The 55958-nt window shown below is 67.9% G+C and carries 52 protein-coding genes and 14 pseudogenes (2 of these 66 only partly in view); 35 read left to right on the top strand and 31 right to left on the bottom strand.

Annotated features, from left to right (window positions below):
- The 6 genes from AC3IYJ_RS39520 to AC3IYJ_RS39495 all read left to right on the top strand — a co-directional run.
- Nucleotides 1–163 carry the end of an ArsR/SmtB family transcription factor gene (locus AC3IYJ_RS39520; protein WP_489399282.1) on the top strand. Its footprint begins 179 nt before the window's first position, so 163 of the gene's 342 nt are visible here — the last part of the coding sequence; its start codon lies beyond the left edge, outside the window; its stop codon occupies nucleotides 161–163.
- Between the two features lie 74 nt (nucleotides 164–237).
- Nucleotides 238–1890, top strand: a complete 1653-nt coding sequence (locus tag AC3IYJ_RS39515) for a SulP family inorganic anion transporter (protein WP_489403062.1) — start codon at nucleotides 238–240, stop codon at nucleotides 1888–1890.
- Complete coding sequence (locus AC3IYJ_RS39510; RefSeq protein ID WP_489399281.1) at nucleotides 1887–2309, top strand: pyridoxamine 5'-phosphate oxidase family protein; 423 nt, start codon at nucleotides 1887–1889, stop codon at nucleotides 2307–2309. Before AC3IYJ_RS39515 ends, AC3IYJ_RS39510 begins: the two co-directional genes overlap by 4 nt.
- A complete protein-coding gene (locus AC3IYJ_RS39505) occupies nucleotides 2306–2731 on the top strand; it encodes an ATP-binding protein (RefSeq protein WP_489399280.1) in 426 nt (141 codons plus the stop codon). Before AC3IYJ_RS39510 ends, AC3IYJ_RS39505 begins: the two co-directional genes overlap by 4 nt.
- Before the next feature lie 21 nt (nucleotides 2732–2752).
- Nucleotides 2753–3163, top strand: coding sequence for an STAS domain-containing protein (locus AC3IYJ_RS39500; protein ID WP_489399279.1), 411 nt, complete (start codon nucleotides 2753–2755; stop codon nucleotides 3161–3163).
- Between the two features lie 176 nt (nucleotides 3164–3339).
- Complete coding sequence (locus tag AC3IYJ_RS39495; protein WP_489399278.1) at nucleotides 3340–3675, top strand: ArsR/SmtB family transcription factor; 336 nt, start codon at nucleotides 3340–3342, stop codon at nucleotides 3673–3675.
- A 106-nt stretch (nucleotides 3676–3781) separates the two neighbouring features.
- On the opposite strand, the gene AC3IYJ_RS39490 is transcribed toward AC3IYJ_RS39495, so the two are convergent.
- From AC3IYJ_RS39490 to AC3IYJ_RS39480, 3 genes are read right to left on the bottom strand one after another with little or no spacing between them, the layout of a single operon-like run.
- Entirely contained in the window at nucleotides 3782–3940 is a 159-nt protein-coding gene (locus AC3IYJ_RS39490) for a DUF6126 family protein (RefSeq protein WP_385517615.1), read from the bottom strand.
- Nucleotides 3937–4137, bottom strand: a complete 201-nt coding sequence (locus AC3IYJ_RS39485) for a hypothetical protein (protein ID WP_489399277.1) — start codon at nucleotides 4135–4137, stop codon at nucleotides 3937–3939. The genes AC3IYJ_RS39490 and AC3IYJ_RS39485 overlap by 4 nt, the downstream gene beginning before the upstream one ends.
- Nucleotides 4134–4523 carry an ATP-binding protein gene (locus tag AC3IYJ_RS39480; RefSeq protein ID WP_489399276.1) on the bottom strand — a complete coding sequence of 130 codons (390 nt, stop codon included), beginning with the start codon at nucleotides 4521–4523 and terminating at the stop codon, nucleotides 4134–4136. Before AC3IYJ_RS39480 ends, AC3IYJ_RS39485 begins: the two co-directional genes overlap by 4 nt.
- Nucleotides 4524–4650: 127 nt before the next feature.
- Between AC3IYJ_RS39480 and AC3IYJ_RS39475 the strand changes: the two genes are divergently transcribed.
- A complete protein-coding gene (locus AC3IYJ_RS39475; protein ID WP_489399275.1) occupies nucleotides 4651–4827 on the top strand; it encodes a hypothetical protein in 177 nt (58 codons plus the stop codon).
- Nucleotides 4828–4876: 49 nt separating this feature from the next.
- Here AC3IYJ_RS39475 and AC3IYJ_RS39470 read toward each other — a convergent pair whose 3' ends face one another.
- Nucleotides 4877–5626, bottom strand: coding sequence for a carbonic anhydrase (locus AC3IYJ_RS39470; protein WP_489399274.1), 750 nt, complete (start codon nucleotides 5624–5626; stop codon nucleotides 4877–4879).
- A gap of 199 nt (nucleotides 5627–5825) precedes the next feature.
- Here AC3IYJ_RS39470 and AC3IYJ_RS39465 point away from each other — a divergent pair, with 199 nt between their 5' ends.
- Nucleotides 5826–6218 carry a DDE-type integrase/transposase/recombinase gene (locus AC3IYJ_RS39465; RefSeq protein ID WP_489399273.1) on the top strand — a complete coding sequence of 131 codons (393 nt, stop codon included), beginning with the start codon at nucleotides 5826–5828 and terminating at the stop codon, nucleotides 6216–6218.
- Here the strand turns inward: AC3IYJ_RS39465 and AC3IYJ_RS39460 are convergent.
- On the bottom strand, nucleotides 6166–7551 hold the full coding sequence (locus AC3IYJ_RS39460) for an IS30 family transposase (protein ID WP_489399272.1): 1386 nt from the start codon (nucleotides 7549–7551) through the stop codon (nucleotides 6166–6168). The two genes, AC3IYJ_RS39465 and AC3IYJ_RS39460, sit on opposite strands and share 53 nt — an antisense overlap.
- Nucleotides 7552–7852: 301 nt before the next feature.
- On the opposite strand from AC3IYJ_RS39460, the gene AC3IYJ_RS39455 reads away from it, so the two are divergent.
- Complete coding sequence (locus tag AC3IYJ_RS39455; protein WP_489399271.1) at nucleotides 7853–8662, top strand: ubiquitin-like protein; 810 nt, start codon at nucleotides 7853–7855, stop codon at nucleotides 8660–8662.
- Between the two features lie 34 nt (nucleotides 8663–8696).
- Here AC3IYJ_RS39455 and AC3IYJ_RS39450 read toward each other — a convergent pair.
- Together AC3IYJ_RS39450 and AC3IYJ_RS39445 are read right to left on the bottom strand one after the other, a co-directional pair.
- A pseudogene (locus AC3IYJ_RS39450) lies at nucleotides 8697–8933 on the bottom strand (IS5/IS1182 family transposase); the annotation flags it as partial.
- 186 nt (nucleotides 8934–9119) lie between these two features.
- Entirely contained in the window at nucleotides 9120–9578 is a 459-nt protein-coding gene (locus tag AC3IYJ_RS39445) for a hypothetical protein (protein ID WP_489399270.1), read from the bottom strand.
- Between the two features lie 690 nt (nucleotides 9579–10268).
- Here AC3IYJ_RS39445 and AC3IYJ_RS39440 point away from each other — a divergent pair.
- A protein-coding gene (locus tag AC3IYJ_RS39440; RefSeq protein WP_489399112.1) for an IS3 family transposase occupies nucleotides 10269–11473 on the top strand; the annotation gives its coding sequence in 2 pieces (ribosomal slippage) (nucleotides 10269–10509 and nucleotides 10509–11473; 1206 coding nt in all).
- Nucleotides 11470–11640: pseudogene (locus AC3IYJ_RS39435) on the top strand (transposase); the annotation flags it as partial. The gene AC3IYJ_RS39440 and the pseudogene AC3IYJ_RS39435, both read left to right, overlap by 4 nt.
- On the opposite strand, the gene AC3IYJ_RS39430 reads toward AC3IYJ_RS39435, so the two are convergent.
- Both AC3IYJ_RS39430 and AC3IYJ_RS39425 read right to left on the bottom strand, forming a co-directional pair.
- Complete coding sequence (locus tag AC3IYJ_RS39430; RefSeq protein WP_489403061.1) at nucleotides 11583–12119, bottom strand: transposase; 537 nt, start codon at nucleotides 12117–12119, stop codon at nucleotides 11583–11585. The pseudogene AC3IYJ_RS39435 and the gene AC3IYJ_RS39430 sit on opposite strands and share 58 nt — an antisense overlap.
- A 12-nt stretch (nucleotides 12120–12131) precedes the next feature.
- A protein-coding gene (locus tag AC3IYJ_RS39425; RefSeq protein ID WP_489399220.1) for an IS5 family transposase occupies nucleotides 12132–12940 on the bottom strand; the annotation gives its coding sequence in 2 pieces (ribosomal slippage) (nucleotides 12132–12592 and nucleotides 12592–12940; 810 coding nt in all).
- Nucleotides 12941–13593: 653 nt separating this feature from the next.
- Between AC3IYJ_RS39425 and AC3IYJ_RS39420 the strand changes: the two genes are divergently transcribed.
- From AC3IYJ_RS39420 to AC3IYJ_RS39400, 5 genes are all read left to right on the top strand, one after another.
- On the top strand, nucleotides 13594–14100 hold the full coding sequence (locus tag AC3IYJ_RS39420; RefSeq protein WP_489399269.1) for a glycine-rich domain-containing protein: 507 nt from the start codon (nucleotides 13594–13596) through the stop codon (nucleotides 14098–14100).
- Nucleotides 14101–14164: 64 nt separating this feature from the next.
- The gene (locus tag AC3IYJ_RS39415; protein ID WP_489399268.1) at nucleotides 14165–15151 is read left to right on the top strand and encodes an aminotransferase class I/II-fold pyridoxal phosphate-dependent enzyme; all 987 of its coding nucleotides are present in this window, start codon (nucleotides 14165–14167) and stop codon (nucleotides 15149–15151) included.
- Nucleotides 15152–15376: 225 nt separating this feature from the next.
- The gene (locus AC3IYJ_RS39410; RefSeq protein WP_489399267.1) at nucleotides 15377–16231 is read left to right on the top strand and encodes an enoyl-CoA hydratase-related protein; all 855 of its coding nucleotides are present in this window, start codon (nucleotides 15377–15379) and stop codon (nucleotides 16229–16231) included.
- A complete protein-coding gene (locus AC3IYJ_RS39405; RefSeq protein ID WP_489399266.1) occupies nucleotides 16221–17243 on the top strand; it encodes a carboxymuconolactone decarboxylase family protein in 1023 nt (340 codons plus the stop codon). The genes AC3IYJ_RS39410 and AC3IYJ_RS39405 overlap by 11 nt, the downstream gene beginning before the upstream one ends.
- 25 nt (nucleotides 17244–17268) lie before the next feature.
- Nucleotides 17269–17655, top strand: a complete 387-nt coding sequence (locus AC3IYJ_RS39400; protein WP_489399265.1) for a DapH/DapD/GlmU-related protein — start codon at nucleotides 17269–17271, stop codon at nucleotides 17653–17655.
- A 23-nt stretch (nucleotides 17656–17678) separates the two neighbouring features.
- On the opposite strand, the gene AC3IYJ_RS39395 is transcribed toward AC3IYJ_RS39400, so the two are convergent.
- The 5 genes and pseudogenes from AC3IYJ_RS39395 to AC3IYJ_RS39375 form a co-directional block, all read right to left on the bottom strand.
- Nucleotides 17679–18883, bottom strand: a protein-coding gene (locus AC3IYJ_RS39395) for an IS3 family transposase (protein WP_489399112.1) whose coding sequence is annotated in 2 segments (ribosomal slippage) — nucleotides 17679–18643 and nucleotides 18643–18883 — 1206 coding nt in all. Because the reading frame shifts where the segments join, the coding sequence is not laid out codon by codon here.
- A 66-nt stretch (nucleotides 18884–18949) separates the two neighbouring features.
- Nucleotides 18950–19432: a transposase gene (locus tag AC3IYJ_RS39390; RefSeq protein WP_489399264.1), complete on the bottom strand. Its 483-nt coding sequence runs from the start codon at nucleotides 19430–19432 to the stop codon at nucleotides 18950–18952.
- 601 nt (nucleotides 19433–20033) lie between these two features.
- A pseudogene (locus AC3IYJ_RS39385) lies at nucleotides 20034–20492 on the bottom strand (recombinase family protein); the annotation flags it as partial.
- A 223-nt stretch (nucleotides 20493–20715) separates the two neighbouring features.
- A pseudogene (locus AC3IYJ_RS39380) lies at nucleotides 20716–21114 on the bottom strand (recombinase family protein); the annotation flags it as partial.
- Nucleotides 21115–21381: 267 nt separating this feature from the next.
- Nucleotides 21382–22293, bottom strand: a complete 912-nt coding sequence (locus AC3IYJ_RS39375; RefSeq protein ID WP_489399263.1) for a transposase — start codon at nucleotides 22291–22293, stop codon at nucleotides 21382–21384.
- Nucleotides 22294–22598: 305 nt separating this feature from the next.
- Here AC3IYJ_RS39375 and AC3IYJ_RS39370 point away from each other — a divergent pair.
- Both AC3IYJ_RS39370 and AC3IYJ_RS39365 read left to right on the top strand, forming a co-directional pair.
- A pseudogene (locus AC3IYJ_RS39370) lies at nucleotides 22599–22847 on the top strand (integrase core domain-containing protein); the annotation flags it as partial.
- A gap of 425 nt (nucleotides 22848–23272) precedes the next feature.
- Nucleotides 23273–23706 (top strand): annotated as a pseudogene (locus tag AC3IYJ_RS39365) (transposase); the annotation flags it as partial.
- A gap of 119 nt (nucleotides 23707–23825) precedes the next feature.
- Here AC3IYJ_RS39365 and AC3IYJ_RS39360 read toward each other — a convergent pair.
- A pseudogene (locus tag AC3IYJ_RS39360) lies at nucleotides 23826–23966 on the bottom strand (IS6 family transposase); the annotation flags it as partial.
- A 136-nt stretch (nucleotides 23967–24102) separates the two neighbouring features.
- The gene (locus tag AC3IYJ_RS39355) at nucleotides 24103–24585 is read right to left on the bottom strand and encodes a MoaF-related domain-containing protein (protein WP_489399262.1); all 483 of its coding nucleotides are present in this window, start codon (nucleotides 24583–24585) and stop codon (nucleotides 24103–24105) included.
- A 779-nt stretch (nucleotides 24586–25364) separates the two neighbouring features.
- On the opposite strand from AC3IYJ_RS39355, the gene AC3IYJ_RS39350 reads away from it, so the two are divergent.
- The 5 genes and pseudogenes from AC3IYJ_RS39350 to AC3IYJ_RS39330 all read left to right on the top strand — a co-directional run bounded on the left by AC3IYJ_RS39350 (nucleotide 25365) and on the right by AC3IYJ_RS39330 (nucleotide 30268).
- A complete protein-coding gene (locus AC3IYJ_RS39350; RefSeq protein WP_489399261.1) occupies nucleotides 25365–25667 on the top strand; it encodes a hypothetical protein in 303 nt (100 codons plus the stop codon).
- Between the two features lie 267 nt (nucleotides 25668–25934).
- Nucleotides 25935–26333: pseudogene (locus AC3IYJ_RS39345) on the top strand (recombinase family protein); the annotation flags it as partial.
- Between the two features lie 211 nt (nucleotides 26334–26544).
- The gene (locus AC3IYJ_RS39340; protein WP_489403060.1) at nucleotides 26545–27660 is read left to right on the top strand and encodes a recombinase family protein; all 1116 of its coding nucleotides are present in this window, start codon (nucleotides 26545–26547) and stop codon (nucleotides 27658–27660) included.
- Nucleotides 27627–28853: a transposase gene (locus tag AC3IYJ_RS39335; protein ID WP_489399260.1), complete on the top strand. Its 1227-nt coding sequence runs from the start codon at nucleotides 27627–27629 to the stop codon at nucleotides 28851–28853. Before AC3IYJ_RS39340 ends, AC3IYJ_RS39335 begins: the two co-directional genes overlap by 34 nt.
- A gap of 965 nt (nucleotides 28854–29818) precedes the next feature.
- Nucleotides 29819–30268 (top strand): hypothetical protein, encoded by a 450-nt coding sequence (locus tag AC3IYJ_RS39330; protein WP_489399259.1) that lies wholly within the window; start codon nucleotides 29819–29821, stop codon nucleotides 30266–30268.
- Between the two features lie 93 nt (nucleotides 30269–30361).
- Here the strand turns inward: AC3IYJ_RS39330 and AC3IYJ_RS39325 are convergent.
- Together AC3IYJ_RS39325 and AC3IYJ_RS39320 are read right to left on the bottom strand one after the other, a co-directional pair.
- A pseudogene (locus tag AC3IYJ_RS39325) lies at nucleotides 30362–31072 on the bottom strand (IS6 family transposase).
- Nucleotides 31073–31149: 77 nt separating this feature from the next.
- A pseudogene (locus AC3IYJ_RS39320) lies at nucleotides 31150–31899 on the bottom strand (transposase).
- 317 nt (nucleotides 31900–32216) lie between these two features.
- Here AC3IYJ_RS39320 and AC3IYJ_RS39315 point away from each other — a divergent pair.
- Nucleotides 32217–33431, top strand: coding sequence for an IS110 family RNA-guided transposase (locus AC3IYJ_RS39315; RefSeq protein ID WP_489399258.1), 1215 nt, complete (start codon nucleotides 32217–32219; stop codon nucleotides 33429–33431).
- A gap of 117 nt (nucleotides 33432–33548) precedes the next feature.
- Here the strand turns inward: AC3IYJ_RS39315 and AC3IYJ_RS39310 are convergent.
- Nucleotides 33549–34511, bottom strand: a pseudogene (locus AC3IYJ_RS39310) (DUF2399 domain-containing protein).
- Between AC3IYJ_RS39310 and AC3IYJ_RS39305 the strand changes: the two are divergent.
- Together AC3IYJ_RS39305 and AC3IYJ_RS39300 are read left to right on the top strand one after the other, a co-directional pair.
- Nucleotides 34504–34968 carry a hypothetical protein gene (locus tag AC3IYJ_RS39305; RefSeq protein ID WP_489399257.1) on the top strand — a complete coding sequence of 155 codons (465 nt, stop codon included), beginning with the start codon at nucleotides 34504–34506 and terminating at the stop codon, nucleotides 34966–34968. The pseudogene AC3IYJ_RS39310 and the gene AC3IYJ_RS39305 overlap by 8 nt on opposite strands.
- An 18-nt stretch (nucleotides 34969–34986) precedes the next feature.
- A complete protein-coding gene (locus AC3IYJ_RS39300; protein ID WP_489399256.1) occupies nucleotides 34987–35583 on the top strand; it encodes a hypothetical protein in 597 nt (198 codons plus the stop codon).
- Nucleotides 35584–35636: 53 nt separating this feature from the next.
- On the opposite strand, the pseudogene AC3IYJ_RS39295 reads toward AC3IYJ_RS39300, so the two are convergent.
- The 3 genes and pseudogenes from AC3IYJ_RS39295 to AC3IYJ_RS39285 all read right to left on the bottom strand — a co-directional run.
- Nucleotides 35637–35789 (bottom strand): annotated as a pseudogene (locus AC3IYJ_RS39295) (DDE-type integrase/transposase/recombinase); the annotation flags it as partial.
- Nucleotides 35790–35834: 45 nt separating this feature from the next.
- Complete coding sequence (locus AC3IYJ_RS39290; protein WP_489399255.1) at nucleotides 35835–36254, bottom strand: IS3 family transposase; 420 nt, start codon at nucleotides 36252–36254, stop codon at nucleotides 35835–35837.
- A complete protein-coding gene (locus tag AC3IYJ_RS39285) occupies nucleotides 36251–36490 on the bottom strand; it encodes a transposase (RefSeq protein WP_489399254.1) in 240 nt (79 codons plus the stop codon). The genes AC3IYJ_RS39290 and AC3IYJ_RS39285 overlap by 4 nt, the downstream gene beginning before the upstream one ends.
- A 10-nt stretch (nucleotides 36491–36500) precedes the next feature.
- On the opposite strand from AC3IYJ_RS39285, the gene AC3IYJ_RS39280 reads away from it, so the two are divergent.
- The 8 genes and pseudogenes from AC3IYJ_RS39280 (at nucleotide 36501) to AC3IYJ_RS39245 (ending at nucleotide 46225) form a co-directional block, all read left to right on the top strand.
- A complete protein-coding gene (locus AC3IYJ_RS39280; RefSeq protein WP_489399253.1) occupies nucleotides 36501–36641 on the top strand; it encodes a hypothetical protein in 141 nt (46 codons plus the stop codon).
- A gap of 162 nt (nucleotides 36642–36803) precedes the next feature.
- On the top strand, nucleotides 36804–38216 hold the full coding sequence (locus AC3IYJ_RS39275; protein ID WP_489399252.1) for an FAD-binding oxidoreductase: 1413 nt from the start codon (nucleotides 36804–36806) through the stop codon (nucleotides 38214–38216).
- Complete coding sequence (locus AC3IYJ_RS39270) at nucleotides 38213–39589, top strand: cytochrome P450 (protein WP_489399251.1); 1377 nt, start codon at nucleotides 38213–38215, stop codon at nucleotides 39587–39589. Before AC3IYJ_RS39275 ends, AC3IYJ_RS39270 begins: the two co-directional genes overlap by 4 nt.
- Before the next feature lie 141 nt (nucleotides 39590–39730).
- Nucleotides 39731–41095, top strand: coding sequence for a lipase family protein (locus AC3IYJ_RS39265; protein WP_489399250.1), 1365 nt, complete (start codon nucleotides 39731–39733; stop codon nucleotides 41093–41095).
- Nucleotides 41096–41107: 12 nt separating this feature from the next.
- The gene (locus AC3IYJ_RS39260; RefSeq protein ID WP_489399249.1) at nucleotides 41108–43006 is read left to right on the top strand and encodes a peroxidase family protein; all 1899 of its coding nucleotides are present in this window, start codon (nucleotides 41108–41110) and stop codon (nucleotides 43004–43006) included.
- A gap of 619 nt (nucleotides 43007–43625) precedes the next feature.
- Entirely contained in the window at nucleotides 43626–43850 is a 225-nt protein-coding gene (locus AC3IYJ_RS39255) for a hypothetical protein (protein ID WP_489399248.1), read from the top strand.
- A 37-nt stretch (nucleotides 43851–43887) separates the two neighbouring features.
- Complete coding sequence (locus AC3IYJ_RS39250) at nucleotides 43888–44658, top strand: bestrophin-like domain (RefSeq protein ID WP_489399247.1); 771 nt, start codon at nucleotides 43888–43890, stop codon at nucleotides 44656–44658.
- A 356-nt stretch (nucleotides 44659–45014) separates the two neighbouring features.
- Nucleotides 45015–46225: pseudogene (locus AC3IYJ_RS39245) on the top strand (IS3 family transposase).
- Between the two features lie 28 nt (nucleotides 46226–46253).
- Here AC3IYJ_RS39245 and AC3IYJ_RS39240 read toward each other — a convergent pair.
- Nucleotides 46254–46673, bottom strand: a pseudogene (locus tag AC3IYJ_RS39240) (transposase); the annotation flags it as partial.
- Nucleotides 46674–46801: 128 nt separating this feature from the next.
- Here AC3IYJ_RS39240 and AC3IYJ_RS39235 point away from each other — a divergent pair.
- A complete protein-coding gene (locus tag AC3IYJ_RS39235; protein ID WP_489403059.1) occupies nucleotides 46802–47932 on the top strand; it encodes an IS701 family transposase in 1131 nt (376 codons plus the stop codon).
- 171 nt (nucleotides 47933–48103) lie between these two features.
- On the opposite strand, the gene AC3IYJ_RS39230 is transcribed toward AC3IYJ_RS39235, so the two are convergent.
- The 8 genes from AC3IYJ_RS39230 to AC3IYJ_RS39195 all read right to left on the bottom strand — a co-directional run.
- A complete protein-coding gene (locus AC3IYJ_RS39230) occupies nucleotides 48104–49150 on the bottom strand; it encodes a sugar phosphate isomerase/epimerase family protein (RefSeq protein ID WP_489399246.1) in 1047 nt (348 codons plus the stop codon).
- A 203-nt stretch (nucleotides 49151–49353) separates the two neighbouring features.
- Nucleotides 49354–50763, bottom strand: coding sequence for an alkaline phosphatase family protein (locus AC3IYJ_RS39225; RefSeq protein WP_489399245.1), 1410 nt, complete (start codon nucleotides 50761–50763; stop codon nucleotides 49354–49356).
- A complete protein-coding gene (gene eboE / locus AC3IYJ_RS39220) occupies nucleotides 50760–52094 on the bottom strand; it encodes a metabolite traffic protein EboE (protein ID WP_489399244.1) in 1335 nt (444 codons plus the stop codon). Before eboE ends, AC3IYJ_RS39225 begins: the two co-directional genes overlap by 4 nt.
- Nucleotides 52094–52945 (bottom strand): TatD family hydrolase, encoded by an 852-nt coding sequence (locus AC3IYJ_RS39215; RefSeq protein ID WP_489399243.1) that lies wholly within the window; start codon nucleotides 52943–52945, stop codon nucleotides 52094–52096. The genes eboE and AC3IYJ_RS39215 overlap by 1 nt, the downstream gene beginning before the upstream one ends.
- Nucleotides 52945–53679, bottom strand: a complete 735-nt coding sequence (locus AC3IYJ_RS39210; RefSeq protein WP_489399242.1) for an EboA domain-containing protein — start codon at nucleotides 53677–53679, stop codon at nucleotides 52945–52947. The genes AC3IYJ_RS39215 and AC3IYJ_RS39210 overlap by 1 nt, the downstream gene beginning before the upstream one ends.
- Before the next feature lie 80 nt (nucleotides 53680–53759).
- Nucleotides 53760–54704 carry a sugar phosphate isomerase/epimerase family protein gene (locus AC3IYJ_RS39205; protein WP_489399241.1) on the bottom strand — a complete coding sequence of 315 codons (945 nt, stop codon included), beginning with the start codon at nucleotides 54702–54704 and terminating at the stop codon, nucleotides 53760–53762.
- Nucleotides 54701–55759: an SCO3242 family prenyltransferase gene (locus AC3IYJ_RS39200; protein ID WP_489399240.1), complete on the bottom strand. Its 1059-nt coding sequence runs from the start codon at nucleotides 55757–55759 to the stop codon at nucleotides 54701–54703. Before AC3IYJ_RS39200 ends, AC3IYJ_RS39205 begins: the two co-directional genes overlap by 4 nt.
- On the bottom strand, nucleotides 55756–55958 hold the end of the coding sequence (locus tag AC3IYJ_RS39195; protein ID WP_489399239.1) for an inositol-3-phosphate synthase. It continues 1057 nt past the right edge of the window; only the last 203 of its 1260 coding nucleotides appear in the window; its start codon lies off the right edge, out of view; it ends in the stop codon at nucleotides 55756–55758. The genes AC3IYJ_RS39200 and AC3IYJ_RS39195 overlap by 4 nt, the downstream gene beginning before the upstream one ends.

Below are 55958 nucleotides of genomic sequence, written 5' to 3'. Positions count from 1 at the left end.
CATCGTCACCTCGGTGCGTGACGGCTCGACCGTGGTCTATGAGCTGGCGGGCGGGGACGTCGCCCAGCTGATGCGGGCGGCTCGGCGGATCTTGACCGAGGTGCTGGCCGGGCAGAGTGAGCTGCTGGAGGAGCTGCGCGATTCCGAGGTCCCGGCCACGTGACCGTGCACGCTTTCCTGACTTCCCTGCTTAGCCGCGTGCGCTCGGTGCTGCCGGCCCGGGCCGACCTCGCGGTCATGGGCCGCAGCCCCCGCCGGGACCTCCTGGCCGGGCTCACCGTGGCGATCGTCGCCCTGCCGCTCGCGCTCGGGTTCGGGGTTTCCTCCGGGCTGGGCGCGGAGGCGGGGCTGGCCACGGCCGTGGTCGCGGGCGCGCTCGCCGCCCTGTTCGGCGGGTCGAACCTCCAGGTGTCCGGGCCGACGGGCGCGATGACCGTGGTGCTGGTGCCGATTGTCGCCCAGTACGGGCCCGGCGGCGTCCTCACAGTCGGGATGATGGCGGGTGTCCTGCTGATCGGTCTCGCCCTACTGCGGGCCGGGCAGTACATGCGGTACGTGCCGGCGCCCGTGGTGGAGGGTTTCACCCTCGGGATCGCATGTGTGATCGGCCTTCAGCAGATACCCAACGCACTCGGCGTGCCCAAGCCGGAGGGTGAGAAGGTCCTGCTCGTGGCGTGGCGGGCGCTCATGGACTTCGTAGCCTTCCCGAACTGGACCGCGATCGGTCTCTCCCTCTCGGTCGCGGTGGTGATGCTGGCCGGGGCGAGGTGGAAGCCGATGATCCCGTTCTCGATCGTGGCCGTGATCGCCGCGACCGTGATCGCGCAGGTCTTTCACCTGGACGCTACGGCCCCGATCGGAGAGCTGCCCTCCGGCCTCCCCGCCCCCTCCCTCGCCTTCCTTGACCTCTCGGCGCTCGGCTCCCTGCTGGCTCCCGCAGTGGCGGTGGCCGCGCTGGCCGCGCTGGAGTCGCTGCTGTCGGCGACCGTGGCGGACGGGATGACCGTGGGGCAGCAGCACGACCCGGACAAGGAGCTGTTCGGGCAGGGAATCGCGAACCTGGCCGCCCCGCTGTTCGGCGGCGTCCCCGCCACCGCCGCGATAGCCCGTACCGCGGTCAACGTACGTACCGGAGCCTCCTCCCGCCTGGCCGCCCTCACCCACGCCGCCGTGCTCGCGGTGATCGTGTTCGCTGCGGCCCCGCTCGTTTCCAGGATTCCCCTCGCGGCCCTGGCGGGTGTCCTGCTGGCGACAGCAATCCGGATGGTCGAGGTCGGCTCCCTGCGGGCGATGGCGAAGGCCACCCGCTCTGACGCGGCCGTACTGGTTCTGACCGCTGCCGCGACCCTGGTCCTCGACCTCGTCTATGCCGTGATCATCGGTCTCGTCGTCGCGGGGGCACTGGCTTTGAAAGCAGTGGCGAGCCAGGCCCGGATGGAGCAGGTCGACTTCCGCCCGGACATGCCCGGAGAACACAGCGACGAGGAGCACGCGCTGCTGGCCGAGCACATCGTCGCCTACCGCATCGACGGCCCCCTCTTCTTCGCCGGCGCGCACCGCTTCCTCCTCGAACTCTCCGAGGTCGCCCACGTGAAGGTGGTGATCCTTCGCATGTCGCGGGTGACCACCCTGGACGCCACCGGAGCCCTCGTCCTGAAGGACACGGTGGAGAAGCTGAACCGGCGCGGCATCGCCGTGATGACCTCCGGTATCCGGCCCGGCCAGCGCCAGGCCCTGGACGCCGTGGGCGCCCTCGACCTGCTGCGGTTCGAGGGGCGCGAGTACGCCACCACCCCCGAAGCCATTGCCGGGGCCCGTAAACACCTGGAGCAGGCAGGGCTGCTGCCCCGGGGGCACCGACCGCACCGTATCCGGAAGGCCGCACGATGACCGTCCCCACAGACCGCCGCCTGATCGAGGTCTCCGGCACCGAGGCCCTGTGGCTCCTCGAAGGCTCCACCCACGGCCGCCTGATCTACCTCCAGCGCGAGACGGCCATGGTCCGCCCCGCCACACACGTCATGGAGTACGGGCGCCTCGTCGTCCGCGCCCCTGTCCAGTCGGCTGCCGTCCTGGGCCGGTCCCTGCTGACCTACCAGGTCGACGAGATCAACAGCCCGACCGGAACAGGCTGGACGGTGACCGCACACGGCCCGGCCGACGTCATCGGCAATCCGGACGAGGCCGCCCACTACCGCCGCACCCTGTCCGGCTGGACCCACGGGCCGCACGACACCCTGCTGCGCCTGCACCCGCAGCAGGTATCCGGGTTCCGCCTGGCCCGCCCGGTGACGGGGGCGGGCCGGTGAGCGTCCAGGTCGAGACGATGCCCTTCCGGCACGTGCTGGACGTGCCGGCCATGGGCTCGGCCGTCCGTATCGCCCGGGAGACCACCGAGGCAGTCCTCGTGGAGTGCGGAGTGGGGCTCCGTCATCCGAGCGTCGGGCCGGCACTGCTGATCCTGGCGGAGCTGGTCACCAACGCGGTCCGCCACGCCGCCGTCTGCTCCCCGATGATCACCGTGACCTACGCGCACGGGCAGGGCGCGTTCGCGTTCGCCGTCCACGACCGCCACCCCTACCAGCCCGCTCTGTTCGGGGCGCTCGCCACCGCCCCGGGCAGCGGCCTGGCCACCGTGGTCGAAATGACGATGGAGCTCGGCGGCACCGCCGCCGTAAGGCCGGACGCGGACAGCCGCGGCAAGGCCATCTGGATCACTCTCCCCCTGTAGAGACCGACCGAGGAACCGACCATGACGATCGAATGGCGCTACACCACCCGCCAGGACCTGGGCGTGCTGTCCCTTGCCGGGTATCTCGGCACGGACGCCACCGACCGGTTCACCGGCGCCATCGGCTGGGCACTGGCCCGCGGCACCGGCCCGGTCATCCTGGACCTGACCGGACTGCTGGGCTGGTCGGCCGGCGGACAGATCGCCGTGGCCCAGGCCGCGCGCCGCCTGGCCCAGCACGGCCGGTGCCTGGAACTCGCGGCGATCCCCGCGGACGGCTCCCTCGTCCCCGACGCCACATGCTCGCCCGTCACCGTCCACTGCGACCTTCCCACCGCTCTCGCCGCCCACGGAGCCAAGGACTCGATCCGGCAGTGGCACACCGATGACTGGCCCGACCCCCAGCAGCCCGAGGCACCCGCCCTCGGCTGACCAGCGAAGGGCCCGCTCTTGGGGGTCCGAACGTCACGAACGTGCCCCGCAGGGTCCCAGGAGTTGCAGGGATCTGCAATTGTGGAGGTCGCAAGGTGTGACCAGGGGCGATCGGATGCCCCTGCGAAGGAACGGTTCTGGGTGATGAGATGGGCAGTGACAGCAGGGGTACCGAGGTGAGCGCACCGCTGTACCAGCTGAAGGCGGAGTTCTTCAAAACGCTGGGGCATCCGGTCCGTATCCGGGTCCTGGAGCTTCTGGCCGTGCGCGAGCATGCGGTCGCCGAGATGCTGCCGGAGGTCGGGGTGGAGGCCGCGAGTCTTTCCCAGCAGCTGGCTGTCCTGCGCAAGGCCAATCTGGTGGTCACCCGCCGCGAGGGCTCCAACGTTTACTACAGGCTCACCCACCCCCAGATCGCCGAGCTCCTGCGGGTCGCCCGCAGCATCCTCTCCGGCGTCCTGGAGGGCCAGGCCGAACTCCTGGCCGACCTCAAGGCCAGCCGCCACACCTAGGCAGGCATCACGGCGCTGGCCCTCTGAGGCCCGCGCCCCACATACGGCGGCCGTCTTCCGTTAGTGCGGGTTTAACGCGCTTCTGACACCGGAAGACGGCCGCTTCTCACTTCTGGGCATGCTGGCCCAGGTAGAAGAGCAGCCAGATGAACCCGGCGAACACGTGCGTACCGAAGATGTAGAAGAAGGCGCGCATGGCGACGCCCTTCTCCTTCCACTTCTCCTGATCCGCAGCCGACTTGTTCTCGGAGGCGTTGTCCTTCATGACGCGGCCTCCTTCCCGGTCACTGGTTCCTGGAGCAGGTGGCTATAGGGACGCACGAGGATCTGCATGCCGTGGTCGCCGGCGTGCTCGATGGCGGCCGCGACCTCCCCGGCCTCGACGGTGACGATGTCTGGTTCGGCGCCACCGAGACAGGTGATCTGATAGAGCCGGGCGGCTGGTCTGGTGCTGCTGGTCACGGTGTGCCTCCCGGCAGGATGAAGCGGACCACGACCGTCTTGCCGCGTGTTTTGCCGGCGGGCTCGATACGGAGCTCGCCGCCGAAGGTGCGGGCCAGGTCGGCCACCGTGCGCAGTCCCTGGCCCGAGGTCCGGTCGGCGTCGGCCAGCGTTATGGGGCTGGGGTCCAGGTCCGCGACGGAGACCACGAGCAGGTGGTCGCTCATGTGGAGGGTGACTTCGGCTTCCGGGGACTGCTGGGCGTGGCGGACAGCGTTGGTGACGAGCTCACTGACCACAAGCAGCGCGGCCCCGACCAGGGAAGATGAGCTCTCCAGGCCAAACAGGACCAGGGAACGTTCGGTGCGCTCACGCGCGGCCCGAACCGAGCCGGGCGCCAGCGGCACCGTCCACGCGTGCTTACGCGTCTGTGGCGGCGCAGGCTGCCCACTGGGGTGACGGGCCATCACCGCGGCCTCGTCCAAGCCGGTGACACCGGCGCGGTCACCGGCTGTCCCCGCCGGTGGCCACGCCGTGATCGCGGGCCACCCGCAGCGCGTCCTCCAGCTCATCGGCGGCCTGCGCCTCCTCGACGGCATCATCAGCCTCTCGCGCAACCGCCAGACGAGCCCGCGCCACACGGACCCGTTCCAGCACCGCTTCTGCGAACCCGGCCACACCGCAACCCCCGTCCACCGAATCCAGAACTAGCAAATTGCATAACTCTGCAAGTCTAGCGGGTGCGGCGGCGCCAGGAGGCTCACGCTGGCTGCGGCCAGTGGACCTGGTGGACCCGCTGGCTGGTCAGTTCGTACCGGGCCGCGACCACAGCCAGCTCGCCCGCGGCGACCTTCTCCGCCAAGGACGGCTCGACGGCCAGGCGGGAGCGGACCAGCCGCACGTTCGCCGTGATGGCTGCATCCACGCGCGCCACCCCATGAAGGGTGCGGTCGATTGCCGGACGGATCTGGTCGGCCAGGTATTGCATATGGCCGGGCAGTCGCATCCCGTCCTCGGCGGCGTGGACGGCTGCGGTGACGGCCCCACACGACTGATGCCCCAGAACGACAACGAGCGGGATCCCCAACTCCAGGACCCCGTACGTGATGCTGGCGAGGACCGCCTCGTCGAGTACCGAGCCCGCCGAGCGCACCGTCAGCAGATCACCCAGACCCTGGTCGAAAACCAGCTCCGGAGGGACGCGGGAATCGACGCAGCCCAAGACCACGGCGAAGGGATGCTGCCCGGAGACCAAGGTCTGCCGCACCGCCCGAGTCTGGTCGGGATGCCGCTCGTGGAACGTTCGCCAACGGGCATTGCCCGCGGCGAGTTCCCGCATCGCAGACTCGGGAGTCCTGGGCCGCAGTCCCTTCCCGTCCACGTGGGTGAAGGTCGAGGCTGCGGGGGAATCGGACACCAGCCCGGCGACCACCGCCACGGCTCCCGTCAGCGCAGCCCGGACAAGCCGACGCCGCCCAAGGGGTACACGGCGTTCAGCACTGCCTGTCATGCAGGGACAAAGTAGACGCACCCATGCGGGAGCACGGGCTGCCGCTTCAGGCTTGGCCTGACCTTGAGGAAGTCTTGGAGAATGGCCCCGATCCAGGTCGGCATGGATCGGATGCGCGGTCTCCTGCGGCGGACCGCCCGGCGTCTCGGCAGGATTCGGCCTCGGCCTGATATGGCGGCGGCACACCGTGGCCCGCCTCATGGCCGGGCTCACCCTGCCCGGACGGAAGGTCCGCCACCGGCGGGGGCTGACCCGGCCCGGCAAGCGGCCGGCGGGCCCTGACTTCGTGCGGCGGGATTTCACCGTGAACGCTCCGGACCAGGTGTGGTGCGGCGACATGACCGAGATCACCACCGGCGAGGGCAAGCTCTACCTGGCCACCGTCATCGACCTGTTCTCACGCCGACTGCTCGGCTGTGCGATGGGCGCCCGTCACGACGCCGAGCTGGTCGTGGCGTCCTTGAACATGGCCGCGGCCACCCGCGGCGGCGACGTCAGGGGCGTGATCTTTCACAGCGACAGAGGCAGTGAGCTTGGACTCAACCGGTCGTCGCAACACCGGCTTCCTGGAGGGATAGTAGGTGCTCGTTGAGGGCTTCGGCGGGGGTCTTCCAGCCGAGGGTCTTGCGGGGTCGGCTGTTGAGGGTGAAGGCGACGGCCTGGAGCTCTTCGACACCCCAGCGCGACAGGTCCGGCCCCTTCGGAAAGTACTGCCGCAGCAGACCGTTCGTGTTCTCGTTGGTACCCCGCTGCCAGGGACTGTGGGGGTCGGCGAAGTAGACCCGGAGCCCGGCATCGACGCGAAGCTGGGCGTGCTGGGCCAGTTCCGTGCCCCGGTCCCACGTCAGCGACCTGCGTAGTTGCTCGGGCAGCGTCGTGATGGTGGCGGTGATCGCGCCTTTCACGGCCTCGGCACCGCGGCCGGCCAGCGCCGGCCCGTTCTTGGTGCGCGGTTCGAGGCCGAAGCCTTCCATCCGGGGCAGATGCAGCAGCATGGTGAACCGCGTACTGCGCTCGACCAGCGCGCCGATCGCCGACCGGCCGGTGCCGATGATGAGATCGCCCTCCCAGTGCCCCGGGACAGCTCGGTCCTCGGCCTCGGTCGGCCGCTCGCTGATCAGCACGTCAGCGGTGACGTGCCCGCGGACACTCTGCCTGGTGCGCTCCCGAGGGACCCGCAGTGAGCGTCCGGTACGAAGACAGGCGACCAGCTCGCGCTTGAGAGCCCCGCGTCCCTGGACGTAAAGGGCCTGGTAGATCGCTTCCGGGGAGATCCGCATGGACTCATCTTCAGGGAAGTCCACCTTCAGCCGCTGCGATATCTGCTCTGGACTCCAGGAGGTCGCCCAGCGCCGGTCCTGACGGCGGGGCTTGTTCCTGCCCTGCCACGGCGGCACCTGCGGTCCCTCGACGACCCGGCCGTCCAGGCCGTGGACGACGTGCCCGGCCAGCCGGTCCTGCACGTACTCGCGCAGGCGCTCGTCGGCCACCAGCTTCGCCGTCTTCGGCCGCTGAGCCCGCCGCTCGGCATGCCACTGCGCCAGCGAGGCCCGGTACTCCAGGTGGTAGCTCCGCGTGAAGGCATTGCGCCGCAGCTCCCGCGAGATCGTGGACGGCGAACGACCCAGACACCGTGCAATGGCACGGACCCCGATATTCCGGGCCCGCAGCAGCGCGATCTCCTCCCGCTCGGCGAACGACAGGTACCGGCCGGAGACGATCGGACCAAGGCACGGATTCACCCCGCCAGCATGCCGAAACCACCTCGAACCCACCGCAGGCGAGACCTCGATAACAGCCGCGGCGTCCACCGAGCTCACCCCCCGCGCGATCGCCCGCCAGAACCTGACCCGGTCCTTGTCGGTGGCGGGTGAAAAGTGGACCGTTGGCGGATTGCGCCCCCCTTGTGACCGGCGCCCGCGCACGGAAGAACACGCGGTTACGCCCCCACACGCCCCCACCGCAACTCTGGCCCTTCTCACTACGGGAGCAAGACAGTTGGGGGAACGACGCGCCTCGGCGTCAACGGTCTGTCCTGACCTTTGGGGAACGCTTATGCCTTCTGCCTTTTGTTTTTCAGGTCTTCGTGCCCGGCGGGTTTTGGCCGGGGTCACGGCCACGGTCGGTGTCCTGCTGCCTGCGGTCGTAGCTGCTCCTGTCCATGCGGCCCAGGCGCCGTACACCACGCCAGGCAGCTCCAGTTCCGCAGCGCCGGCCGGCAAGGTGTTGTACAGCACGCCGGGCGACCACGAATTCGATGTGCCGCCCGGTGTCACCCGTATCACCACCTCCGTCACCGGCGCCGGCGGAGGCGGCGGAGGCGGCGGAGGCGAGTTCGGCGGCTCCGGAGGCGGTGGAGGCGGAGGCGCCACCGTCCACTGCACCCTGAATGTTCAACCCGGCGAACGCCTGCTCATTCATGTTGGGGCCGGCGGGGCCGGCGGTCCAAGCGAAGAGAACGGGGAGAACGGGGATACCTCCCAGATCACCGTCGGCAAGGACATCAAGGCTCAGGCCAACGGCGGCGTAGGCGGCAAGGCCGGCGGCCTAGGAGCCGGTGGAGGAACCGGTGGCACCGCCGTGCGCTGCGGCAAGGGGACCCACGCCAAACTCCACAACGGGAACCCCGGCAGCGGAGGCTCTACCGGCGCCGCCGGAGGCGCACCCGGTGCGAAGGTACCGAGCGCCTGCCCCGCCGGCACCGGACAGGGCGGCGACGGCGGCAACGGCGCCGGCAACAACGGCAACAACGGCTGCGTCGTCCTGAGCGGCAGCGGCGTGGGCACTCCCCCGAAGAAGACACCCTTCGAGATCTTCGTCCAGGAGCTGACCGGGAAGACCATCACGCTCGAGGTCGTAGGAAAGGACAAGATCAAAGACGTCAAGGCCAAGATTCAGGACAAGGAAGGGATCCCGTCGGACCAGCAGCTTCTGACCTTCCAGGGCAAGGTGCTGGAGGACGCGCACACCGTGGCCTACTACAAGATCAAGCCCGAGAGCACCCTCCAGCTCGTTCTTAAAAAGCCAAATCCATGAAGTTACGGGTCTGCTAAGACCGTCCGCCAGTAGGTCATCGGATGCGTGAGGTGCGGGGTCGTGTGTCCCATCGGTAGTGGGTCCAGGCCCGGCGGATGAGGTGGCGGACGGTGACGAAAATGCTGGCCAGAGCGATGTAGAACTCGATCGTGGCCTTGCGTCGTTCGGTGCAGCGGCGGAGTTTTCCGAAGTTGTTCATCCAGGAGTTCGTGCGCTCGACGACCCAGCGTCCGCCGGTCTGGATCGCGACCTTCTCTCCGCGTGCGGTGATCCAGGCCTGGACGCCACCTCCTCGCCGCCCGCCCCCTGGCGACACGAAATGACCGAACGATTCATCACCTGGAAGCAGACCACCGGCTGCACAGCAGCATCCTGACCGCGACCCGGCGACACGAGCACCTCCCACACACCCGAACTCACCGATGAACACCACAAGTTGATAGCACCCGGAAACAGATCACCGGCATCGGACACCAAGCCGGACAGCCGGCGCTGCCGCCCCGTACCGGACCTTCCGTCCAGGCCGGCGAGCAGCCCGTTCGATCCAGGTCACACCGTCCGGGGGGCCGTCCTCGATGCCGTGCCCGGCGGTCTGGCTGTTCTCGTAGTACCGGACCAGGCCTTCCAGTAATGGCGTCTGGGCCCGTAAGCGGACGGCCATCGACGGTGTCAGCTCCTCGCCGTCAACCAGTACCCGGCCGCCCGCGCCTGCCGCGACGGAGAACATCGAACCGTCCGACGCGAAATGGAACCGCACCAGCGCCCCCTCGCCCAACAGGCCCGCCCCGACCGCTTGCTGCCACGCTTCCCACCGCCACGAAACCCCTTCAGCAAACCAGCCCGGCACCTCCCCCGCACCACCGACCGCCCCACACCCCAGACCGCCCCGCCCATCCCCCACCGCACCCAGGTCCACCACAAAATCCCTCCACACTCACTGGCCTCCGAGCGACAACAACGAGCCCCACCACCCCCAGGAACCGCACCACACCAGCCAACCCACCCAAACGAACCACCCGCACCGCCAAGGCCGACGCCCCCGCTGAGGACACGGCACTCACCCCTGCCCAGTCCACACGCATGACCGATTCAGCTTTCCGCCACCACATGAGGATTTGAGCCACGTTCATATGCCAGGGACACAACCGGCCCCAACGCCACTACACTCGATACCCAGATCTTGGAGGAAAGCAGACCGGAGCCAAGGAATCACCCCGCCAGGGACGGCCCCCGCGAAGAGGGCCCGACCGTGGGAATCCGGCATGCGGGCGCCGTTCCTCGAAGCGGCACGACAGAGACCCCGCACCTCCGCCAAGACGTCCCGGGGTCTCTGTCAACAGTCGCCGAGGCAAACCACCCCCACAGCGCAAGCGGAGACTGCTCACGCCACCCGTCAATGCCCAGGTCCTCAAATATGGAACGTTCAGCCGAATACCACCAACAGCCCCCAAACCCGATGGGACATCAGACGGATCTACACCTGGACGCGAAGCTGACGCCACCAAAAAGCACGGGACTTCCCCCATCGGGGAAGTCCTGAGGTGATCCCCGTGGTGTGGACACACCTGACAATGGATCTTGTTGATCCTGGAAGGTGTAAATCCACGTGGCAAGGCCCTCGAAGTACAGTGCGGAGTTCCGGTCCGACGCGGTCGCGTTGTGGCGGGCCTCGGCCGGCAGGCGGACGTTTCGGGACGTCGCGGCCGATCTGAACGTCAACCCCGAGACGCTGCGGACCTGGGTGCGTGACGCCGAAGACCGTCCGGTCGCCTCCGGCGCGTCGCAGGACACCGAGGCCGAGCTGGCCCGGCTGCGGGCGGAAAACGCCAGGCTGGCCAAGGCGGAGAAGGAATGGCAGCTCGAGCGGGAGATCCTGCGACGGGCAGCCGCCTATTTCGCGCGGGAGATGAAGTGAGGACCGCCGCTTGGGACTTCGTCTCCGCCCACGCCGAGATGTACGGCATCAAGCGGATATGCCGGGTACTGGAAGTTTCCCGCTCGGGCTACTACCGGTGGATCGCCGGCGCCCAGGCGCGGGCCGAGCGGCAGGGAACCGAGGACGCCCTGGTCGCCGAGATCCGCGAAATCCATGCCGAACACCGCGGAAACTACGGCGCGCTCCGAGTCCATGCCCAACTGCGGGGCTTTGGGTACACGGTCAACCGCAAGCGCGTGGCCAGGCTGATGCGCAAGCACGGCATCGTCGGCCGCCACCTGCGGAAAAAGAAGCGCACCACGATCCCGGACCGCCTGGCGCCGCCGGTGCCAGACCTGCTCCAGCGGGACTTCACCGCCGGCACGCTGGACGAGAAGTGGTGCGGCGACATCACATACGTGCAGGTCGGAACCGCATGGCTCTACCTCGCTTGCGTCATCGACATCCGATCCCGCCGGGTACTCGGATGGTCGATGGCCCCGCACATGCGGGCCGAGCTCGTCATCGACGCACTCCAGGCCGCGGTCGCGACCCGCGGCGGCGACGTCACCGGAGTGATCTTCCACGCGGACCGCGGATCGCAATACACCTCGGCCGCGTTCGCCCAGGTCTGCGATCGGTACGGCATCCGCAGGAGCATGGGCCGGGTCGGCTCCAGTTACGACAATGCCCTGGCCGAGAGCTTCTGGCAGGGCCTGAAACGAGAAACGATGCACCGGAAGCTGTTCTCGACGTTCCGTCAGGCGAGGCTGGAGATCTTCCAGTGGCTCACCTACTACAACGCCCGCCGACGCCACAGCGCGCTGGACTACCTCTCCCCAATGGAGTTCGAACAGCAGCACCACAAGACAGTTAAACTCTCACTCGCAGCATGACCCCTGTGTCCACATTCCGGGGGTCACCTCAGGCCGTCTACGCGATCCGCTCCGGCGTCGAAGGCACGATCCACCAGGCGGTCACGGCCGGCGGCACCCGCAGAACCCGCTACACAGGACTACGGAAGACCGCTCTCGCACACGTCCTCACAGCCACCGCCGTCAACCTACTCCGACTCGACGCCTGGTGGACTGGACAACCACTCGCCCCCACTCGGACATCACACCTTGCCTCACTCGACCTCACCGCGTAGGCAATTGGGCAACAAGGTCTCTCGATCCACTCGAATATCGCGGTGTGGGCGGCGGCCCGGCTGGGCCAGGGTCGGCTGTCTCCGAGCTCGTTCTTCAGAGTGGAGAAGAACGATTCCGCGAGGGCGTTATCCCAGCACTGACCCGTGCGGCCGACGGACAGCCTGACCACGAACTGCCCTGCCAGCTTGGCGAGTTCACAGCTGGTGTATTGGCATCCTCGGTTGGAGTGAAAGATCACTGGGCCGGACGGACGGCGGGTGTGGCAGGCGGCCTCGAGGGCGTTGGCGACGAGTTCGGTTCGCAGGTGGTCGGCGGTGGCCCAGCCGACGACGCGGCGGGAGGCGATGTCGATGACGGTGGCCAGGTAGAGCCAGCCCTCGTCGGTGGCGATTTCGAAGTCATCTCATTTGGTCAGTCTGCGGTAGCAGATGAGGGTGCAGGCGATGCTGGTGAAGGCGAGGAAGTGTTCGGCCTTGCGTTCGTAGCGGCGGTGCAGGCGTCGGCAGCCGGCGAGCCAGGACATGGTCCTTTCGACCACCCATCTGTGGCGGCCGAGCCGTTGTGAGGACTCGATGCCTCTGCGGGCGATGCGGTGTCTGATGCCGCGTCCGCGTAACCATCGTCGCAGGTGGGCGTAGTCGTAGCCCTTGTCCGCGTGGAGCTTGCCGGGCTTGCGTCGTCGGCGTCCGCGGCGGGATCGGATGGGCGGTATGCCGCGGACAAGGGGCTCGAGAGCCTGGCTGTCGTGCAGGTTCGCGCCCGAGATCGCGACGGACAGGAGCAGACCGGTCCGCTCGGTGATCAAGTGGATCTTCGAGCCGAACTTGCCCCGATCCACAGGATTCGGACCTGTCAGATCCCCCTTTTCAGGGCCCTCATGTTCACCGAGTCGATCGCGCAGCGGGACCAGTCGAGTTCACCGCGGACGCCGAGTTCGTCGAGGACCAGCCGGTGGAGCTTGGCCCACACCCGGGCCTCGCTCCACTCGGAGAATCGTCGGTGGGCTGTCGCCCCCGAGGGGCCGAACGATGCCTTGGGAAGCTGCTGCCAGGTACAACCCGACGTCGCGACGAACACGATCGCGGCCAGTACTTCACGGTCACCATGCCGGCGCCGCCCACCGCCCTGAGGCCGCGACGGCGCGTCCGGCACCACCCGCTGGAACAGCTCCCACAGCTCGTCCGGCACCAGCCGTTCAACGATCCCCACCATGGCCGACAGTCTACCCGCGAAGCCCAAATGAGATGACTTCTTAGCGCCCCTGCTCCACCAACCGCATCAGCCGCACCGTCCAAGCCATCCACACCCTCCTCACCTGCAACTATCCAGGATGAAAGAGGTTCACTAACGCACAATCTTGCGACATGCGCAACAAGTCGGGGAGCCTGGCGCCCTTCCCCTGTCCCCATGGCTGGGCATCTAATGAAGTACCGCCCGCAAATATCAGGGATCGATGCCGCTGCGCTCCCGAGATCGGCGGTCGTTCTGGCGCGCCCCGAATTCTGCAAGAAGCAGGAAATTTCGGTGAGCATTTCGCCGCGCGAGAGGAAAATGTCTCCTCTCTCGATTTGTGGGCAACTAAAAGAATCTTGGCTCTGCGTCTTACGTCAAGGACTTGTTGGCGCTAGCGTCGTCAATCAGATCGGATGTCAGTCTGCAGGAGTTGATTGACATCTGTCACGCCGCAATTCTGGATTGGAGATGCAGGGATGACACTCAAGGACCTGAAGCGAATCGTTACGGAGAAGCACTTCGATGTATTCGCCACGTATGCTCACTGGTGTGCCAAGAGCTGACCGGCGTTGATGTCTAGGGTGCCCGCCAGGAGGCGGGCACCCTCCCAGGACGGATCCAAAGGAGGTGCCGTGGAAAATATCGACCTGCTGTCCTATTTGACACCGAAGATGCGGGAGATTCTAGAAAGGGCGTTCCCGGGCCGGCCAGATGGGGAACTACAGGAGCAGATAGAGGAATGTCTCAAGTTTCTCTACATCGCCTCGCTCGGTGGGCGCACCTTCATTCCCCTCAGCAGCGAACTCGATGATATCTGGCATGAACTGATCGTCGAGACACGCTTCTATCAGGATTTCTGCTCCAGCCTTCCGGGCGGGCAATTCATGCACCACACATCCATCGACATGCAGGCCTATGCGCGTGAGATCGGCAAGGATCGGGCAGTTGAGGAAGCCCTGGACTGGCTCCCCAGATATTATCTCTATTTCGGCGAGTTCACGGACCGGCGGGCGAGGTGGTGGTCAGTCGTTCAATTCCTCCGAAATGAGATGAGCCTGTCTCTGAAGGACATCAACGACGTTGCCCGGGACGCCGCGACCGTCATGGTGAGAGCGGACATTGCTGCGTCCTCCTCTTGAAGGGCGGCACCGCACAATGTCGTGCTTCGGGCGGGGGATTCGGAGAGACGAGGAGGCGGCGCCAGTGCGACGTGAAGTTCCCACGCTCGGCAGTGATCTGACGGAATGCCCCGTCGAGCCCGCCGAGGAGATCAAGGCAGCGGTTCTCCGACGATTGGGGGAGGCGTCGTGGCGACGCTATCCGGGCCGGGAACAGCCCGAGGCGATCGCCGCGGTAGCCGCGCATCTGGGGGTGGACCCGTGTCGCGTCCTTCTGACAAAAGGGGCGTCAGAGGCCATCGCGTTGGCCATAGGCCTTTACGGCCGCACCGAAGCGGGGATCCTGGCGCCCGTGCCAGGATTCATCGGTTACGGCATGGCCGCCCAAGCCCAAGGCATCTCGCTATGGGGTTATCCAGCATCAGAGCTGCCGGAGTCGGCCCCGGGGAACGCCCGGGACGGTTCCCCGCTGATCGTCTGCTCGCCGAACAATCCGACAGGTCATGTAGCCGGGCTGGACTATCTCATCCGCACCGCCCGAGTGCGACAATTGATCTGCGACCTCACCTATGACGCCTTCGCAGACGAACCGCTGACCCTCCATCTGACGGAGCTCACGGATGCCGGGGTGATTTGCGTCATCAGCCTCTCCAAGGCCTACGGGTTCGCAGGAGCCCGGATCGGGGCTCTGGTCGCTGCTCCCGAGGCCCTCAGGTGTTTGGCCCACAGGCAAGAAGCATTTCCTCTGAACTACTTCCAGTTAGCCGTCGCCGAAACCCTCTTCGGCCCCGACGCGCCACCCACCCGGGATGCGGGCATTACCTGGGTGCGCCGCGAACGTCGGCAAGCTCGAGCACTGCTCGCCCGCTTGGTACCGGAGGCAATGATCGGCCCCTGCCAGGCCAACTTCGTGCCGCTGGCCACGAGCGGGTGCGGAGAGGACCTCGTCCGTCGCATCGTCATGAAGACGGACTGCCAACTCATCAGACAGCACTCCCTCCTCCGTATCACCGTCAATCCTCGTACTCTTTCGGGTCTCAGCGCTCTCATGCGGGGCCTGACACGAAAATAACCCCGTGGTTGCCTGGCTCAGGCAGTATTGCTTGGTCGCATCACCTGCATCGTTGGCATGGAAAGGGCGCCCGGGAGGAGTGATTCCGCACAGCTCATGCCATGAGCACGCCGTAATCGGTGAGTGCTTCGGCAACGATCCGTGCGCCCCCGGGCTCGTGTTGTCATCCCTCTTCTCAAGAGATGGACAGTAATGACTGTTACGGCAAGTAATTCGGGAGGCGCTATGGCCACCGTGAGCGACAGTACGGGCTTGGTACCGGTGCGGAGTTGGGAGGATGTGCGGCTGCTGCGCGCCGGGCAGGTGACCGTGATCGAGCTCAACCGCCCACAGCGCCACAACGCGTTCACCACCGACACAGTGGATCACCTCCTGGAGGCCGTGCGGCAGGCTCGTGCGGAGCGAACAACGGGGGCCATCGTGTTGACCGGGGCAGGCCACAAGGCGTTCTGCGCAGGGGGTGATCAGAAGCTGAGGGCCAAGGAGGGGCACTACGGCACAGGAGTCTCAGGGCAGCTGGCGACAGAGGAGCTCTACCGAACGATCCGGGAATGCCCCAAGCCGGTGATCGCGGCGGTGAACGGTTACGCGTTCGGCGGCGGCCACGTGATGCAGCTGGTCTGTGACCTGTCCGTTGCCTCGACCACTGCGGTCTTCGCCCAGCCTGGTCCGCAGGTCGGTTCTTTCGACGCCGGCTACGGATCAGCCTATCTGGCCCGAGTGGTAGGGGAGAAGCGTGCCCGCCAGATGCTGCTGCTGGGGGAGCGCATCGACGCCGCGACGGCACTGGCATGGGGGCTGGTCAACAAGGTGACAGAACCAGAGCTGGTCATGCCGACGGCTCTGGAGTGGGCCCGGCGCAGCTGCGCGCTGTCTCCGACTGCTCTGGCTGTACTCAAACACTCGCTGAATGCGGATACGGAACATATCGCGGGTCTGGGACGGGTGTGCTTCGACGCGCTGATGTTGTTCGGGCATACCGACGAAGCGAGAGAGGGCTATACGGCCTTCGCCGAGAAACGCCCGCCCGACTTCGAGCCGTTCCGCACGGGCGGGAATGCTGATAGCGATGACCAGTGAAGTGGGGCCGCAGTCCCGGCAGGTGCCGGACTTCGACCAGATGTACGCTCGTGGCCTGGACACCTTCACCTCGCTGGTACCCGGTGGCCGCGAACGCCTGAACGAGATCTTCGCGGCTGCGCCAGGCCTGGCCCACGTGGCGGTCGGCACCGTCTACGGCTATCTGCACCACCGAACGGCACTGGATGCCCGGGCACGGGAGATCGCCGCGCTGGCGGCGATCATCGCCTCGGGTACGTGTGGCACTCCGCTGGCCGTGCACGTACGCACCGCCCTGGCCGCCGGACTCGCGCCCGCCGAGATCGTCGAAGTGGTGCTGGAGTGTGCCGCGTTCAGCGGATTCCCCCGAGCGGTCAGTGCTCTGCCCGTCATCGAGGATGTTTTCGGCGAGGCCGGAATCCACTGTCCCCCGCTTCCCGCGCCCCGTCAGACAGTCCTCGACGAGATCGATACTGCACGGCACTCGTTAGCCACGCACCAGGCCATGGACGACGAGTCCTGGGCGGCCCCTCTGTGCAAGCCCGGAGTCGAGACCAGCGTTCACACCATCGCCCCCAACCGGGCACTCGTCGTGGCAGCCCACAACGGCCAGGTATGGCCCGAGCAGGTGCTGCACGTGTGCGTCGCTGAGGGCCAAGTGGTCGAGGTGACCCGGCTGTCTGGGGCCGATGAGCTGTCAGAGACAGCTCCCTTGCCCAGCACGACATCACGCGCACGGCACGCGCTGGCCTCACTCCTGGATGACCTGCGCGCCATTGGTCAGGGCCCCGGAGCGGAGCTGGTCGTCGCCGACCCGGATCTGCTAGATCAGGCAGCCCCGCTCAGCGACGTACTGGCCGCAGGGATCCGGCCTCGTCTGAGCGCTGTCGACGCCCACACCGCTGTCGCGGTCTTCCGCGATCACCGGACACCCCACGCCGTCGTGGCCGTCGGCTTCGCCGACGACACCGGACGCATCCACCGCCTCCACGTCACCCGAACCGCACCAGCTCCCCGCAAGCCCCTGTCCTGACCCCCGCCAGCAGGAGAAGCCCATCATGGCTCCCGCCTACGCCTTCGACAATCACATCCCCGTGGTCCACCCGGAAGCCTTCGTGCATCCCGACAGCGTGCTGACCGGCGATGTCCGCATCGGGGCCAACTGCTACATCGGCCCGTGCGCCAGCCTGCGCGCTGACTTCGGCCGCATCGTGATCCACGACGGCGCCAACATCCAGGACTGCTGTGTCGTCCACTGTTTCCCCGGTCGCGAAACATTCATCGGCGCGGGCAGCCACATCGGGCACGGCGCGGTCCTGCACGGCTGCCGCATCGAGGCCGACGCCCTCATCGGTATGAACGCCGTCATCATGGACGGCGCCCTCATCGGCGCACAGTGCATCGTCGGTGCCAACAGTCTCATCAAAAGCGACCAGGTGAGGTGACCCCCGGAATGTGGACACAGGGGTCATGCTGCGAGTGAGAGTTTAACTGTCTTGTGGTGCTGCTGTTCGAACTCCATTGGGGAGAGGTAGTCCAGCGCGCTGTGGCGTCGGCGGGCGTTGTAGTAGGTGAGCCACTGGAAGATCTCCAGCCTCGCCTGACGGAACGTCGAGAACAGCTTCCGGTGCATCGTTTCTCGTTTCAGGCCCTGCCAGAAGCTCTCGGCCAGGGCATTGTCGTAACTGGAGCCGACCCGGCCCATGCTCCTGCGGATGCCGTACCGATCGCAGACCTGGGCGAACGCGGCCGAGGTGTATTGCGATCCGCGGTCCGCGTGGAAGATCACTCCGGTGACGTCGCCGCCGCGGGTCGCGACCGCGGCCTGGAGTGCGTCGATGACGAGCTCGGCCCGCATGTGCGGGGCCATCGACCATCCGAGTACCCGGCGGGATCGGATGTCGATGACGCAAGCGAGGTAGAGCCATGCGGTTCCGACCTGCACGTATGTGATGTCGCCGCACCACTTCTCGTCCAGCGTGCCGGCGGTGAAGTCCCGCTGGAGCAGGTCTGGCACCGGCGGCGCCAGGCGGTCCGGGATCGTGGTGCGCTTCTTTTTCCGCAGGTGGCGGCCGACGATGCCGTGCTTGCGCATCAGCCTGGCCACGCGCTTGCGGTTGACCGTGTACCCAAAGCCCCGCAGTTGGGCATGGACTCGGAGCGCGCCGTAGTTTCCGCGGTGTTCGGCATGGATTTCGCGGATCTCGGCGACCAGGGCGTCCTCGGTTCCCTGCCGCTCGGCCCGCGCCTGGGCGCCGGCGATCCACCGGTAGTAGCCCGAGCGGGAAACTTCCAGTACCCGGCATATCCGCTTGATGCCGTACATCTCGGCGTGGGCGGAGACGAAGTCCCAAGCGGCGGTCCTCACTTCATCTCCCGCGCGAAATAGGCGGCTGCCCGTCGCAGGATCTCCCGCTCGAGCTGCCATTCCTTCTCCGCCTTGGCCAGCCTGGCGTTTTCCGCCCGCAGCCGGGCCAGCTCGGCCTCGGTGTCCTGCGACGCGCCGGAGGCGACCGGACGGTCTTCGGCGTCACGCACCCAGGTCCGCAGCGTCTCGGGGTTGACGTTCAGATCGGCCGCGACGTCCCGAAACGTCCGCCTGCCGGCCGAGGCCCGCCACAACGCGACCGCGTCGGACCGGAACTCCGCACTGTACTTCGAGGGCCTTGCCACGTGGATTTACACCTTCCAGGATCAACAAGATCCATTGTCAGGTGTGTCCACACCACGGGGATCACCTCAGGCCTTCCATTCCTCGGTGGTCTGATCCGCGCGGACACGTTCAAGGACGGCGTCTTGATCTTGCGGGCGAACGGTGAGCTGGCGACCGTAGCGTGTCGAGTTGGTGCACTGACCGCGGGAGGGGCAAGGCGCGCAGGTCTCGGTGGCGAAGCGGATGCGGATCGCGGATCGCTGGTTGTTGTCGAGCCCCTCGGTCCAGTAGCGGCTGTGGGCGCCTGTGGGGCAGGTTGCGCGGCGTGCGTCCCAGTCGATGCTGAAGGATGCCTTGTCGTAGCCGGTTGCCTGGACGGTGCGGCGGGTCATGGGCCGGACCGGGCCGATGACGCGGACGCCTCGCTGGCTGGGCGCCTTCAGCAGGAGCTCCGCGGAGATGTAGCCGGCGTCCATCAGGTGTTCGCCTGGCATCAGGCCCTTGGCGTCGAGCCGGTCGTGGATCTCGTCGACAACCACCGGGTCGCCGACCGTGGCGTCTGTGGTCACCACGTGGGTGATCAGGTGTGGTTGGCCGGTCTCTTTGGCGTCGCAGGTCTCGGTGAAGTGGACGACCGCGTTGCAATAGGTAACCCGGGGTGGGGTCCGAACTGGTGGACGGTATCGAGTGTCTGATAGTGATCTTGTCGGGGCCGATCCGAACTTCCTTGACCACCGCTCGCAGGACGCGCTGGCGCTCCAGGACCGAGGTGGTGCGCGCGCCTTCGCGGAGCCGGCCCAGGAACCCTTCCAGGTTCTCGGCGAGTTTGAGGTAGGCCTGCTGGTCGACGAGTTGGGCAGCCAGTGCCTCGAGTTGGCCGTGGAGGCCTTGCCGCTGGGCTCGCAGCCCCGGGACCCGCTCGCGGAGCTCCTCCAGGGTGATCAGCTCTTCTTGATACGCGCCCACCAGGCGGTTGATCGCCGCTTCGGCGGTGGTGATCTGCTGGTGGAGCCGTTCCTGGCGAGCGCGGACTGGGTCGGCGTCGCGCATCCGCGCCAGGCGACGCTCCAGCTCGATGCGTACCAGCGCAGGGTCGGCGAGCAGAGCGACCACCTGCCGCCAGATCAGCTCGTCGAGATCATCTGCCCGAAGCGGTCGGCTGGTGCAGACCCGGAGGCCTCCCGGCAGTTGCCATCCGTTGGTGCCCGGGCAACGGTAGTAGCGGTACTTTTTCGGGCCGGGTCCCTGCGAGGTCCGACTGTAGGCGAAGCCGCAGACGTCGCACACCAGCAGTCCCTGCAGAAGGACCGGGACCTTGGTGTTGCGCGGGGAGAACTTCGCGTTCTCCGCCAGCCGTCGCTGTACCAGGGCGAAGACCTCCTCGCTGACCAGCGCGGGAACGGGGATTTCGATCCATTCCTCGCGCGGTCGGGCGGTGACTCCGGCCTGCGGTGAGATGCTGCGTCCGGCAAGGCGTGAGGTCCGGTTGGGGCGGGAGGGAGCGGCCGCGGTCCGGGTCTTCCCGAAGCATGCCCGCCCCGTATAGGCGGGATTGCACAGTAGCCGGCCGAGCGTGCCGGCGTCCCATTGAGGGTTGCCCTGAGGGGAGGGGACGTGGTCGCGGGTCAGTTCCCGGGCCAGTGGCCTGCATCGAGACCCCGCCGGCCGCGTACCGCTGGAAGATCCTGGCCACCACCGGGGCCTCGGTCGGGGCGACCGCGTAGGCGGCGGCCCCGTACTCGGCCCGGGACAGGTACCTGTAGCCGTAGGGGGCCCGGCCCAGGACGCTGGCCTCGCCGTTCCGGGCCCGGTGCAGCTTGCCCCGGCGGGTGCGCTCTGAGGTCTGGGCCCGCTCGTACTCGGCGATCATGCCCTGGAACTGCACCATCAGGGCCTGCTCGGGGGTGGTGGCCACCGGGTTGTGGATGAAGACGACTTCGGTGCCGTTCTTCGTCAACTCCTCGACCAAGACCACCTGGTAGGCGTAGTTGCGGGCCAGCCGGTCCGGTGACAGGCACACCACCCGCTCAACCAGCCGCTGGGCACTGAGGTCCCGCAGCCGCTCCAGGGCCGGCCGCACCAGGGTCGATCCCGACCATCCCTCGTCGGTGAACACCCACTCCGGGGGAATCTCCCACCCCTGTCCCTGGGCGTGTTCCCGCAGGCAGGCAATCTGACTGTCGATCGTCTCGTGCTGTTTCTGCCGCGCCGAGGACACTCGGGCGTAAAGCGCTGCATGGATCACGGCCATCACCTCGTGGGCCTGGGTGAACAGCTCGTCCCCGGACAGGGACGAGGATCTGGTAGGCAGCGGCGAGCTCCACCGCACTCAGCCGGTCGAGGACGAACTCGACCGTGATCCCGGGGAGGCCCATCAACGCTCCAGGCCGGCGGTGAACTCACCGCACACGGCCGGATTCCGGTGGGACATCGCCGCGACCACCACCTGCACTTCGACCGTAGCGCCGGATGCCTCACCCGTCTGCGGCCCTGGGCGACCGGGTTCTCAAGTCTGCTGTCAGACCCGCGGTGACCTGGAACTCGAAGTTACCTTTTGCGATGTAGGAGTCTGGATCTTGTAGCCGTCCCAGGCCGAGCCGCGCTTGACGGCGTTGCGGGAGTCGGGGTCGTAGGGCGAGGTGATCCGTGCTCTGCTGGGCGGGAGCTCGGCCTTCCCCCGCCAGGCCACCTCCTGTACTTCGTCCGTGATCGTGCGCTGGAACTGCTGGAGCCATACGGTCCACAGGATGCCGACGGCCGAGACCTGCGGCAGCCAGGCCGGGGCGCTGACCCCGAAGGCCGCTTCGAGGAACTGGTAGCCGTCGGCCGCGATGCGCCAGGTCAGTTGGGTCCGTTCGTTCTCGTCGCTCGGCAGTCGGTAGGAGTCCACCCGGGCCCCGTACTGTTCTTGCCAGCCCCCGGGCATCCAGGAGGCGAGCCACTCGGGTGCTGCGACGGCAACCGCCTCCAGGGCGGCCCTCAGCGTCTCGCCGACGAACTCCAGGCGGTTGAGATCCCTCACCGCGGCGAGGATGTGGGTGGAGTCGGTGCGCTGCCGGCCCCGGCCGGACACGAGCTCAAGCTCGTTGAGCCGCACCAGCAGCAGATCCAGGATCTTCCCCTCCAGCCCGTGGGCCAGGAGACGGTCACGGAAGCCGCTCAGCACGGTGAAGTCGAACCCGGGGTCGGCCAGTTCGAGGCCGAGCAAGTACTTCCAGTCGATTCGCGCGCGTACTGCATGAGCGGCCTGCCGGTCGGTCAAGTTCTCCGCGAACTGCAGCACGCTGACCAGCGCCAGCTGCCCCGGCGCGACACCGGGCCGGCCCCGCACGCCGAACGCGGACCTGAAGATCTCGTCATCGAAGAGCGGACCAAGCGCATCCCGTACCCGCATCGCCAGGCAGCCCTTCGGGAACGCTGCCCGAGCCACCGCCCTCGTCCCGTCAGGAACCTCCCGGCCCGAGTCTGCCCGCATCGACACCCGACTCTCCGCCCCACGACCGAATGAGGCCTGCCACCCAAGCCCCGATCCTCAGGCTCCACCCCTCAGCCACGAGCCAAGACCGAGATCAACGGCGTTCACCCAATTGGGCAACGGGGTCATCGAGAGCTGGTACAACTTGCACCGGCTCCACAGCAGCCTCGGCTACCGCAGCCCCGCCGAATACGAGACCGCCCTCACAGCCTGACCAACACACCAACCGTGTCCGTCAAAACGGAACAAGCTCAGGTTTCGGGATCCGCAGGAGCATGGGGCGCGTCGGGTCGAGCTACGATAACGCGCTGGCCGAATCGTTTTGGCAGGGACTGAAGCGAGAGGCCCTGCGCAGGCCGTTCACGACGATCCGTCAGGCCAGGCTGGAAATATTCCAGTGGCTCACCTACTACAACGTCCGCAGGCGCCACAGCTCGCTCGGCTACCTCTCACCCGCCGAGTTCGAACATCAGCAACAGCGAGGCCGTAAACTCACACTCGCTGCATGAACCCCTGTGTCCACACTCCGGGGGTCACCTCACCGATCTCCCGCTACCACGACCGCCAGCAAGACGGCCGCCCGGACACCAGCCGCACCGTCACCCGCCTCGACATCAGAATCCTCAAACCCGAAGCACAGCTACCTGCCGCCTCACACAACGACCGTCACACCCCGCCCGAAGACCGCCGCCGCCAAAGTGTCCTGGAAGTCCTCGACACCGAGCCCGACCCGCTATTGGCACCCACGCGACCTCGCCCGCCACCTCGGCGACGTCACCCTTGGAACCATGCGCCGACAACTCGACCGATGGGCCCGCCACGGACATATCCGCAAAACCGGACCCGCCACCTACACCAGCCAAGGCACCCGATAACCCCCTTGCCACCAGCAAGAATCCTTTAACTACCCGGCCTTGAAGCAAGCCCAGACTCCACCGACCGCAAGAAGGTCGCCGCCGCGCTGAAGCCCGTCTACACGGCCGTCGACGAGACCGCCGCTCTCGAGCAGGTCCGAGAGGACTGGGCAGGCAGCATCCCGGCACGATAAGCGTGTTCGAGAACTCCTGGGCCCAGTTCATCCCGTTCCTCGACTTCGACCAGGACATCCGCCGCGTCACCCACACGACCAACGCGATCGAGTCGATGAACCGCAACCTGCGCAAACTCGTCAAGACCTCCGGGCACTTCCCGTCCGACGACGCCGCACTCAAGATGCTCTACCTCGGCATCCGCAACATCGAAGGCCGGCACATCGACGGCCACGGAGCGAAGGTCCCCGCCGGCCGGACCCGCGGCACCGGAACCCTCGGCTGGACCCGCGCCATGAACCAATTCCAAATCCGGTTCGGCGACCGGCTCCCCCTCTGACCAACATCAACCCACAGCAACCACAACAGGAACCAGAACCAATGGAGCACCACACCCATCACACACAAGCGAGTTGACATCCTCTCCAGGTCGGCATCGATGTTCGCTGACAGCACCCAGTGGGAGACGATCACACCGCGTTCGAGTATCAGCTCCTCAACCTCGCGGTAGCTGAGGGGAAACGGAAATACAGCCAGACACAGTGCGAGATCACCTCGACCGGATACCGGTGGTTCTTGGTACGACGGAGGCACACCCAAAACACAACCGGCTCCCCTCGGCCCCCCAACCCCAAAGTCACCCCACCCCAACCGGCAACCTGACAGCACCCCCAACCGTTCACGCCCCCCACAACGTGACAGCCCAACGCCCTGCCGCGCCGCCCGCGGCTGTGGATCAGGCGATCTGGGTGAGGGAGGCGGCGTGTAGCTCGCCGACCCGGTTACTGTCGGCGGTGGCGTACGTCCAGTACACCGAGACGCGCTTGGTGCTGAGGTCCATGACGTGGGATACCGTCATGCCGGACGATTCCACCCAGTTGACGTGATAAACACCGTCCCGTATCCGCTGCACGGACACGGTCTCGTTTCCGTTGTACCCCTTGAATGGACCTTCCAGCGCTTCCCAGTGGAGCCGGGTGCCGTCAGCGGAATAGCTGTTCTGGTACACAACACCGTTGTCGACCTCCAGTCGGTAGACATGTCCGGCGAAGGCAGGAATCCCGTCCCGGGCGTCCGTGGCACTGGCTTGCGAAACCAGGGTGCGAGCGCCGGAGTAAGCTGCGGCAGGCCCCACAGTAGTCACAGTGATGACGGCGGTAACGGCAACGGCGGCAACAGCAGTGGATATGGCGCGGGTTCGCTTAGCGAGGACACGCATGAGCGATCAGCTCCTTATTGAAAATGGGTTTGGTTAACAGTGACAGCGATGACGCACAACCACGCTCAACGCCTGACGAAGGTAAAAAGATCTGTACAGAGGCCCGTTTGGCCGAGCATCCACCAGGACGTTACGGCCCATAACAGGTCCTCACCCAGCAACCCGACAGCTCTGCTGACTGTCGCCCATAAGTACGGGTTATTCCGGCAGGGACTTGGATCGGTGTCGCGCTGTCGCCACCGTACCCCACGGTGCCCGCACCTCGTTGAACACGCAGCAAGAATGGCTCGAATGGCAGCCCCAAGCTGACGGCCTGAAGCTAGAGCGAAATCCCTACTCAGGCCCAGGCTCTCACCCTTCCAACGGTGAGGACAGAATTGCAGCTCTCCTGTCGAATCCGTGGGTTATCGGTTCGGGAGTTGACAGGCTGGTAGGTGTGGGCGGTGTCCGCCGAGGCTGCGCATGGCGAGGGTGGTCTTCGACCGGCTCCTTGAATGCTGCAAGGACGCCGGCCTGGTGGCCGCCGGGGGTAAACAACGCACCGACTCGACTCATGTGATCAGTGCGGTGCGGGACTTGAACTGTCTGGAGCTGGCCGGGGAGAGTGTGCGGGCGGCGCTGGAGGCTCTCGCAGTCGCGGCGCCTCTCTGGCTGACCGGGCAGATCGATGTCACGGAGTTCGCCAAGCGGTATGGGCCCCGGATCGACGGCTGGCGGATCTGTCCTCGAAGACGAAGCGCGACCGTCTCGCCCAGGTTTTCGGCCAGGACGCCCTCACGTTGTGCCGGGCCGCCTGGGCCGAGGACGCCCCGGGCCGGATCCGGGAGATCGAGGCCGTGTACCTGCTGCGGCAGGTCCACGTGCAAACCTACGTCATCCGCAGCGATTCCCGGGGACGGCAGGTGATCAAGAAGCGGGACGCCGACGACGGCGTTCCGCCCGGCAGGCTCCGCCCGGCCTCCCCCTACGACGCGGACGCACGCTGGGCGGCCAAGGGCGACGACCTGTTCTGGACGGGCTACAAGATCCAGACTCCTACATCGCAAAAGGTAACTTCGAGTTCCAGGTCACCGCGGGTCTGACAGCAGACTTGAGAACCCGGTCGCCCAGGGCCGCAGACGGGTGAGGCATCCGGCGCTACGGTCGAAGTGCAGGTGGTGGTCGCGGCGATGTCCCACCGGAATCCGGCCGTGTGCGGTGAGTTCACCGCCGGCCTGGAGCGTTGATGGGCCTCCCCGGGATCACGGTCGAGTTCGTCCTCGACCGGCTGAGTGCGGTGGAGCTCGCCGCTGCCTACCAGATCCTCGTCCCTGTCCGGGGACGAGCTGTTCACCCAGGCCCACGAGGTGATGGCCGTGATCCATGCAGCGCTTTACGCCCGAGTGTCCTCGGCGCGGCAGAAACAGCACGAGACGATCGACAGTCAGATTGCCTGCCTGCGGGAACACGCCCAGGGACAGGGGTGGGAGATTCCCCCGGAGTGGGTGTTCACCGACGAGGGATGGTCGGGATCGACCCTGGTGCGGCCGGCCCTGGAGCGGCTGCGGGACCTCAGTGCCCAGCGGCTGGTTGAGCGGGTGGTGTGCCTGTCACCGGACCGGCTGGCCCGCAACTACGCCTACCAGGTGGTCTTGGTCGAGGAGTTGACGAAGAACGGCACCGAAGTCGTCTTCATCCACAACCCGGTGGCCACCACCCCCGAGCAGGCCCTGATGGTGCAGTTCCAGGGCATGATCGCCGAGTACGAGCGGGCCCAGACCTCAGAGCGCACCCGCCGGGGCAAGCTGCACCGGGCCCGGAACGGCGAGGCCAGCGTCCTGGGCCGGGCCCCCTACGGCTACAGGTACCTGTCCCGGGCCGAGTACGGGGCCGCCGCCTACGCGGTCGCCCCGACCGAGGCCCCGGTGGTGGCCAGGATCTTCCAGCGGTACGCGGCCGGCGGGGTCTCGATGCAGGCCACTGGCCCGGGAACTGACCCGCGACCACGTCCCCTCCCCTCAGGGCAACCCTCAATGGGACGCCGGCACGCTCGGCCGGCTACTGTGCAATCCCGCCTATACGGGGCGGGCATGCTTCGGGAAGACCCGGACCGCGGCCGCTCCCTCCCGCCCCAACCGGACCTCACGCCTTGCCGGACGCAGCATCTCACCGCAGGCCGGAGTCACCGCCCGACCGCGCGAGGAATGGATCGAAATCCCCGTTCCCGCGCTGGTCAGCGAGGAGGTCTTCGCCCTGGTACAGCGACGGCTGGCGGAGAACGCGAAGTTCTCCCCGCGCAACACCAAGGTCCCGGTCCTTCTGCAGGGACTGCTGGTGTGCGACGTCTGCGGCTTCGCCTACAGTCGGACCTCGCAGGGACCCGGCCCGAAAAAGTACCGCTACTACCGTTGCCCGGGCACCAACGGATGGCAACTGCCGGGAGGCCTCCGGGTCTGCACCAGCCGACCGCTTCGGGCAGATGATCTCGACGAGCTGATCTGGCGGCAGGTGGTCGCTCTGCTCGCCGACCCTGCGCTGGTACGCATCGAGCTGGAGCGTCGCCTGGCGCGGATGCGCGACGCCGACCCAGTCCGCGCTCGCCAGGAACGGCTCCACCAGCAGATCACCACCGCCGAAGCGGCGATCAACCGCCTGGTGGGCGCGTATCAAGAAGAGCTGATCACCCTGGAGGAGCTCCGCGAGCGGGTCCCGGGGCTGCGAGCCCAGCGGCAAGGCCTCCACGGCCAACTCGAGGCACTGGCTGCCCAACTCGTCGACCAGCAGGCCTACCTCAAACTCGCCGAGAACCTGGAAGGGTTCCTGGGCCGGCTCCGCGAAGGCGCGCGCACCACCTCGGTCCTGGAGCGCCAGCGCGTCCTGCGAGCGGTGGTCAAGGAAGTTCGGATCGGCCCCGACAAGATCACTATCAGACACTCGATACCGTCCACCAGTTCGGACCCCACCCCGGGTTACCTATTGCAACGCGGTCGTCCACCTCACGGAAACGTGCACCACGCTCCCCGACGCCGACACAGCGGCAGGGGCAGGGGCGATGCACCGACGTGCACACGACCGACGCGACCGTGCCGGATGTGAAGGCCACCGCCCCGATCCAGCACAAGCTCACCGAACACGGGGTGAAGCCCGCCGAGCACTACCTCGACTCCGGCTACCCGTCGGCCGGCTTGATCACCGAGGCCCAGAAGCAGGGCACCCGCATGGTCACCCCGGTCCTCCTGGACCGATCCGCGCAGGCCAAGGCCGCCGAAGGCTTCGAGAAGAACGCCTTCACCATCAACTGGAAGACCCGCCAAGCTCGCTGCCCCGCTGGCAAGACCAGTTCCCACTGGAACCCCGTCAAGCAGTACGGCAAGGACGCCATCGTGATCACCTTCAGCGTCCTCACCTGCCGGGACTGCCCCTTCCGGAAGCAGTGCACCACCTCGAAACGCGGGCGCCGCATGCTCACCCTGAGGCCCGAGGAACTCCACGAAAACCTCGCCCGGGCCCGCGTCGAACAGAAGACCGACACCTGGAAGAACAAGTACCCCCCTCCGAGCCGGCGTCCAAGGCACCATCAACCAGGCCCTCGACATCACCGACATCCGCCCGGCCCGCTACCGCGTCCTACCGAAAGTCCGCCTCCAGCACGCCTTCTCCGCCACCGCGCTCAACATCGTAAGACTCGATGCCCACTGGACCACCGGGCCCCTCGACCGCACCCGCAACAGCCGACTCGAACGACTCAGCTACCGACTCTCTGCCTGAACGAATTGCGCAGCAGAGTCACCCTGGAGATCAAAGACATCTTCGCACGGTGCGAGCACCTGCACCGCCTGGACGGTCACGTGTGCTCCTTCGCCGCCATCATGACCGGCCGACGCGGCGCCGAAATCGCCGACTGGATCGAACGCGCCGAGGCCGACGACCTGCCCACACTCCACACCTTTGCCACCGGACTACGCCGCGGCCTGGCTGCGGTCACCAACGGCCTGAGCCTGGAACACAACTCCGGCGCCGTGAATGGAGCAGTCACACGAGCAAAAGCCCTCAAACGCCAGTGCTACGGGAGAGCCAAATTCGATCTCCTCGGACTCCGAATACTCCTGACACCTGACCCGTCACGTGATCGTCGCCAGAGCCCGTTTTCCGCCAGTACGCCAATTGCGCCAATTGCGCCAAGTTCATATGTCACAGGCGCGCCTCGGACCAAACAGCGCTACGCTTTTCAGCTGGATCATGAAGGTACAGCAAAATTAAGCGAGCGACGGCCGCCCCATCTCGCGTGAACGGCGGCAGTGTCCGCGAAGAGACATGACAGAGACCTCGCACCTCCGCCAAGACGTACCGAGGTCTCTGTCAGCAGCCACTGCGGCAACTCTCACCAACAGCGCAATGGGACCATACGACCAATCTCCCAATGCCGCCAGGATCCAGCAAAGGACGTTCAACCGATTCCGGCCCCGGCTTCAGATACGGGACGGCGACAGACGACGCGGCACGCCCGCCAGCAAGTCTGCCCGCACACTGACGCCATAGCACATGATGGGCTGCGCTGGGGTGAACCGACGGACGGGCCGGCAGACCGCCTGACCCGGCCTCCTCGCCCGCGCCTGAAAGCCCCGGCGCTTTTGGATACCGCGGGCCCGTTGGAGAAACGATCCCGAGAGGAGTGCTGGACCACACTGAGTACCTCGTCGCCTGCCTCCAGCTGGGCTTCTTCCCCAGAACCCCACCTCGGCGAAGCGAGAGTGCGGGCGGCGCATTTCCCACGGCCAAGATCCTCGAAGTGATCGACCTCATCCAGCTGCGGCGCCAGGAGCTGGCGCCGCAGGGAGGTCTGGACTTCAGAGCGGGCCAGCCTAATCCATGATATTCCCGGTGAATCGGTTACGGATCCGCGGATGCCGACCTGGGGCGGTCAGCGCGCTCCGGGGGTGGGGGCGTGCTGTGTTCATGCGCGCGGGTGGCGTGACCCCACGCGCTGTGCTTCTGCGCCTGGACGCAGCCGGTGCCTCGCAGGACATTCGCTTCGTGGCGGCTGTGTTGCCGTGCCGCGTTGGCGGTCATAGCCCGGTGTGGTTGGGGGCGTTGGCACCGGGAGAGAAGAAAAGAGGGGTCTGGAATGTCTGTCAGGAAATTCTTTTCGGGTGGTATCACTGTGGCCGGGCGGTACGGGGCTGTTGTGACGGGATCTGGTGCCCTGGTGGCGGCTTTGCTGGTCCCTTCTGATCCCGCTGCTTACGCTGCGGGCGTGGACGCCCAGTGCACGGGTGCGGTGACCTCCACCTACAGCCCCGGCATCACCAACACTCCGCAGACCGTCACGTTCCACGTGACCGGACAACTGGGGCCCTGTACATCGACGGGTGACCCTCAGCTGTCGTCGGGGACGTTCACCGCATCCGGTACCGGCACGTTCAGCTGCTCGTCGGTCACCACCGGCTTCCAGGAGGAGATCCACTGGAACGACGGGAAGGAGAGTGACATCGCCGGGACGATGGCCATAGGCGTCAACCCCCTGGGAGAAGACGTCTATGTCGCCAACGGAAAGGTCGTCAGCGACGGCGACAGCCACGAGGAGTTCATCGGCGACACCTACGTTTCCACCGGTCCTGTCCTCACCATTAACCCCCTCGCCTGCGCCGGCTCCGGCGTGACCAGCCAGTCCGGAACCATCGACATCACCATCACCAACCCGTAACCACAACAACCTGAACCGTGCTGTCAACTTTTAGTGTTCATGGGCGAGTTGGGGTATGTGAGAGGTGCTCGTCTCGCCGGGTTGCAGTCGTCGTCAGGATGCTGCTGTGCAGCCGGTGGCCTGCTTCCAGGTGAAGAATCGTTCGGTCATTTCGTGTCGCCAGGCGCGGGCGGCGAGGAGGTGGCGTCGACGAGGTCGGAAGTGGGGCGAGATGGAGCTTTACACGAACAGAAACCTCTGGGCGTGGCCCGGCGAGGTGAAGCGTCGCATGGCTCTCTCGCGCTGCCTCGTAGGCTGGTGGCTGTTCTCGGCCCGGTTGTTCAAGTACTTCGAGGAGCGGTGCTCCACCGAGGGCATCACCTCGCGGCGGGCGGCCCCGTAGGAACGCAGCTTGTCCGTCACGATCACGCGGGGCACGTACTCGCAGTCCTTGAGGAGACGGCGGAAGAACCGCTTCGTCGCCTGCGCGCTCTGCTTGTTCTGGACGAGGATGTCGAGGACGTTGCCGTCCTGGTCGACAGCCCGCCACAGGTAGTGGATCTTCCCATTGATCTTGATGAACACCTCGTCCATGTACCACTTGTCACCCGGCTGGGGACGGCGCCGGCGCAAGCCGCTGGCGTAGGTCTGCCCGAACTTCTGGCACCACTGACGCACCGTCTCGTACGAGACCACGACACCCCGCTCCAGCAGAAGCTCCTCGACCTCGCGACAGGAGAGCGGGAAGCGGAAGTGCAGCCACGCCCCGTGCGGGATGGCCTCCACCGGGTAGCGGAACCCCCGGTACGACGGCGGCGTGTCCACGAGCAGTCCCTCCTCGACACGATCAGCCCGAAGATCGCCTCACGGAGCCTCCACCCACAAGTTGCCAGTGAGCGTTTTCAGCGGTGAGCCTCCCGGGTGAGGATGGCTCTGAGGATTGACGTGAGTCTGCTGGGGCTGCAGCGGGCTTTGCGGGGGGTGCGCCAGGTCTTGATCCGGGCGATGGCTCTCTCAACGGGCCACCGGAGCCGGGAGTGTGCCCGGTTGACACACTTCTGTCCGGTCGTGAGGTCCTTCCCGGGCTTGCGGCGGTGGGGCACGGCGACGATGTCGCCTGCTCCTTGGTACGCCTTGTCGGCCAGAACGGGAATGCCCAGGCGGATGCAGGCGCGATGATCCGGTGCCAGCGGGCCGCGGTCAGATCATGGACGCGCCCCGCAAGAGCGGACGAGATCCACACCAGTGTTCCGTCTGGCGTGGTGATGACCTGCAGGTTTACTCCGTGGCGGCGATGTTTGCCCGAGTAGTCAGCCCGGCTGTCGCCGACGCGGTCGCACTCGGCAAGGGTCCCGTCGAGCAGGACGTACCGGGCGTCCTTGGCCCGCAGGGCCGCGGTCAGGCCGGGTGCCCGGCCGGCCAGAAGGGCTGACTACCGCGTAGACGTAGGCGTGGGCGGTGCCCACGCTTATCTCGAACCCGGCTGCGATCTGATGGCGGGTCTCGTTTTTCTTCAGGTACACCAGCGCGGCCAGGGCCCGGCCTGACGGCGAGAGCTTGCACCTGCGGCCACCCTCACGGGTGACGATCAGCATCGTCACCCACTCCACGAGTGCCTGCGGGACATCGAGTACGGCACGATAAGGAACCAACAGAGCCTCACCGGTGAGCAGCTGAGCCTAGACAACTCGCTCAACACCGATGGGGCTCTGCCCGTTCCGCAGCCACCTCCACGTCACCCGATCCATACCGTTCGTCGTGGGCCGTTCCGGTCATTCGTAGGATCGGAGCACCCAGGGGTGCTGGGTATGGCTGTCACCCGATAGCCGATGATGTGGCTTCCACTGATTGGCCGCCCGGCACCCCGCGACGACTCGGCCGCTAATTGGGATACGCGAACTGAATCGCTCGTATGGATGCGTCGGCGAAGTCGTCTGCTGGGACACAACACCACGTTGGAGGAGGATCGGTGCCGGAATTGTGGGCCGGGACGGACGCGGGGAAGGCCGAGCACCACTGCACGGTCATCGACGCCAACGGGACGACGCTGCTGTCGCGGCGTGTGCCGAACAGCGAGGCTGAACTACTCGAACTCCTCGGTGACGTATTGGGGATAGCCGACGGCGGCCCGGTCACCTGGGCCGTCGACCTGAACGCCGGCGGGGCCTCCTTGTGGATCGCGCTGCTGGTCAACCACGGCCAGAAGGTGCTCTACATCCCCGGCCGGACCGTGCACCACGCCTCAGCGGCCTACCGGGGCAGCGGGAAGACGGACGCGAAGGACGCGTTCATCATCGCCGACACCGCCCGCATGCGCCGTGACCTGCAGCCGCTGCAGGAGCTCGGTGAGATCGCAGTAGACCTCCGGATTTTGACCGCGCGCCGGATCGACCTCGCGGCCGACCGCACTCGCGCGATCAACCGCCTCCGCGCGCAGCTGCTGGAGTACTTCCCCGCCCTGGAGCGTGCCTTCGATCTGAGCACCTCCAAGAGCGCGCTGATTCTGCTGGCCGGTTACCAAACCCCGGCAGCCCTGCGAAGGATCGGCCGGTCGCGGCTCACGACCTGGTTGAAGAACCACGGCGTGCGCACCAGCACCGCTGCCAGGAGCACGGCCGGGGCCGCGGTGACCGCCGGAGAGGCCCAGTTCACCGTCGTTCCCGGGGAAGGGACCTGCGCGCGGATGGTCCACACGCTGGCCGCGGCGGTGACGGCCCTCGACGAGGAAATATCGGAGCTCGAAGCCCAGATCGAGGCCCGGTTCCGGGAGCATCCCGACGCAGAGGTGATCACCAGCATGCCCGGCATCGGCATGACGCTGGGCGCCGAGTTCATCGCCGCTACCGGTGGAGACCTGTCCGTGTTCGGTAGCTCCGACCGGCTCGCCGGCGTGGCCGGCCTGGCCCCGGTCCCCCGTGACTCGGGCAAGGTCAGCGGTAACCTCCGCAGGCCCAGGCGCTACAGCAGGCGACTGCTGCGAATGTTCTATCTCTCTGCCCAGGTCGCCGCCGTATGCTGCCCTGAATCTAAGCGGTACTACCAACGCAAACGCGCGGAGGGAAAGTCCCACAAGCAAGCCGTCCTGGCCCTCGCCCGGCGCCGCCTGAACGCGCTCTGGGCACTCCTGCGCGACCACAAGCTCTTCGAGACCGCTGCGGCCCGCGCGGGCGCGACAGCGGTATGACCCGACCACAGTGGGTCACCACCGCCGCTTGACAACACCATTGGGAATCAGTGGCCGAGTTGAAAAGGTTCACTGCCCCACAACCGGCGCGTACGCCCCCACCCCGCCCCGGCTCAGCTAACGGGTGATGTCGGCCAGGAGTGCGGGGAGCAGGCGCTCCTCCATGACGGCCCGGCCCGACTTCTCCATGTCCCGGGCCAGTCCGGAGTCCCAGGGGCTGGCGGCGGGTGGTCCGACTAGGGAGGTGGACTCGCCCTGGCCGAGGGCGTCACGGTAGTCGGCGGCCGTCATGTGCCAGGGGCGGGCCCCGTGGCGTTCCACGGCGGCGGAGGTGATGCGCAGGCCCGCCCAGTCGAAGTCGGCGCGTCAGTGCAGCCGCGCACCGGCACGTGCGGCGTCGCCGAGCAGCTTGTGGCAGGCGGCGGACGGTACCCCCTCAGTGCACACGAGGGCCGCGCTCGCGGCTTCGAGTTCGGCGGCGGCGGTGCGCAGGACGGCCGGGTTCTCGCACACGAAGCTGTCGCGGTCGGCGGGGATGACGGGGTCGGACGTCAGCTGGTGAAGGGTTAGCCGGAACGGGATGCCGCAGTCGGCGGCGTCGCGCAGCCAGTCGCAGACCACCGTGTCACCCTCGGGCCGGATGCCCAGGAGGAGGACCTGGCTGGCCAGGTCGTCGGCGATCGCGCCCGCGCTCTCCCACAGGGCGCGGCGTCCGGCTCTGTCGCGCGGGACGCCGTCCCCGGTGCGCTGGGCGAGGGCGCGCAGGACGAGCTGTTCGAGCGGGGCACCGGAGACAAGCGATTTGGTGTCGCCGGTGGCCCACTCCGCGAGGACCGGCAGGGGCACGACGCGGGACGGGTCCTCGGGGAGCCTCTCCAGGACGCGCGCCGCCGCGTCGACCAGGGGTGCATCGCCGCGGCGCAGGAGCCGGGTGAGAGTGCCGTCCGCGGCGAGGCGGTCCAGCCAGGCCACGCAGGCCACGGCCCACGGGGATGACCGGCGAGCCGGTCCGCCGCGCGAGGGCACCGCGCTCCTGCAGGGCCTGGCGGTCTGCGGCCGCTGCGGGCGGCGGATGACCATCGCCTACCACCTCCGCCAAGGCCACGAGGTCAGCGACTACCGGTGCATGACCCACGCGATCCAGGACGGCGGACAGGTCTGCCAGCGCATTCCCGGCCCGAGCATCGAGGCGGCCGTGGCCGAACTCCTGCTGCAGATACTCACCCCGCTCGCGGTGGAGACGGCCCTGGCGGTGAGCAATGAGATCACCGCCCGTGCCACCGAGGCCGACCGGATGCGCACGACGCATCTCCAGCGCGCCCAGTACCGGGCCGACCTGGCCAAACGACGCTATCTCGCGGTCGACCCGGACAACCGCCTGGTCGCCGACTCGCTCGAGCCCGACTGGAACGCGGCCCTGCGCGAGGTGGCCCACGCCCGCAGCGACGTCGAACGCGCCCGCACCCTGGCTGGCCCGCACCAGCAGGCGAGCCATGAACAAATCACCCGCCTCGCCAGTGATGTGAAGGCTTTGTGACGCGATCCAGCCACTCCGATGCGCGAGCGCAAGCGCATCGCCCGCCTGTTGATCGACGACGTCACCCTGATCAAGGATGACGACATCACCGTCCACATCCGGCTCAGCGCCGGCCAGACCCACACCCTCCACCTCCCGTTGCCGCTGGGCGGCGGCAAACTGTGGCAGACCCCACGTCCGGTCGTGGCCGCGATCGACAAACTCCTCGAGGACCACACCGACGCCGAGATCGCCGCCATCCTCAACCAGCGCGGCCTGACCAGCGGCAAAGGATGCTCCTTCCAGCGCCTCCTGGTCCGAGACATCCGCGAGAACTACCAACTCCGCAACCGCCACGACCGCCTGCGCGACCGCGGCCTGCTGACAGCCCCCGAACTCGCCGTACTCCTCGACGTCAGCGTCCCGACCATCTGGAAGTGGCACCGGGTCGGCCTGATCGAGGGCGAGAAGTACAACGACAAGAACGCCCGCCTCTACCCGCCGCCAGGCCCCCAACCCGCCCCGCGTCCAGCAAGGCATCCGCCTCGACCGCCGCCGACCGGCGACAACGCCCTCAAAGTGAACCCGATGGGAAAAGAGGTGCAGTGTGATGACAAGCGTTTGTCCCAGCACTGACCCGTGCGCGCAACGGACAGTTTTACCCTGAACTCCCTTGCCAGGAAGGCGAGTTCACAGCTGGTGTATTGGCATCCTCGGTTGGAGTGAAAGATCACTGGGCCGGACGGACGGCGGGTGTGGCAGGCGGCCTCGAGGGCGTTGGCGACGAGTTCGGTTCGCAGGTGGTCGGCGGTGGCCCAGCCGACGACGCGGCGGGAGGCGATGTCGATGACGGTGGCCAGGTAGAGCCAGCCCTCGTCGGTGGCGATTTAAGTGATGTCGCCGCACCAGCGGGTGTCGACCGCTGCCGGGTCGGGCCGAAAGTCGCGGAGGACCAGGTCAGGGCGCGTGGCGACCTGGGGGTCGGGGATGGTGGTGCGGTGCCGTCGACGACGGTGGCGGCCGGTGAGTCCGGCTTGCCGCATCAGGCGGGCCACCCGCCTGATGCCGCAGTCGGCGCCCTCGCGCTTGAGGACGGCGTGAATGCGCAGGGATCCGTGGGTTCCGCGTGACTGCTGGTGAAGGATGGTGATCCGCTCGGTCAGCTCAGCGTCTCGCTTCGTGCGGGGACCAGGGACACCGGTGCGGCGGGCGTAGTAGGCGGTTCGGGAGACCTCGAGCAGTTCACATGCCTTCTTGACGCTGTGAGCTGCAGTTTTCTCCGCCTCGATGAACGGGTGCACGTTCACCGGGTCTCCGTCGCGAAGAAAGCCGTCGCACGCTTGAGGACCTCGACGTCCCCCCGCAGCCTGCGGTTCTCCCGCCGCAGAACCGCCGGCTCCTCGCGCTCGCTGCTGCTCAGAGCGTCCCGATCGCCCGCATCGACCTCGGCGTGACGCACCCAGCTCCGCACCGCCGTCTCGGTCAGGTCGAAGTCCTTGGCCACCTGGCCGACCGAGCGGTCACCACGCCGACACAGACCCACAATCTCGGCCTTGAACTCCGCCGTGAACGAGCGTCAAGGACGCACCTTCTTCTTCGCCATGCTCTCCATGATGGACATCATCCTTCCGGGGCCCAAGCCCCTGATCTCGGATGTCCGTCAAAGCGAAGCAAGCCCACACCACCTGCCTTGATCACGTTGACAGGTTCCGGTTTTAAACCCGATTCAGAGAGAGTGCGGTGTGTGTGGATGCACTTCTGGGTGCCTCCGCGCTCGCTCGTGTGAGTGATATCCGAACAGCGCCCACCCGTGGGAGCTTCGGATTGTCCCTTTCCGTCTGTCCCAGAAGGCTGTCATGTCTGCAACCACGGCCTCTCCCCTCCTGTTGACCAGGCTCGGATCTGCGCTCCCCGCCGACGTCCTGCTGACCGACCCGGCGGCCCGCGCCGCGCACTCCCGGGACTCCGCGCCCTTCTCCGAATGCGGAGCCCCCGCAGTCGTCGCAGTGCCCCGTAACGCCGAGCAGGTCGAGCACATCATGAGGACCGCCTACGAGCTGGGCGTCCCGGTCGTGCCGCAGGGCGCTCGTACCGGGCTCGCAGGTGCGGCCAACGCCGTCGACGGCTGCGTTGTCTTGTCCACGGCAGCCATGGACAAGATCCTTTCCGTCGACCCCGCCAACCGCCTGGTGCGCTGTGAGCCCGGGGTCACCACACGCCGTTTGGCGGAAGCCGTCGCTGAGCACGGGCTGACCTACCCGCCGGACCCCGCTTCCTGGGAGCAGTGCACCGTTGGTGGCAACATCGCCACCGCCGCAGGTGGCATCTGCTGCGTGAAGTACGGAGTCACCGCTGACTACGTCCTCGGGCTGGATCTGGTACTGCCCGACGGTCGTCGGATGCGTACCGGGCGTGACACTGCCAAGGGGGTCGCCGGATACGATCTGACGCACCTGATCGTCGGCTCGGAGGGTACGTTGGCCGTGGTCGTCGGCGCTACCCTCGCCTTGCGGCCCGCCCGACCGCCTGCGCTATCGCTGCTCGCTCAGTTCCCGAGCCTGACCACCGCCGGGGACGCCGTTGCCGCGATCACCGCCGCCGGCCACACCCCCTCCGCGCTCGAACTCCTGGACCGGGCCACCACGCAGGCCATCGTAGACCTGGGTAGTCATCCCCTGCTGAGCCCAGGCAGTGCGGCCACCCTCATCGTGGAGAGCGACACAGCCTCCCCTTCCGCCGACCTGAGGGCCATGGAACTGCTCTGCAGGCAGGCGGGCGCCGACCTCGTGACCGTCTCGACCACCAGCGAGGGAGCCAGCGAGATCATCGAAGCACGCCGCCTGGTCGGCCCGGCTCTCGCCGCGTACATGGCCTCCCACGGCAGCGGGCTCACAGCCTTCATCGAGGACGTGGCGGTGCCCCGCTCCGAACTCCCCACCCTCATCGGCCTGATCGAGCAGATCGCCGATCGTCACCGGCTGAAGATCTTCACCCTCGGCCACGCTGGGGACGGCAATCTGCACCCCACGGTCGTCTTCGACTTGTCCGACCCGGACGAATTGGCCCGCGCCCGGTCCGCCTACGACGACATCCTGGCCGCCGGTTTGGACCTGGGCGGTACAAGCACTGGCGAGCACGGCATCGGCACCTTGAAGCGGGAGTGGCTGGAACGCGAACTGGGATCCGTCTCCCTGGAACTCCAGCGCGGCCTCAAACGGCTCTTCGACCCGAAGAACCTCCTCAACCCGGGAAAGGTGTTCTTACCATGACCCACTCTCCCCAGGCAGCGAACAGCGGCCGTGACCATATTTCCGCTACGCCGCCGGTCCGCGCGGGCATGACCGAAACCCTCCGCTTCGTCGCCACTCACAGCCTGCCCGTCTTCGTCCGCGGGGTCATCAACCCCCGGTTCCGGGTTATGGCGCTGTACTCCCGTCTGAACCAGCCTCGCTGGTCGAACGCGACCCTGCGCGCGATGAAGGCCCGGCACGGCGGCGCGCCCGTCCAGGTGCGTGCCCTCTCCGGCGAGATGCTCGTCCTGTTCGACCAGGCGGACATCAGGCGGTTCTTCGAGGAACCCGTGGAGATTTTCTCCATGGACGCGGACGACAAGTACAACAGCCTGTCCGTCCTCGAACCCACAGGCGTGATCTGCTCGCATGGTGCCCGGCGCGAGGACCGACGGAAGGTCAACGACGAGGCCCTCGCATCCGACCAGCCCGTACACCCGTCCTACGAGGAGTTCCGGACCGTTGTCGAGGAGGAGTGCCAGCCGCTCACCGGGCACGCCACCGTCGACTTCCCCCTGCTGCGGCAGATCGTCGCCCGGATATCCCGGCGCGTGGTGCTCGGCGACCGTGCGGCGGACGACGAGGAACTGACCGGCTGGCTCGTCACCCTGCGAAGCCAGGCCAACTGGATGGGCAAGAGCAAGCCTGCGGAGAACAAAGCGCTGTACGCGAGGGCCGAATGCCGGATCGCACAGTACGCGGCCGACGCGCCCCCGCACACCCTCGCCGCCCGCGCGATGAGCGGGCCCTCCCCGCAGGGCACCGACCCGCTCGGCCAGACCCACCACTGGCTGCTCGCCCTCGACAGCTGCGCGCCCATCATCGCTCGTACCCTGCTCCTCCTCGCACATCACCCGGCCGAACAGGACGCGGCACACAGCGAAGCCGTGGCCCGCATCCCCGCCCTCCCCAGGTTGCGGGCGTGCCTGCAGGAGTCCGTGAGGCTGTACCCCGTTGTCCCCGACCTCGTACGGGTCACCCGCGCTGAGACCGTATGGCGCGGCGTGCGCTACCCGCCAGGCATCAACGTCATGGTTCCGGCGAGTTTCCATCAGCGGGACCCGGATCAGGTTCCTGGCGGCCATCTTTTCGCGCCGGGCCGCTGGCTCGCACCCGACGCGGACAAGGACACTCGCATGGCGCCATTCAGCCATGGTGGTGCCCGATGCCCCGGCGACCGGCTCGGACTGCTGGTGACCTCGTTGATCTGCGCCGATGTGCTGCGAGGCCACCGGCTCGCCGGAGCCTGGCCCGTCCTCGACGTGGGCCGTCCGCTGCCCGGGGTCCTCGACACTGCCTCGATCCGCCTCCGCCTCGCACGCCTTCAGGGCGACGCTGCCACGGGCGAGTGAACCGGAGGGGCACGCCTCGGGAACGAGTCTGAGTGCGCGGAAGATACCGAGGAAGGAGGGATTTTCAATACACACGGCCTGGTGAGTCAGGCCTCAAAAGCCCCCGGAGGCCACCCGAACCCCCATGAGAGGAGCACGCCCATGTCCGAAGCCGTCAGGTCCGATACCGAACCGGACGTCGCCGCCCTTCACCACATCTGCCGTGAGCTGGCCGAGGCCGCGGACGCCGTACGGGAGGCTTCGCGCTACGCGTCCCGCATCGCTCTCGGCCCCCGACTGCCGCTGGCTGCGGCCGGCCCCCGCCATGCCCGGAATGCCCAGCGCACCCTGCTCAGGACCCTCATGGACCCCAAGGGGCTCGGCTGGTCCCCGAACGGGCGTACCGCGCTCGCTGGTGCCATATGGCTGGCCGGCGTATTCACCAGCCGGGAGAGCCTCGCCGTCAGCCTGGCCGTCGCGGGCCTCAAGGCACGGATCAGGGCAGCCTCGGTGCGCCACCCCGAACTTCTCGAAAACCCCACCACGTCCAAGGTGCTGCGCGCCATCGAGGAAGATCACCAAGCCGAGGCGGTACGCGTCTTCAAGGGCCTGCTGACCGATAAGGGGGCCGAGTACGCTCTCGCCCTGCTCGCGCCGTCCTTCACCGACATCATGGCCTGGAACGCGCTGACCGACGAGAACCCCTTCAACGACAACGCCGGCTGGCAGATCGCCACCGGACGCGCCCCGACCTCCGACTACCTGCTGGGAATCACCAACAAGTTCTGGCCCCTCCTGGACCGGGGCGCGGGGCGCGCCGAACCGCACACTCCGTCAGCCGAACTGTCCAGGGGCATTGACACTTCCGGCACCATCGTCGGGTACATCCGCAACATCGGGCTGATCGGCACACGCGGGCTGCTCCTGGTCCAGCAGGTCGTCGGTCCGGACGGGGCTCGGCGCTGCGTCGTCCAATTGGCCGGGATGGCACGCGGGTTCAAGGAGGAGACACCGCAGGACTTGGTCGGCAGTTTCAACGCCGTAGGTTCCATCGACACGGTATACACGCGCGCCGTGGGCAGAGCGCTGCGGCGGATCATTCCCTCGGGTACGGAACTCGCGCTGGTCGGCCACAGCCAGGGCGGGATCACCGCCATGAATCTGGCGGCGAGCCGGGACTTCAACGCGCTCTACACCATCACGCACGTGGTCGCCATCGGTTCGCCCATCGACCACAAACGCCCCGCCGACTCGCGGACCAAGGTGGTCTCGCTGGTCAACGAGCACGATGTCGTGCCGAGTCTGGAAGGCCGTTCGACGGTCTCCCCCTACTCGCTACCCGCCGAGTTCACCGAATTCACCTGGACCGACGACACTCACGCCTTCCCACTCTGCCATGCCGCCGAACGGTACGCACACAACCTCGAACACGAGGTGCCCGACGCAAGCGCGCACGTCGACTCCGAACTCGCCGCCTTCCGAGGCTCGGCGACCGACACCCACTTCTTCATCCTCCACGACCGCTGAGGATTTTCCCCCATGACCGACACCACCCCCCAGACCAGCCCGCCCACCGGCACTCCAGACACCCCTGATGTCGAGTTGCTGCCCGAGGCGGCCCGCCGTATCGCGCCGCCCGCGCAGCATGGGCCGCCCAGCCTGCTGGAGCGGCTGGAGTCCGCGGCCTTCGCCCAGATCAACCGCACCCGTGAATGGTACGAACTGCCAGGCCCGATCGGCCTGCTGAACCTGGCCGTGCTCCGCCAGGACCTACGCCGCCACAACCTGCACGACACCTTCGGCGCCGGCGGCGAACGCAACCGCCGCCCCACCCCGCACCTGGCTCCCCACCGCACCTACGACGGCTCCGGCTACGACCCATTCGATGTGGACATGGGGAAGACGGGCACCCGGCTGGACCGGAACTCCCCCCTGCACATGGCCTACCCCGACGACGACAGCGCCCTGATGGACCCCAGCCCCCGCGAGATCAGCCGCCACCTGCTGGCACGGCGCAGCTTCACCCCAGCGCCGACCCTCAACCTGTTGGCCGCGGCCTGGATCCAGTTCCAGAACCACGGCTGGGCCAACCACGGCGACAACGAGGAAGCCGAACCCTTCACCGTCCCTCTCGCGAAGGACGACAACTGGGCACAATGCCCGATGCGGGTCAACCGCACCCGCCCCGACCCCGTCTCCCACACCACCCCCCACGCCCCGCCGACGTACGAGAACACCGTCACGCACTGGTGGGACGGCTCACAGATCTACGGTTCCGACGAGGCCCGTTGCCGTTCTCTACGCACCGGGGAACACGGCCACCTCATCCTGGTCGACGGGCGGTTGCCATCCGATCCCCGACCCGGCATGGCCTGCCTCGACGCCACCGGGATGAACAGCGACTACTGGAGTGGCCTCTCGCTGCTGCACACGCTCTTCGCCAAGGAACACAACGCGATCTGCGACTTGATCCGCTCCCACCACCCCACTTGGAGCGACGAGCGGATCTTCCACACCGCACGCCTGGTCAACACCGCCCTCATGGCGAAGATCCACACGGTGGAGTGGACCCCCGGCATCCTCAACACCCCCATCCTGCAACGATCGATGGACGCCAACTGGTACGGGCTTCTGCCCCGCTGGGTCACCCGCCGCTTCGGGCGCGTCGGCGGCGAAGCCCTCAGCGGCATCCTCGGCTCCCGGACCGACCACCACGCCGCACCCTTTTCCATGACCGAAGAGTTCGTCTCCGCCTACCGCCTGCACCCACTTATCCCCGACGAGATCACGGTGCGGGAGCACCGCAGGGGGGCCACCCGGCAGGTCATCGGTTTCAACGACATGCAAGGCACCACCACCCGCAGCGCCATCGACTCATTCGGGATGAGCGACCTGCTCTATACCTTCGGCACCTCGAACCCCGGCGCGCTCATCCTGCACAACCACCCCGACGCCCTGCGCAACCTCTCCCGACTCTCAGGCGAACACATCGACCTGGGAACCGTAGACATTCTGCGCGACCGCGAACGCGGCATCCCCCGATACAACGCCTACCGGCAGATGCTCCGCAAACATCCCGTCGCCTCCTTCGAGGAACTGACCGGCGGACACCCGGGGGAAACCCCCCTCCTACGAGACCTCTACGAGGGCCGCCTCGACCGCGTCGACACACTCGTCGGCAACCTCGCCGAACCCCGCCCGGCCGGTTTCGGATTCAGCGACACACTCTTCCGGATCTTCATCCTTATGGCCAGCCGCCGCCTCAAGAGCGACCGCTTCTTCACCACCGACTACCGGCCCGAGATCTACACCACCGAGGGCCTCCAATGGATCGACCACAACTCCATGATCACAGTGCTGCAACGCCACCACCCCGAACTCACCCCCGCGCTCGACGGCGTAACAAACGCCTTCGCCCCCTGGACAGGACAACCGTGAGCCACTTCCCCACCACCGAACCACACCCACCCGGACCAGCCGAGGGCCTACGGAACCAAGCAAGCACGCTACGCGAACACGCACACCGGCTGATCAACGCCACCGCCGATCTGAACTGGCACGGCCCACAAGCAGACGCCTTTCGCAACCACGTCAACGAACTCGCCCAACGCTGCAGAACTGCCGCCGAAGGACTAGCCCTCTCTGCGACCCACCTCGAAAGCCAACCAGGACGCCCATGATGCTCCCGGCACGCACAAGGAGCCTGCTGGCGGTCCCGGTCCTGCTGTGGGTGGCGTTGTCCGCCACGCCCGCCGTGGCTGACAGCCGCGCCTACGCAACGACCGATTCCGGCGACGGCTCGGCCGCCACCACCGTGGTCGCTGTGGCCTCCGGCGGCCGCCGTGGAGACGGCCCAGGTGGTGGCCATCACGGCGACGACCACGGCGGAGGCCACGGGGAGGGCCGTCACGACGGGCACCACTGCCCGCCGCCGCCTCCCCCGCCGTGTCCCCCGACGCCGACACCCACCCCGACCCCGCCGCCAACACCGAAACCCGCTCCGCCGCCCCCCAAGCCCGCACCGCCACCACCCGCACCGAAACCGGTGCCCAAGCCTGTGCCCAAGCCTGTGCCCAAGCCGGCTCCGAAGCCCGAACCGATCCAGGCGGCAGCAGCGCCCGTCCCCATGGTGACACCGCCGCCCCCGCACAAGAAGGCGGCCCAACCCGCCTACCACGCCCCGTCCCGCAAGCCGGTCGAGCACCACATCTCGCCGGTGACCTTCACCCTGCTGACCGCGGCTCCCGCCGTGCTCGCGATCCTCGCGCTGCGCCCGCGCTAACCGCTTCGCCCCACTTGTAAACGATTCAGGAGTCATCTTGTCGGAATGGCTCGTCCTATCCCTCGCAATGGCCGCGGCCTGCGCCGTGGTGCTGACCATCGCCTTCTTCAACCAACGCAGGATCGGCGAGGACGACGATCCGAACGAGACCCCGGATGTCATCGAGTACATGACGATGATGATCGGGGTGATCTACGCGATCGTGCTGGGCCTGGCGATCGCCGGTGTCTGGGAGGGCCTAGGCGCCGCCCAGGAGCACGTGCGCCAGGAGGTGCAGGCCCTGCACGAGATCAGTGTCCGCTCCGAGGTCTACCCGCCCGACGTACGCACCAAGATCCGGTCCGACGTCGACACATACGTGACGTATGTGGTGAACGTGGAGTGGAAGGAGACGGCCGACCCCGGCACCCTCACCGACCGCGGCGGGCAGCTGCTCGAACGTATCCGCCGGGACGTCACCGACTACCAGACTCAAACCGACCACGAAGCGCAGGCCTACCAGCCGCTGGTCGACCAGGTCGCGGCGGTGGACGAGGCCCGCAACGCGCGCGGCCAGAACGCCGGCGACACCCTGCCAACGGTGGTGTGGTTCGGCCTGATCGCCGGCGCCCTGGTGACGGTGGGTCTGATCTTCACCCTGCAGATCCGGCGGTCGTTCCGCGAGCTCCTGCTGGCCGGCCTGTTCAGCGCGCTCATCGCGTTCCTGCTCTTCCTCATCTGGGACTTCGACGCACCCTTCGGCCAGGGCATCGTCGCCACCCCTGAGCCGTTCTTCGACCATTTCCCACACCTGGGACTCAAGGGCTAACCCCTGAGCCACCCGAACCATCCGGTGACGCTCCGTCATCCTGGGCATCATTCTTCGGTCGTGTGAGACCTTGCCGGAGTTGGTGTTCCCGCACCTGGTAACGGTGCTGGTGGAACGCGTGGTGGGGGTCTGTCAATCGAACGGCCCTGTCTCACATTCGGTGGTGACGGAGGGTGGTGTTATCCGAGGAGGATGCGGTGGCGAAGGAGGTTGCAGCCTGCTCGGCCGTGCATCTGGCGTGCGATCCGTTTGGTCTTGGTGTTGACTCCTTCGGTGGGGCCGTTGCTGTACTGAGATGACCCCTTTGGTGTGGACACTCGACAATGGATCTTGAGGGTCCGAGGAAGGGTGTCCTGGTGGGACGTAGGTCTCCGTATCCGGAGGAGTTCAGGAACGACGCTGTGGCGCTGTACCGAGCCGCGGCTGGCAGGCGTACCTACTCGGCGGTTGCTGCGGACGTCGGGGTGACCGGCGAGACTGCGGAGCTGGGTCCGGCAGGCCGACGAGCAGGCCGGCCGGGTGAGTGGCGGCGAGGGCGCGTCGGAGAGCCGGGACGAGGAAATCGTCCGGCTGAGAGCCGAGCTGGGCCGGCTGCGCAAGGCGGAGAAGGAGTGGGAGCTCGAGCGGGAAATCCTGCGGCGGGCGGCCCAGTATTTCGCCAAGGAGATGAGGGCATGACCGGCCGCTGGGACTTCATCTCCGCCCACCGCGCCGAGTACGGCGTGCAGCGGATATGCGGGGTCCTGGGCATCTCGCGCTCGGGCTACTACCGGTGGCTCGGCGGGGCAGGAGCCCGTCAGGTTCGCCGGGCGGCCGACGATGCCTTGGTTGCGGAGATCCGTGAGGTCCACGCCGACCACCGCGGAACGTATGGAGTGCGCCGGGTCCACGCTGAACTGCCGGGCTTCGGTCGCACCGTGAACCGCAAGCGCGTCGAAAGGCTCATGAGGCGGGAGGGGATCGAGGGCCGGCATCTGCGCAGGCGCAAGCGCACCACGGTCCCGGACCGGCTAGCGCCGCCCGCCCCGGACCTGGTCCGACGCGACTTCACCGCCGCCGCACTCGATGAGAAGTGGTGTGGAGACATCACATACGTGCAGGTCGGCGGCGCATGGCATTATCTGACCTGCGTGATCGACATCTGTTCGCGTCGGGTGCTGGGCTGGTCGATGGCCACCCACATGCGCACGGAACTGGTCGTCGACGCGCTCACGATGGCGGTGTCGGCCCGAGGCGGCCACGTGGCCGGGGTGATCTTCCACGCGGACAGGGGCTCGCAATACACCTCCGCCGCGTTCGCCCAGGTCAGCGATGGTTTCGGGATCCGCAGGAGCATGGGGCGCGTCGGGTCGAGCTACGATACGCGCTGGCCGAATCGTTCTGGCAGGGACTGAAGCGAGAGGCCCTGCGCAGGCCGTTCACGACGATCCGTCAGGCCAGGCTGGAAATATTCCAGTGGCTCACCTACTACAACGTCCGCAGGCGCCACAGCTCGCTCGGCTACCTCTCACCCGCCGAGTTCGAACATCAGCAACAGCGAGGCCGTAAACTCACACTCGCTGCATGAACCCCTGTGTCCACACTCCGGGGGTCACCTCACTCCGTGCTGCCCCCTTTTGCCGGGCTGTCTCCTGCTCCTGCACGGCTTCTTCCAGGGCCTTCATCAGGTGCTTACTGACCCGCATTCCCGCGGCGTCGTGGTGGGCACGGACCGTGGTGGAGTCCACGCTCACCAGCGACAGGTCCGTCCTGCCGACACTGGCACCCTCTGCGATCAGGCCTTCCAGCAGGGCCGTGAACACACCGGCGTCCCGCCACACGCGGAAGCGTCCGTAGACGGTGGCCCAGGGGCCGAACTCGGCAGGCATCTCCCGCCACTGCCCACTGGAGCGGAACCGCCAGATCACACCCTCGAACTGCTCCCGCAACCGTTCCAGGTACGGGCCGTACCTACCGATCGGCAAGTACGGCTCGATGAACTTCCACTGGGCATGGGTGAGTTGCCGACGCGTCACAACCCCAGTCCTACCGGATTCCACCCCTCAAGCAGGCCAGAACCCAGCAGCTGATCACGACATCACATAGGCCCTAGTACTGCAATCACACTTGTGTGTGGTTGAGTTGGTGTGTGACTGAGCTCGGGGTGGGGTTGGTTGAGGAGTGGGACGGGGTGTTGGCCGGGTTGCATGCCCGGTTCGCGTCGCGTTTCGTGAGGTCGGAGCCGCGGGGTCGGGCGCTTGCGTATATGCGTGGGCTGGTAGCTCCGTTGGAGCGGAAGAACGGCTGGACGCTTGCGGAGCGGGCGGGTGATCGGCTGCCGATCGGGATGCAGCGCCTGCTGGGTGAGGCGGACTGGGACGCGGAAGCGGTCCGTGACGACGTGCGGGACTACGTCGTTGAGACCATCGGCGACAAGGGCGCGATCCTGATCGGCGACGACACCGGCTTCCTGAAGAAGGGTGTGCGCTCGGCCGGCGTCCAGCGGCAGTATTCCGGCACCGCCGGACGTACCGAAAACTGCCAGGTCGGCACGTTCCTGGCCTATGCCTCGTCCAAGGGGTGGGCCCTGATCGACCGGGAACTGTATCTGCCCGTCTCGTGGACGGACGACCGCGCGCGATGTCGTGACGCGGGAATCCCCGACGAGGTTTGCTTCGCGACGAAGACCGAACACTTCAAGGCGATGCTCGTCCGTGCGGTGGAGGCTGGCGTCCCGTTCGCGTGGGTCACCGCGGACGAGGCCTACGGACAGTCGAAATCGCTGCGGTGCTGGATGGAACAACGGTCCATCAGCCATGTGATGTGTGTGAAGACCAGCGACACCGTCATCACCCGCGGCATGGGCGAACGCCGGGTCGACAACCTCGTCGCCGGCCTCGCGCCGCAGTCCTGGAAGCGCCTGTCCGCCGGCAAGGGATCCCACGGCGAGCGCATGTACCAGTGGGCGCGGATCCCCATCCGGATCTGGTGGGAGAACGGCCACGGCCACTGGGTCCTGGCCCGCCGCAGCCTCAAAGACCCGACCGACATCGCCTACTACGTCTGCTACGGACCTGTCGGCACCCGGATGAAAGACCTGGTCAGGGTCGCCGGCGCCCGCTGGGCCGTCGAAGAATGCTTCCAGACCGCCAAGGGCGAGTGCGGCCTGGACCACTACCAGGTCCGCCTCTACCACGCCTGGTACCGGCACATCACCCTCGCCATGGCCGCCCTCGCCGCACTCAGCGCCGTCCGCGCCCACGAACTCTCAAAAGGGGAAACAGCGGTGGCCTGATACCGCTGTCCGTAGCGGAGATACGCCGCCTCATCGGCCACCTCCTCCACCCCACCACCTCACCATCCACCACCATCTGCACTGGTCACACTGGCGAAGACTCAGTCAGACACGCGCCCGCGACAGCCACTACAAACAACGCGGGCATACCCCTTAACTGTGATTGCAGTACTAGACGCCCGTCCCGCCTCCGCTTCCCACCTCGCCATCCGCATCGCTGTTGGGGGCGAAGGCCGCGTCGAAGGAGCGGGCCGGTGGAGCGAAGGCGAGGCGGCGCAGAAAGGCGAGGGCCTCCGGGGCGCCGTGCAGCCGGTCCATGCCCGCATCCTCCCACTCGACCGATACGGGGCCCGAGTAGCCGATGGAGTTGAGCATCCGGAAGATGTCTTCCCAGCGCACGTCGCCGTGGCCGACGGAGACGAAGTCCCAGCCGCGGTGCGGGTCGCCCCAGGGCAGGTGGGAGCCGAGCCGCCCGTTGCGCCCGTCGAGCCGTTTGCGGGCCTCCTTGCAGTCCACGTGGTAGATGCGGTCGCGGAACTCGTCGAGGAAGGCGACCGGGTCGAGGTCTTGCCAGACGAAGTGGCTGGGGTCGAAGTTCAGCCCGAACGCCGGGCGATGGTCCACTGCCCGCAGCGTGCGCTGGGTGGTCCAGAAGTCGTACGCGATCTCGCTGGGGTGCACTTCAAGGGCGAACCGCACCCCCTCGGCGTCGAAGACGTCGAGCAAAGGGTTCCATCGTTCGGTGAAGTCGGTGTAGCCGCGTTCCACCATCGACTCCGGCACCGGCGGGAACATCGCGACGGTGTGCCAGATGGACGAACCCGTGAAGCCGACCACCGTTCGTACCCCGAAGGCCGCGGCGGCGCGCGCGGTGTCCGCCATCTCGGCTGCCGCCCGCCGCCGTACGCCCTCGGGTTCGCCGTCACCCCAGACCCGGGCCGGCAGTATCGCCCGGTGGCGCTCGTCGATCGGGTGGTCGCAGACAGCCTGGCCGACCAAGTGGTTGGAGACTGCCCAGCACTTCAGGTCGTACTTCTCCAGCAGGGCATGACGGCCGGCGAGGTATCCGGGATCGGCCAATGCCTTGTCCACCTCGAAGTGGTCGCCCCAGCAGGCTAGTTCCAGACCGTCGTAGCCCCAGTCTCGGGCCAGCCGGCAGATCTCCTCCAGCGGCAGGTCGGCCCACTGTCCGGTGAAGAGGGTGAAGGGTCGAGGCATGGATGTCGTTTCCGTTCTACGTGTGCTTCGTACGGCGGGCCGGTGGGGGCGGGAGCAGGAGGCCGGTGGACATGGCGGGCCCGACCCGGGGCTCGGTCCGGTGGGATCGACTGGGCCGCGGTCCGTCCGGTGCCCGCGGCCTGGGGAACCGTCGTGCAGGTCAAGACGGTTCGCCACGGCTCGGCGGGCACCAAAGGGGTCGCTCACCCCGTTGGCCCCGTCGCCCCGGCCAGCCCGGCCAGTTCCAGCAGCAGCGCTTTCACCTCGGTCGCGGCCACGCGGTCGCGCGCCCCCGACGCGTCGGAACAGAGCAGTACGGGGGTGTCGTGGTCGCTGTCCGGCAGGCGGCCGTGCGATCCGCGGACCGACCTCGCCCCCGCGTCCAGCCCGACGACGTCCATCAGGTAGCGCATGCCGAGCTTCTTGCGGGCCAGCGCGAGCGCCGCGCGCCGTTTCGCGGCGCCCGGGTCGGCCGGGTCGAAGAGGAGTTCGGCCGGGTCGTAGCCCGGCTTGCGGTGGATCTCCACGATCCGGGCGAAGTCCGGTGCCCGGCGGTCGTCGAGCCAGTAGTAGTACGTGAACCAGGCGTCCGCCCCAGCCACCAGCACGAGCTCGCCGGACCTGGGGTGGTCCAGCCCGTGCGCGGCCTTGCCCTCTGCGTCCAGCACCAGCTCGACACCGGGGAGCTGCTCGCAGACCTTGCGGACGGCGGACAGATCGGCCGGGTTGCGTACGTACACATGGGCGACTTGGTGGTCGGCGACGGCGAAGGCCCGCGAGGTCCACGGGTCGAGGCACTCCATACCGGCCTGGGTGTGCACCCGCAGCAGTCCCTCCGCCCGCAGCGCCCGGTTGATGTCCACGGGTCGGCTGACATCGGTGATGCCGTACTCGGACAACGCGACCACGGTGGTGCCGCGGGCCTCGGCGGTGTCCAGCAGCGGGGCCAGTACGCCGTCGAGTTCCCGCGCAGCGGCGGCTGCGCGCGGATGGGAGGGACCGAAGCGCTGAAGGTCGTAGTCGAGATGCGGGAGGTAGGCCAGGGTCAGGTCGGGGCTGTTCTCTGTCAGCATCCGCCGGGTGGCACGGCTGATCCAGCGGGAGGAGTCGATACCGGCGCCGGGACCCCAGTAACTGAACAGCGGGAAGGCGCCCAGGGAGGCGGTCAGCCGGTCGCGGAGTCCGGGCGGGTCGGTGTAGCAGTCGGGGTCCTTGCGCCCGTCAGCGTGGTAGACCGGGCGCGGGGTGACCGTCCAGTTCACATCGGCGCCCATCGCGTACCACCAGCAGATGTTTGCGACGGTGTACCCGGGGGCGGCCCTGCGCGCCGCGTCCCACAGTTTGTCCCCGCCGACCAGCGCGTTGTGCTGACGCCACAGCAGTACGTCGCCGAGCTCCCGGAAGTACCAGCCGTTGCCGACGATACCGTGACCGGAGGGAAGTTCACCGGTGAGGAAGGTGGACTGCACGGGACAGGTGACGGCCGGCAGCACGGTGTCCAGCGGTGCCCGGAAGCCCCGTTCGCCCACGGCTCGCAGCCGCGGCATGTGCTCCAAGTGCCTCGGGGTGAGCCCGACCACGTCGAGCACCAGCAAGGACCGCTTCTTGATCACGCGGTCACCTCCTTCGGATCCATCGGCTGCCGGGGCGCCGGCTCCATCCCCCACATGCGCATCATGAACTCATCCCGTGCGAAAGCCAGTTCCGCCGCGATACCGTCGGCGAGGTCCCCGTCGGTGGCGGGGCGCCGCGCCTCTGGCAGCACGCCCCATGTGTAGGTCTCGACCTCGAAGTGGTCGCAGGCGGGCTGCGGGCCGGACAGCAGGGCATCGAGTCCGGCCCGCAGCACCTGCACGGTCGTGCCGAGCGGCGCGACCGGTTCCGCGTGCAGGGGCACGTGGTAGTGGATCCGCCAGGGGCCTGGCAGATCGCGGTCCAGCGCCTCGCCCAGGTCGTCCGCCCGCACGCCCGGGGTACCCGGGGAGGCGGTCGGATGCCGGGCGTGGCCTCGGATGTCCGGGGTTGCCAAGCCAGTGGCCGGGTGCGGGACGTCGTCCGGCACGTCCGACGGCCGTGCGCCGGAGATCCGGTGCAGGCCGCCACGGCGTACCTCCGCCGCCCGCGGACCGGAGACCTGATGCAGGAAGCGGGGCTCGGCCCACTCGCGGAGCATCTCGCGTGCCCCGCGCGGGTCGTCGATCTCCAGCGCCGCGGAGACCTGCACCTTGACCACGGGCACCCCTGCCGCCGCCAGCGTGGCCAGGGCCCGCTCCGGCTGCTCCCAGGCACAGGCGACATGGGCCAGGTCGAGGCAGACGCCGAGCCGTTCTGTGTCGGTCCCCGCCAGAACGGCCACGGCCTGGTCGGTGTTCTCCACCACACAGCCCGGCTCCGGCTCGAACGCCACCCTGACCCGGCGCCCGGTCCGTGACTCCAGGTCCGCGAGTCCCGCCGCGAGCCTGTCGAGAGCACGGCGGCAGATGTCGGCCCGCCTCGGGTCCCAGGGGGTTCGCCAGGCCAGCGGAAGCGTCGAGACCGAACCGAGGTCGGCGTCGGCGGGCAGCAGTCCGGCCAGCACCCGGGCCAGGTCGAGGGTGTAGTCGAGGCGTTCCGGCCGAGTCCAGTCCGGGTGGTAGACGGCGTGCTTGACGACCGGGTCTTGGAAGGACCGGTACGGGAAGCCGTTGAGCGTCACCACCTCCAGCCCATGGGCGTCCAGCGCGGCGCGCAGTCGGCGCAGCGCCCCGGCGTCCCCGGCGAGATGGGCCGCGACCGGTGCGGCGAGCCACAGCCCTACGCTGAGCAGCGGGGTGTCCAGGCGGCGGCGCACCTCGGCAGCGTGGCGCCGAAGCTGGGAGACGACACCTGAGAGGTCCTGGGCTGGGTGGACGTTGGTGCAGTATCCGAGGTGCAGGGTCTGCCCTCCGGGGTGGCGCAGTCGCATCAGCTACCCCCTCGGCGTACGGAGTTGCCCGCGAAATCCTGCTCCGGGGCCTGGTGCGCGGAGAGGTCGAGCCGACCCGACTGGGAGTAGAACTCCACCGGGTTGCGCCACATCACCTGGTCCACATCGTCGGCCCCGAAACCGGCGTCGAGCATGGCCCGGGCAGTGGCGTGGGTGAGCAGCGGATCGGAGTGGCCCCAGTCGGCGGCCGAGTTCACGATCATCCGCTCCGTGCCATAGCGCCGGAGCAGGCCGATCATCCGGTCGGCGGTCATCTTGGTGTCGGGGTAGATGGAGAATCCCAGCCAGCAGCCGGACTCCAGGACTGCCTCGACGGTGGTCTCGGTGAGATGGTCGACGAGTACCCGCTCCGGGCCGATCCCGGACTCGGCGACCACGTCCAGGGTGCGCCGGGTGCCGCCCTCCTTGTCGCGGTGTGGAGTGTGCACCAGCGCGGGCAGGCCGTGCTCCACGGCCAGGGCGAGCTGCGCAGCGAAGGCCGTGTCCTCCTCGGGGGTGACCGAGTCGTAGCCGATCTCACCGACGGCGACGACGTTGTCCTTCTCAAGGAAACGGGGAAGGACGTCCAGCACGTCGCGGCAGCGGGGGTCGTTGGCCTCCTTGGGATTGAGGGCCAGCGCGCAGTAGTGGCGGATGCCGTACAGCGAGGCCCGGTAGGGCTCCCAGCCGAGGAGCGAGTCGAAGTAGTCGGTGAACGAGCCGACTGAGGTGCGGGGCTGGCCCAGCCAGAAGGCGGGCTCCACGACGGCCCGCACCCCGGCCTCGAACATGCGGCGGTAGTCGTCGGTGGTGCGTGAGGTCATGTGGACGTGCGGGTCGAAGATGCGCATCAGTTCTTCTCCTCCGGGCGGCTCTTGTCCTCCAGGTGACGCAGCAGGGCGGCGGCGTCCTGCGGCACGGGGCGCCTCGCGGCCCGCCGTTCGCGGACGAACCCGGCCAGCATGCGCTCCAGTACGGCGTCCGCCCGGTGGTCGAGGTCCGCGACCAGGAGCAGAGGGACGCCCACGAAGACGCACTTCAGCACGGCCTGCCGCCACATGTCCTGGCCCAGTGCCCGCGCGGCCGGTCCCACGGCCGCGGCCAGCAGCCTTGCGTCGTTGGTGCGTACCGCGTCATGCAGGAGCTCCACCGCCGCATCGAACCGGGGCAGCAGGGGCAGAGCCCGCAGCACCGCCCGTTTTTCGGCGGCGTCTCCGAACCGGTAGACCTCCCGCACGAGGGACACGGCACCCGCCTCCGGCAGCCCGAGGGCGTCCAGCAGCAGTACCCGGGCCGCCTCGTCGGCGCACCAGCCGGGTACAGCGGGCAACGCACCGCGCCCACAGCGGCGCGCCGCCGCAGCGAACAGGACGCCGACCAGGGCTGGTTCGCCCGGCAGCGCGTCGAGCACGGAGGCGAGCCACGGCTCGCCGGCGTGCCCCGCGAACGCGGCGCGCAGCGCGGGAGCGGGCGGCGGGGCTGCCGCAGGCTGGGCGACGGGAGATACGGGCTCGGGCATCACCAGGGGTGCGGCTCCGGCCCCAGACCCGGCTTCGGCTCCCGCCAGGGCCTCGGGGGTGGACACGGCGGCCCCTGCCACCTGTCGTGGTGAGGGATCCGTCACCCACCACGGCACGGACTCAGCCCCATGTGGCCTGGGTGTAGTCATGTCGCGCTCCGCTCGCCGGCACCTGCCACGGACCGCGACGCGCACCCGGCCATTTCTGCCTCCCGCAGGAACACATACGACGCCTGCGCCACCACGGGCGCGGCATGCGCCTGACGCGGTAGCTCAACAGAGACCAGACCCTGGTATCCGGCGTCGGCGAGCGCACGCATGACCGGAGGGAAATCGATCTGCCCGGCACCGAATTCCAGGTGCTCGTGCACCCCGCGCCGCATGTCGTCGATCTGCACGTTCACCAAGTACGGAGCCGCCGCCGCGACGCACTCGGGCACCGGGTCCGGCTCCACGCAGCGGCAATGGCCGATGTCCAGAGTGAGCCCGAAGCGGTCGGGGCCGCCGAGGTCGCGACGCAGCGCCCCCCAGGCGGCGACGGTGTCCACCAGCATGCCCGGCTCGGGTTCGAACCCAAGCGTCACTCCGGACCGCTCAGCCGCCGCGACCATGCGTTCGCAGCCTTCCACGAGACGACGCCACGCCATCTCGCGCGGAACTCCCGGGGCCGCAGCTCCCGACCAGAACGACACTGCCTCCGCGCCAAGTTCGGCTCCGACGGCCACGGCCCGGCACAGATAGTCCAGCCGTGTCGCGGGGTCCTCGTCGAGCAGGGTGGGAGCGTGCTTGTGCCATGGATCGAGCAGATAGCGGGCGCCGGTCTCGATCACCACGGCCAGCCCGAGGTCGCGCAGCCGGTCGGACAGCCGGGCCGTGCGCCGGGCCAGGCCGGGCGCGAACGGGTCTAGGTGGTGATGGTCCAGAGTCAGCGCCACGCCCTGGTATCCCAGGTCGGAGATGACGCGCAGCGCGTCGTCGAGCCGGTGGTTGGTGAATCCGTTCGTGCCGTAGCCGAACCGCAGCGGGCGCTCGGCGCCGGCCGCGACCCGGCCTCCCGTCCACGCCCGGAACCGGTCTTCCTTGTGTGTCATGTCGGTGACACCTTTCTTCCCAGGAACTGTCCCGCCAGTGCACCGGTGGCGACCGCGAGTGCGGCCGTGCCCCGGCCACGACGGGCGGTGAGCGCTGCCTGGAGCAAGGGGAGTGCTGTGATTCCGGCGGCGACCGCCGTACGGACCGGGCCGGGGCCGGGGTCTCGTAGGGCCCTTGCCTGGGCAGTGCCGTACTGCATGGCGTAGCCGCAGGCCAGCGCCAGGGCGGCGGGTACCGCTCCGAGGATGGTCCCGGGGGCTGCCGCCCCGGGTCCAGGACCCGGGTGTGCGGCGCTCGGGTGTGCTCCCGGCGCCGCGCGCGGGTGTGGGGTGTGGGCCGTCCCGGGCCGTGCGCCGAGCGCCGTCCTCGGGCGGGTTCCCGAACCTGATGAGCAAGCTGCTCCGGGGTCCGAAGCGGTGTGCCTCGGCCGGCATGGGGCGAGGCTCGCGGCACCGGCGAGCAGTGCCGTCGCTACGAGTGTCCCGGCGGGGACGGCGCGCCGCACACCCCGTACCTCTCCGTGGGATAGGACGGTGACCGTCCACGTGTGCGCGCCTATCAGTAGCCCTTCGGGCAGCGCCCGGCGAAGGCCGCCGGGAGAACCAGGCGCGCCGGGACTCGCGCCGAGCAGTACGTTCAGGGTGCGGCACGCCCCCATGACCGCGGGCCCGGCCGGGGTGCCCTTCGCGACGAGGTCGTATGTCCACACCGCGCCGGCCAGAGGTACGGCGACCGCCGCGGCCCGGGGCCCGCCGGCCCACGCGGCCACCACCAACCCGGCGCCGGTGAGCCCCACGGCGAGTGCGAGGGCCGTACCGGGTGCGACCCGACCCTCGGGGATGGGCCGTTCGGGGCGTTCCTCGGCGTCGAGTTCGCGGTCGGCCCAGTCGTTTGCCGCCATGCCCGCCGAGTAGAGCGCGGCCGACGCGACCACCAGACCCAGCGTGCGGTGCGGCGATACCCGCGCGGCCGTGCCGCCGGCCACGAGGTCCCCCGGCACCGACAGAAGGGCGGGTGCGCGAACAAGCTCGGCGAGGTCGCGCAGGGAGGTCACCGGCCCGCTCCTGTTCCCAGCGGACCGGTCTCTGCTCGCAGCGGGGCCACGTCCATCCCCGGTGAATCCGCACCCGATCCCGCCCGCCCCGGGGCCGTTCCCGTCCCCAGCCGTTCTGCGAAGGCCAGCAGGTTGTCCCACTGGGCGGCGAGTGCGTGCGGCGCCCGTTTGTCGGACGAGGGCGGGTCCAGCGGATCCT

The sequence above is a fragment of the Streptomyces sp. GL_140 genome (genome assembly GCF_057834465.1).
The sequence above is the reverse complement of the archived record's forward strand: the minus strand, read 5'-3'. Positions and strand labels throughout refer to the sequence as shown.

What these genes read in the sequence shown, in the direction of transcription:
- AC3IYJ_RS39265 (WP_489399250.1), top strand. Translation starts at nt 39,731, where the DNA reads ATGTCCGAAGCCGTCAGGTCCGATACCGAACCGGACGTCGCCGCCCTT.
- AC3IYJ_RS39300 (WP_489399256.1), top strand. Translation starts at nt 34,987, where the DNA reads ATGCGCGAGCGCAAGCGCATCGCCCGCCTGTTGATCGACGACGTCACC.
- AC3IYJ_RS39260 (WP_489399249.1), top strand. Translation starts at nt 41,108, where the DNA reads ATGACCGACACCACCCCCCAGACCAGCCCGCCCACCGGCACTCCAGAC.
- AC3IYJ_RS39230 (WP_489399246.1), bottom strand. Translation starts at nt 49,150, where the DNA reads ATGCCTCGACCCTTCACCCTCTTCACCGGACAGTGGGCCGACCTGCCG.
- AC3IYJ_RS39500 (WP_489399279.1), top strand. Translation starts at nt 2,753, where the DNA reads ATGACGATCGAATGGCGCTACACCACCCGCCAGGACCTGGGCGTGCTG.
- AC3IYJ_RS39275 (WP_489399252.1), top strand. Translation starts at nt 36,804, where the DNA reads ATGTCTGCAACCACGGCCTCTCCCCTCCTGTTGACCAGGCTCGGATCT.
- AC3IYJ_RS39470 (WP_489399274.1), bottom strand. Translation starts at nt 5,626, where the DNA reads ATGACAGGCAGTGCTGAACGCCGTGTACCCCTTGGGCGGCGTCGGCTT.
- AC3IYJ_RS39355 (WP_489399262.1), bottom strand. Translation starts at nt 24,585, where the DNA reads ATGCGTGTCCTCGCTAAGCGAACCCGCGCCATATCCACTGCTGTTGCC.
- eboE (WP_489399244.1), bottom strand. Translation starts at nt 52,094, where the DNA reads ATGCGACTGCGCCACCCCGGAGGGCAGACCCTGCACCTCGGATACTGC.
- AC3IYJ_RS39215 (WP_489399243.1), bottom strand. Translation starts at nt 52,945, where the DNA reads ATGCGCATCTTCGACCCGCACGTCCACATGACCTCACGCACCACCGAC.
- AC3IYJ_RS39410 (WP_489399267.1), top strand. Translation starts at nt 15,377, where the DNA reads ATGGCCACCGTGAGCGACAGTACGGGCTTGGTACCGGTGCGGAGTTGG.
- AC3IYJ_RS39400 (WP_489399265.1), top strand. Translation starts at nt 17,269, where the DNA reads ATGGCTCCCGCCTACGCCTTCGACAATCACATCCCCGTGGTCCACCCG.
- AC3IYJ_RS39305 (WP_489399257.1), top strand. Translation starts at nt 34,504, where the DNA reads ATGACCATCGCCTACCACCTCCGCCAAGGCCACGAGGTCAGCGACTAC.
- AC3IYJ_RS39490 (WP_385517615.1), bottom strand. Translation starts at nt 3,940, where the DNA reads ATGAAGGACAACGCCTCCGAGAACAAGTCGGCTGCGGATCAGGAGAAG.
- AC3IYJ_RS39205 (WP_489399241.1), bottom strand. Translation starts at nt 54,704, where the DNA reads ATGACACACAAGGAAGACCGGTTCCGGGCGTGGACGGGAGGCCGGGTC.
- AC3IYJ_RS39515 (WP_489403062.1), top strand. Translation starts at nt 238, where the DNA reads ATGGGCCGCAGCCCCCGCCGGGACCTCCTGGCCGGGCTCACCGTGGCG.
- AC3IYJ_RS39465 (WP_489399273.1), top strand. Translation starts at nt 5,826, where the DNA reads ATGGCCGGGCTCACCCTGCCCGGACGGAAGGTCCGCCACCGGCGGGGG.
- AC3IYJ_RS39405 (WP_489399266.1), top strand. Translation starts at nt 16,221, where the DNA reads ATGACCAGTGAAGTGGGGCCGCAGTCCCGGCAGGTGCCGGACTTCGAC.
- AC3IYJ_RS39510 (WP_489399281.1), top strand. Translation starts at nt 1,887, where the DNA reads ATGACCGTCCCCACAGACCGCCGCCTGATCGAGGTCTCCGGCACCGAG.
- AC3IYJ_RS39270 (WP_489399251.1), top strand. Translation starts at nt 38,213, where the DNA reads ATGACCCACTCTCCCCAGGCAGCGAACAGCGGCCGTGACCATATTTCC.